Raw genomic sequence first — 55,816 nt, 5'->3', positions numbered from 1 at the left:
TCTTCCGCACCGAAGACCAGGGTCTCGCCAAGGTCGAGGCCGCGGCCGCGGCGCTACGCCGGATCAATCCGAACGTCGCGGTCGACACGCACCGCCTGAGGGTCGACCAGGGCAATATCGGCGCGCTGATCGCGGGCGCGGACGTGGTGCTCGACGGCTGCGACAATTTCGCGACGCGGTTCGTCGTCGCCGATGCGGCGCATGCGGCGCGGATCCCGCTGGTCTCGGCGGCGGTCGGCCAGTTCGAAGGCCAGCTCGGCGTCTATCGCGGCTGGGAGCCCGACCGGCCCTGCTATCGCTGTTTCGTCGGCGAGAATCCCGAGCGTGCCGAGACGAGCTGTGCGGAGGACGGCATCCTCGGCCCCGTCACGGGCGTGGTCGGCAGCCTGGCCGCCCTGGAAGTGATTCGCGCGGTCGCGCCGTTCGGCGACGATGTGGCGGGGCAGTTGCTGCTGATCGACCTGCTATCGCTCCGCTTCCGGACGATCCGGCTGCCCAAGGACCCCGGCTGCCCCTGCTGCGGCGGCGACTGATCCGAAAACATGCGGGGCGGATGGGCTGAACCCACCCGCCCCGCATCGTGCAGATCGTTCAGCCCAGCAGCGTCTTGGCGAACGCGCGGACGACCGGGCCGATATCGTCGCGTGCGAGCGCGAGCGCGAGGTTGGCCTGGATATAGCCCGCCTTGTCGCCGCAATCGTAGCGCTGGCCATCGAAGGTGAAGCCGTGGAACGGCTGGTTGCCGATCAGCTGCGCCATCGCGTCGGTCAGCTGGATCTCGCCGCCGGCGCCCTTTTCCTGCCCTTCGAGGATGCGCATCACTTCGGGCTGGAGGATGTAGCGGCCCGGGATCATCAGGTTCGATGGCGAGGTGCCCTTGGCGGGCTTCTCGATCAGCGCGGTGACCTCGGTCAGGCGACCGTCGGTCGCGCCGGGCGAGATGATGCCGTATTTGTCGGTTTCCGAATCGGCGACCTCGAGCGCGCCGATGACGTTGCCGCCGACCTTGTTATACGCCTCGACCATCTGCTTCATGAAGCCGGGCTTGCCGACCATCAGCTCGTCGGGGAGCAGCACCGCGAACGGCTCGTCGCCGACGATGTCGCGCGCGCACCAGACCGCATGGCCGAGACCCAGCGGCTCCTGCTGGCGGACATAGACGGGCGAGCCGGGCTTCTGGCGGATGCCGTCGAGCACGGTCAGCGACTTGCCGCGCGCACGCATTGTTGCCTCGAGCTCGTAGGAGATGTCGAAATGATCCTCGAGCGCGCCCTTGCCGCGGCCGGTGACGAAGATGATCTGCTCGATCCCCGCTTCCAGCGCCTCTTCGACGGCATATTGGATCAGCGGCTTGTCGACGACGGTCAGCATCTCCTTGGGCATCGACTTGGTCGCCGGAAGGAATCGCGTGCCAAGCCCAGCAACGGGGAATACGGCCTTGCGCAGCGGTTTGATCGTCATTCAGTAGTCCCTTGTATCGTTGCGGGTGCAGATCGTTGCGGGTGCATAAAGCCGCCGAACGGACTCGGCAAATCAACTGCGGCGGTTAGCGCGTCATTAAAGACGTGGGGTGTAGGCGGGTTCCATGTCAAAAATACTCGTCATCTTCGGGACGCGCCCCGAAGCGATCAAACTCTTCCCGGTCATCCGGGCGTTGCAGACGCAGCCGGGGCTGGTCGTCAGGACCTGCGTGACCGCACAGCATCGCGGACTGCTCGACCAGGTGCTCGCGATCGCGGGGCTGTCCCCCGATATCGATCTCGACCTGATGGAGCCGGGGCAGACGCTCGATCGGCTGACCGCGCGGCTGCTGGTCGGGCTGGGCGACGTGATGGACGCCGAGCAGCCCGACATGGTCGTCGTCCAGGGCGACACCGCGACCGCGATGACCGGCGCGCTCGCCGCCTATTACCGCAAGGTCCCGGTCGCGCATGTCGAGGCGGGGCTGCGCTCGGGCGACATCCATCATCCTTGGCCCGAGGAAGTGAACCGGCGGATCGTCGCGCCGATCGCCGCCTTGCACTTCGCACCGACCCAGACCGCCGCGGACGCGTTGCTGCGCGAGAATATCGCCCCCTCGACGATCCACGTCACGGGCAACACGGTGATCGACGCGCTGCACTGGACCCATGCGCGGGTGGCGGCGGATCCGGCGCTCGGCGCCGCGCTCGACCCGGTCGTGGCGGATACTGCGGGCAAGCGGATCATCCTCGTCACGACCCACCGGCGCGAGAATTTCGGCGACGCGATGGCCGGGATCGCGCGGGCAATCGCGCGGATCGCCGCGCGCGATGACGTCGCGGTCGTCTTTCCCGTGCATCCCAACCCGAATGTCGTCGCGGTGATGGACCGCATTCTCGGCGACCAGCCCGATATCGCGCGGATCGCGCCGCTCGATTATCCGAGCTTCGTCCGCGCGCTGGGGCTTGCCGAGATCGTCCTGACCGATTCGGGCGGCGTGCAGGAGGAGGCGCCCGCGCTCGGCAAGCCGGTGCTGGTGATGCGCGAGACGACCGAGCGCCCCGAGGGCGTCGAGGCGGGTACCGCAAAGCTGGTCGGGACGTCGGAGGACCGCATCGTTTCCGAAATCTTCACGCTGCTCGACGACAAAGCCGCCTATTCCGCGATGGCGCGCGCACATAATCCGTTTGGCGACGGTCATGCTGCTGCCCGGATCGCCGAGACCATCGCCCAGACCATGGCCCAGGCGGCCGCCGGCCGACCGGACCATCGTTGAGGATCATCTGTCATGCTTTCCGATACTGAACTGAACGTCGTCGTCATGGGACTGGGCTATATCGGCCTGCCCACCGCGGCGATCATCGCGCGGACCGGCGCGCGCGTGCTCGGCGTCGACGTGACCGAACGCGTCGTCGAGACGATCAATTCGGGGCGCGTGCATATCGAGGAGGTCGATCTCGACGGTCTAGTCTCGGGCGTGGTGGCGCGCGGTACGCTGCGCGCGGCGATGACGGTCGAGCCCGCCGACGTCTTCGTGATCGCGGTGCCGACCCCGTTCGACGCCGCGCACGCGCCCGACATCAGCTATGTCCTGGGGGCCGCGACGACGATCGCGCCTGTGCTGAAGCCCGGCGATACCGTCATCCTCGAATCGACCTCCCCCGTCGGGACGACCGAGAAGGTCCGCGACCTGCTGGCGACTTTGCGCCCCGATCTGCGCGTGCCCGGGCGGACCCGCGACCAGGCCGATATCGCGATCGCCTATTGCCCCGAACGCGTGCTGCCGGGACGTATCTTGGTCGAGCTGATCGACAATGACCGCGTCATCGGCGGGATCACGCCGCGCTGTGCGCGCAAGGCGCTGACCTTCTATCGCAGGTTCGTACGCGGCGCGTGCGTCACGACGACCGCGCGCGCCGCGGAGATGACGAAGCTGACCGAGAATGCGTTTCGCGACGTCAACATTGCGTTCGCCAACGAGCTGTCGCTGATCGCCGACACGATGAACGTCGATGTCTGGGAGGTGATCCGGCTCGCCAACCGCCACCCGCGCGTCAACATCCTGCAGCCCGGGCCCGGCGTCGGCGGGCATTGCATCGCGGTCGACCCCTGGTTTCTCGTCCATGCCGCCCCCGACCAGACGCCGCTGATCCGCACCGCGCGCGAGGTGAATGACGGCAAGACCGATCACGTCATCGCGCAGGTCGCCGCGATGATCGCGGCGGATCCGACCGCGCCGGTCGCGTGCCTGGGCCTCGCGTTCAAGGCTAATATCGACGATTTCCGCGAGAGCCCGGCGATGAAGGTCGCGCTGGCGGTGGCGAATCGCTTCGGGGATCGCGTCCGGATCGTCGAGCCCTATGCCGCGGCGCTGCCACCGGCGTTCGACGGCACCGGCGCGACCCTGATCGACGTCGACACCGCGATCGAGACCTGCCCGATCATGGTCGTGCTGGTCGATCACGACGTCTTCCGCTCGATCCCGCTCGAGGAGCGCAGCGAGAAGACGGTGCTCGATACGCGCGGGATCTGGCCCGACCAGCCACGCAGTCCCGCACAGTCGGCGGCGCGGATCGCCGGCTAGCGGAGCGGCTGGGTCCGTAGCGCGAGGACGTCGGCGGGCAGGATCGGCCGTTCGGGGCGGCGGGCAATGTCCTGGACGACGGCGTCGAGCGCGGTCGCCCGCGCCTTGGACGAGGCGTGGGTGCGGCTGCGGAAGAGACCGCCGTCGATCGTGCCCCCCTTCTCGCGCCAGAATTGCGGCGCCGAGCGCGGATCATAGCCGGCATTGGCGAGCAGATAGACGCTGAGCCGGTCCGCCTCGTCCTCGGTCTGGCGGATCAGCCGGCCGTTGCGGCCGAGTTCCGCCATCAGCCCGCGACTGATCTTCGCCGCGTCGAGCCGGTCGCGGTGGCGCAGGATGTTGTGCGCCAGCTCGTGCGCGACGATGACCGCGATCTCGGCATCGCTATAGCCCTCGAAATACTTCTCGCCGATCTGGACGACCGCGCCGTCCGCGCTCGCATCGAGGCCGCTGCCGAGCAGGATCTCGAATCGCGAGCGGCATCCCGCGACAGCCGGGATCGAGACCGTGACCGCGCGCCCGTCGCGCAGGACCGTCATCGCGATCGGTGCGCCGGGCGGCTGCGCTGCGATCAGCGCCTCGGCGGCGTCGCGGTCGGCGGGGGTTTCCGCGGTGTCCGCGGCACCGATCCCGGGTTGCCGCTTGCCCGCGAGCAGCTGGATCGAATCCCCCGACCGGACGCCTGCGCGCGCGGCCGGTCCGTCGGCGACCACCGCCTCGACCCCCAGCAGCGTTTCGAACCCGAACACGCCGATCGCATTCGGCCTGGCCTCCGCACTATATTGGTTGAGCGCATGGATCGGCATGCCGATCTGCGGCTGAAGACGATCGCACAACGCCGCATTGGCGGAGGTCAGTCGGTATCCGATCGTCGCCAGCCGCAGATCCGCGGCGCGCAGTGCTTCGAAGAATGCCCTGGGCGGGGCCTCCGCGGGTGCTGCAGCCGGGGCGGCGGTGGTGCCGGCGAGGGAGACGGACGGCGGCGGAACCGCGGAGGCCGCACCTGCGCTTAGCAGGACTGCGGGCAGGAGACGCATGACGATCGACATGCAGCCCTGATAGACGGCTTTCAGCCGCACGCCATCCACCCTCGCGCAGGAGTCGACGAACCGCGCCGCGTTGCGACGGCGCGCCCGAGCCTCTATGTGCGGTGCCAACGGATATAGACTTTATGATTTCAAGATTCTTTCGGTCCAAGGCCCCGCGATCCGCGGGCCGGTCCTGCTCGATCCCTGAAGGCCGGCGCGTCTATGCGGTCGGCGACATCCATGGCTGTGCCGATCTGCTCGACGATCTGATCGCGCAGATCGACGCGGACGATGCGGCGCGCGGTGCGGCGGAGACGACGGTCATCTTCCTGGGCGATATCGTCGATCGGGGTCCGGGCTCGGCCGCGGTGATCGATCGGTTGATCGGCTATGCCGCGGCGCGCGCCGACGTGCGCTTCCTGCAGGGCAATCACGAGGAGATCTTCCTCGGCGCGCTCGACGGCGAGCCCAAGGCGCTACGCCTCTTCTGCCGGATCGGCGGTCGCGAGACGGTGCTGAGCTATGGCATGGATGCGGCGGAATATGAGCGGCTCGATTACGAGGAGCTGGTGCAGCGTCTCGCGCAGCTCGTACCCGAGGCGCATCGCGCGTTCCTGGCGGGCTTCGAGGATCTGATCACGATCGGCGACTATGCGTTCGTGCATGCGGGCGTCCGTCCGGGAACGCCGCTCGCAGACCAGCGCGGTTCGGATCTGCGTTGGATTCGCGATCCTTTTCTCGATCATCGCAGCCCGCTCGACAAGATGATCGTCCATGGCCACACGGTGATCGAAGAGGTCCAGACGATGGCGCATCGTATCGGCATAGATACGGGCGCCTATGCGACCGGTCGGCTGACTGCGCTGGGAATCGAGGGCGATCGCACATGGACGTTGCAGACGGCACCCCGCCCCGGCTCGTCGGAAAATTCTCTCGAATCCTGAAAACTATGCCTTCTCGTCTTACTACAATAGGGTATACCCCCAGGGCGATCAGGGCATGTTGCCCGCTCGCAACAGTATGGAACTCTTCCGTACCGTTCCAGTTACCTCGGTTGCGCAAGGTCAGGTTTCGTGCCAAAGACCTACGCGACGAGCACAAAGGGAGTTCATCATGCGTCTTGGGAAGTATCTCCTGACCGCAGCAGCAGCCACGATGGCAGTTGCTCCGGCCATGGCAGCACCGGTTAATTCGGCAGCAAGCCTTTCGGTCTCGAAGTCGGCTCGCGCCGGTTCGGTTACCGCAAAGAAGAACAAGGTTGCAGGCGGCGGCGTTATCGTTGCAGTCCTCGCAGCAGCAGCCGTTGTCGGCGGCATCGTTATCGTTGCCGATAACGACGACGACAGCGACAGCAACTAAGCCTAGGCTCAGTTCGGGAAAATAGCGGTCTTCGGGCCGCTATTTTTTTGCCTGCCGCAGATGGGCCCGGGGCGGATGCGGCGATGTTCCAGCGCCCCCTCCCCGCCGTGCACGGCTTCGCAAGCCACCGTGTGACACTGCGATCGACCATAGACCGCGACGATGTGCGAGACTGAGACGCGGACACGGGCGTCAGCGGTCGGGCACGATCCGCCATGCCGCTGTAATGCCGGATGGTGTTTGACCCCTGACGCGGCGCGCCCACCCTTGGCCAAGGCGTGCGGGCGCGAGATAATCGAAGCGTCACCGGGCGCGTCGGCCGAACCCTGCATGATCCGCGTCACGCCGACATAACAAGGCCGCCCGCGACGATCAGTCACGGACGGCCCTGTATCATGATGCCGAGTCCGGCGGGTCGGGCGGCGCACCGCCCGACGAGGCGATCAGCGCGGCTGCGGTACCGCGCCGCCGGCGCCCGGCGCACCCTGCTGCATCTGCATCTGCTGCTGCGCCTGCATCTGCTGGACGACGCTCTGCGGCAGGAAGTCGAGCAGTTCGACGTCGAACACGAGCGTCGAGTTGGCCGGGATCGGTCCGCTGACCTTGTCGCCATAGCCGAGCGAGGGCTTCAGCCAGAAGCGGTACTTGCCGCCCTTAGGCATCAGCTTGAGCGCTTCGGAAAAGCCGGGGACGACGCCCGTGACGGGCAGCGGCGTCGGCTGCTGCGACTTGTCGAAGGTGGTGCCGTTGAGGAGCTTGCCCTCGTAATTCACCAGCGCGACGTCGGCATCGGTCGGCTTGGCGGCACCGGGCTTGCCCGGCGTCAGAATCTTGTACTGGAGGCCCGAGGCGGTGGTGACGACGCCCTTGGCGCGCCCGTTGCGGGTCAGCGGATCGTCACCCTGGCGCGCAAGCGCGACGGCGCCGATCAGCGCGAGCGCGATGCCCAGCCACAGATAGATCAGATAGCTGCGCTTGGTCGGCTGCAGCGGAACGGCGGTGACGGTCGACATCGGACAAACCCCGGGTCATCTGGTCACGCCGGAGCGCCGCGCGTGCCGTAGAATTCGTAATCGGAGCCGCGGTGACGCGGCCCCCAAAACCCTGGCTGCGCGTGCAGCCGAGGGTTCCTACTGCAGGCGAAGCTTAGCGTGCGCCGTCGCGCTCGGCGCGCTTGCGCTCGAGCTTGCGCGAACGACGGATCGCAGCCGCACGCTCGCGAGCGCGCTTTTCCGACGGCTTCTCGTAGTGGCGGCGCAACTTCATCTCGCGATACACGCCTTCACGCTGCAGCTTCTTCTTGAGCGCGCGAAGGGCCTGGTCGACGTTGTTGTCGCGGACGATGATTTGCATAAACCCGTTAAGCTCCGGTCGAATAGATACGAATGGATAGTGCCGTCGCGAACAAGTCCGCGCCGCATGAACGGGAGCCCCTAACAGCGTGTGCCCGCTGTTTCAAGCCAAACCCGCCCGGTCAGTGTCGGGGTTCACGTCGGGAGGCGGTTTGCGGGCCTGCCAAGCCAGCGCTAAGAGCCGCGCATGACCACGCATGCCCTGACCCTGTATAACAGCCTGACGCGCCGGCTCGAGCCGTTTGCGCCGATCGATCCCGCCAATGTCGGGCTCTATTCCTGCGGACCGACCGTCTACAACTATGCGCATATCGGCAATTTGCGCGCCTATGTCTTTACCGACACGCTGTCGCGGACGCTGACGTGGAAGGGCTTTGGCCTCACGCACATCGTCAACATCACCGATGTCGGCCACCTGACGTCAGATGCCGATGCGGGCGACGACAAGATGGAGGCCGCCGCGCGCGCCAGCGGGCAGGATATCTGGTCAATCGCAAGACATTACACCGAAGCCTTCAAACGCAACCTGATCGACCTCCACATCCGCACGCCGACCCGCTTCCCGCTCGCGACCGACCATATCGCGGAGATGATCGCCTTTGCCGAGGCTATCGCGCCGGAGCATTGCTACGTGCTCAAGGACGGGCTGTATTTCGATACCAGCACGGTCCCGGACTATGGCCGGCTTGCCCGGTCGAACGACGATGCCGGCGAGAGCCGGATCGATCCGGTCGCGGGCAAGCGCCACCCGCAGGATTTCGCGATCTGGCGGACATCGGCGCCCGGCGAGATGCGCCAGATGGAATGGGACTCGCCCTGGGGACGCGGTGCGCCGGGCTGGCATCTCGAATGCTCGGTGATGAGCCAGAAATATCTGGGCCCGCAGTTCGACATCCACACCGGCGGCATCGACCACCGCGAGATCCACCACCCGAACGAGATCGCGCAGAATCAGGCGCGTTGCGGGTGTGCGGACACCGGGGCGAACCTCTGGATGCACAACAACTTTCTTGTCGAACGCTCGGGAAAGATGTCGAAATCCGGCGGCGAGTTCACGACGCTCCAGACGCTTATCGATCGCGGTTTCCACCCGCTCGCCTATCGGCTGATGTGCCTGCAGGCGCAGTATCGCAGCGAGCTGGAATTCTCCTGGGACAATCTGGCGGCGGCGACGACGCGGCTGAAGCGGCTGGCGCTCACCGTGCAGGCGTTGCGCGACCGTGCGGCATCCAGCGATCCCGCCAAACCCGCGACCGACGCCGTCCGCGCGCTGCTCGCCGGCTACCGCGACCGACTCGACATCGCGGTCTGCGACGACCTCGCAACGCCGCGCGCCTTGCCGGTCCTCGACGAACTGCTCGCGGACAAGCGGCTGTCGCCCGCCGACCGACTCGCCGCGCTGGCCGATTTCGATGCGGTGCTGGGACTCGATCTCGCAGCCCTGCGCCGCGAGGATCTGCGCGTCCGGCCGGCCTCGGCCACGCTCGACGCCGCAGCCGTCGACGAACGCCTTGCCGAGCGCCGCGCCGCGCGGGCTGCGAAGGACTTCCCGCGGTCCGATGCTATCCGCGACGACCTCGCCAGCGCCGGGGTCGAGGTGATGGACGGTGATCCGCTCGGCTGGGACTGGCGGATCGGCTGATTGGCGGCGGAGACGACTCCGCGCTTTGGCGTCGCACCCGAAGCGCGGTACAGAGGCGGGGATGAAAGCCGTCCTCCCCGCCGCCGCCCGCCCGCTGCTCGAACCGCATCTGCCGTCCGATCTCGACGTCGAATGGTTTGCAACGCCCAGCGAGGCGAATGCGGCGATCGCCGATGCGGACATCGCCTGGGTCGACATGCAGCCGACTCACCTGGTGGCGGACGCGATTCGCGCCGCCGGGCCGCAGCTGAAATGGGTGTCGACCATCTATGCGGGACTCGACGCCTTCCCGCTTGCATGGCTGCACGACCGGGGCGTGATCCTGACCAACGGTGCGGGCATCAACGCCGTCGCGGTCGCAGAATATGCGGTGATGGGGATACTCGTCGCCGCCAAGCGCTTCGACACCGTCCTCCGCGCGCAGGACGAGCATGTCTGGCTGAAGGACGCGCCAGGCAAGATCGAGCTTGCCGACACGCGTGCGCTGGTCATTGGCTATGGCACGATCGGCGCGATGATCGGCGATCGGCTCGCCGCCTTTGGCGTCGACGTGACCGGCGTGACCCGGACCGGGCGCGACGGGACGCTCACGCCCGATGCCTGGCGCGGCCGTCTCGGGGAGTTCGACTGGGTGGTGCTTGCCGCGCCCTCGACCGATGCAACCAAGACGCTGATCGGCAGCGGCGAGCTTGCCGCGATGAAGGACAGCGCATGGCTGATCAACATCGCGCGCGGCGACATGATCGACGACGAGGCGTTGCTCGCCGCCCTGCGTTCGGGACAGATTGGCGGGGCGTTCCTCGATCCGACGCATCCCGAACCGTTGCCGGCCGATCACCCCTTGTGGTCCGCGCCCAACACGATCCTGACGATGCATCTGTCGGGTCGCAGCCAGACGAGGATGTTCCAGCGCGGAGCGGCGATGTTCCTCGACAATCTGCAGGCGTACCGCGCGGGGTCCGCGATGCGGAACGTCGCTGATCTTGCAGCGGGCTATTGAACGATAGCGTCGGTGGCAGGCACCGGCGGTCGCACGATCAGCTGCGCGCGGTGCCGTTGTTCGGGCTGTTATAGTCCTTGATTCCGCGACGGCGGCGCCTGTCGCGACGGCGGCGCTTCATCATCATGATCAGGACGGGCACGCCGATCGCGACACCGACGCCAACGATCGAAAATGCAATGATAATTCGCAAGGGAAGATCCATCGTCGCCCTGTGCCAAACCTGCCCGACATTGAGAAGCGCTTTCTATACAATCTCGGGCAACCCTGACCGACCGGCTCGCTGCAATCAGCCAAGCCCTGGATCCGGTACTCGTGCGCCTGCAAGCTTTACTTGATTGCGCCAAAAGCCGATTCGGCGCATGGCCGCGCCTCGAATTCACCAATCGGACGAACAATTATGGCCGCGAACTGGGCCCCCGACAGCTGGACCACGCACGAAGCCCGCCAGCTCCCCTCGTATCCCGACGCCGGCGCGCTCGACGCCGCGACCGCACAGCTTGCGACGTTTCCGCCGCTCGTCTTCGCCGGCGAGGCGCGCAACCTGACCGCGAGTCTCGCCGAGGTTGCGGCGGGCAAGGCGTTCCTGCTCCAGGGCGGCGACTGCGCCGAGAGCTTTGCCGAGCACAGCGCGAACAACATCCGCGATACCTTCCGCGTCATCCTGCAAATGGCGGTCGTGCTGACCTTCGCGTCCAAGCTGCCGGTCGTGAAGCTCGGCCGCATGGCGGGCCAGTTCGCCAAGCCGCGCTCGGCCAATACCGAGACGATCGGCGGCGTCGAGCTGCCGAGCTATCGCGGCGACAACGTCAACGACATCGCCTTCACGGCCGAGTCGCGCGCCCCCGATCCGCAGCGGATGATCCGCGCCTATTCGCAGTCGGCGGCGACGCTCAACCTGCTCCGCGCGTTCGCGCAGGGCGGGTATGCCAACCTGCATCAGGTGCATCGCTGGACGCACGACTTCATGGGCCGCAGCCCCTGGTCGAAGAAATATGCCGAGACCGCGGACCGGATCGGCGAGGCGCTCGAGTTCATGGCGGCCTGCGGGATCGATCCGGAAACCGTGCCGCAGCTCGCCCAGACCAATTTCTACACCAGCCACGAGGCGTTGCTGCTGCAATATGAGCAGGCGCTGACCCGGCAGGATTCGCTGACCGGCGACTGGTACGACACGAGCGCGCATTTCCTGTGGATCGGCGACCGGACGCGATTCGAGGGGTCGAGCCATGTCGAATATCTGCGCGGCATCGGCAATCCGATCGGCATCAAATGCGGCCCGAGCCTCGAGCCGGACGCGCTGTTGCGGATGCTCGACACGCTCAATCCCGCGCGCATCCCCGGCCGGATGACGCTGATCACGCGCTATGGCTATGATTCGATCGAGGCCGCGCTGCCCAAGCTCGTCCGTGCGGTGACCCGCGCGGGGCATCCCGTCGTCTGGTCGTGCGACCCGATGCACGGGAACGTCGTGAAGGCGGCCAATGGCTACAAGACACGGCCGTTCGAGCGCATCCTCGCCGAGGTCCGCGGCTTCTTCGCGGTGCACCGCGCCGAGGGCACGCATGCCGGCGGCATCCATATCGAGATGACCGGGCAGAACGTCACCGAATGCACCGGCGGCGCGGTCGACGTCACCGAGCAGAGCCTGGCGGACCGGTATCACACGCATTGCGATCCGCGCCTGAACGCCAGCCAAAGCCTTGAGATGGCGTTTCTTCTGGCCGAAATGCTCAACGCCGAAATGGCCGAGCGCAAGAAGGTCGCTGCCTGACGACGACGATCGTCAAGGCGATCCGGCGGCAAAACGTGCACGTCGCGCGATTTTGCCGCCGCACCGCCTTGACGCCCGCGCCCCGCTTCCGTAGGAGCGCGGCTCGACTACACGGCCCCTTCGTCTAGCGGTTAGGACGACGCCCTCTCACGGCGTAAGCACGAGTTCGATTCTCGTAGGGGTCACCAAGTCCACACATCCTGACATCGTTGGCTTCTATCGGATCGCGCCGTTCGTCGTGTGCGGCAACCGTGTCGCTACGTGTTTCCCGACGGTGCAGCGACGAGCGAGCGGGCGCTACCCGGGGCCGTCCTCATTTTCGAGGGCGTGCACCCCGTGGAAGGATGCCAGCATGGCCGATGCCGCCCGCAACACCGATTCGCCAGATACCCTCCCCGCGCCGGCCACCGACTGGAGCGCGGATCTGACGACCCGGACCGGCTACGCGTTTCACGTCCGCCCGATCACGCCGGACGACGAGGCGGCGCTGGCTGACTTCTTCACGCATGTCGGCAAGGAGGATCTGCGCTTCCGGTTCCTCAGCGCGATCGACCATGTCGGGCACGAACAGCTGCTCGCGCTGCTGCGCGTCGATCACGAACATAGCGAGCATTTCCTCGCCTGCGAGATCGGCAGCGGCCGGATCCTCGCGACCGCGATGATGGTCGGCGATGACGACGGCCTGCGCGCGGAGGTCGCGGTCGCGATCCGCAGCGATTTCAAGCGACGCGGGATCAGCTGGGTCCTGCTCGATCACGTCGCGATCTTCGCGCGGGCCAAGGGCCTCCGCACGCTCGAATCGATCGAGAGCCGCGACAATCACCAGGCGATCGACATGGAGCGCGAGCGGGGCTGGACGGCCGCCCCCTGCCCTGGCGATCCCTCCGCGATGATCCTGCGACTGACGCTGGCATCGCCGCCCGCCTGACCCGTTCTGGTCACAGCGGCATGCGAGCGGCCGGCGGTGGCCGGTGCGGCGGTTCTGGTCTATCATGCAGGCCGGCTCCGTACCGGCGACCATGATCTTGGCCGCCGGCGTATCGGACCCGACTGCCGGACAAGGCCCAGAGCCCGATGAACCGCACGCGCCCAGCCCGACCGGCCGCCCCACCCGCATGATCGCGCATCCGTCCGATATGGGCGACCCGGCTGCCGGACGTCCCGCCGTGCTGGCGGAGGAACTCGGCCTGCTGATCGACGCGGCGACGACCTATGCGATCTACATGCTCGACCCGCAGGGGCGCGTGACGATCTGGAACCGGGGCGCCGAGCGGATCAAGGGATGGACCGAGGCCGAGATCATCGGCCGCGATGCCGCGATCTTCTACCCGGCCGAAGACGTCGCGGCGGGCAAGCCGCGCGCCGATCTCGAGCGCGCGCATGCCGGTGGCCGGATCGAGGAGGAAAGCTGGCGCGTCCGCAAGGACGGATCGGAATTTCTGGCGAGCGTGACGATCACCGCGCTGCACGACGACGCGGGCGCGCTGCGCGGCTTTGGCAAGGTGATCCGCGACATCACCGACGAAAAGGCGGCGGAGGCCGCGATCCTGCGCCGCGAACATCATCTGCGCTCGATCCTGAACACCGTCCCCGATGCGATGATCGTGATGAACGAATACGGCGTCATCGTATCGTTCAGCGCCGCCGCCGCGCTCGTCTTCGGCTATGAGACGGACGAGGTGATCGGTCGAAACGTCGCGATGCTGATGCCGCCCGCGAATGCCGCTGCGCATGACGCGCATCTGCACACCTACCGGCGGACCGGGGTGCGGCATGTCATCGGCAATGTCCGGCTCGAACACGGGCTGCGCAAGAATGGCGAGGTCTTTCCGATCGAGCTCGCGGTCGGCGAGGCGTCGATCGCGGGCGAGCGGATCTTCACCGGCTTCATCCGCGACATCAGCCAGCGCCAGGCGACCGAGCGCCGGTTGAAGGAACTGCAGGCCGAGCTGGTCCACGTCTCGCGGGTCAGCGCGATGGGCACGATGGCATCGACGCTCGCGCATGAGATCAACCAGCCGCTGACCGCGATCGCCAATTATCTGGAGGCGACGCGGGACATGATCGGCGACGCGCCGTCACCGCTGCTGGCGGAGATCGCCGAGGCGCTCGAGCTCGCGGCGGCTCAGTCGCTGCGCGCCGGCACGATCGTCCGGCGGCTGCGCGCGTTCGTCGAGGGCGGCGACACCGCGCTTCGCGTCGAACCGCTCGCCGCGCTTGTCGAGGAGGCGATCAGCCTGGGGCTGCTCGGCGCGCACGAGGCGGGGATCACGGTCACCACCGATATCCGCCAGGGCGCCGATCTGGTGCGGGTCGACCGCATCCAGATCCAGCAGGTCCTGGTCAATCTGATCCGCAACGCCATCCAGTCGATGGCCTGCGCGCCCGACAAGCGGCTGACGATCGCGACGCTGGCGGATCGCGAAGGCTGGGTGCGGATCAGCGTGGCCGATACCGGTGCGGGCATCGATCCGGCGATCCGCGAACGCCTGTTCGACGCGTTCTCGACGACCAAGAGCGACGGCATGGGCCTTGGCCTGTCGATCTGTCGGACGATCGTCGAGGCGCATGGCGGCCGGATCTGGGTCGAACCGACATGCCCCGCCGGTACCGCCTTCCACTTCACGATACCGCTCGCCACACAGGATGTTGTCGATGGATGAGACCAGCCGAGTCGTGCACGTCGTCGACGACGATCCCGCGATCCGCCAGTCGGTCGGCTTCCTGCTGCGCAAGGCGGGCTATGCGGTCGAGACGCATGTGTCGGGCACACATTTCCTGAAGCACGTGACGCGCGAGGCGCGTGGCTGCGTTCTGCTCGACGTGCGGATGCCCGATATCGACGGGCTCGAGGTCCAGGCGACGCTGGCGCAGCGCGGCATCGCCCTGCCCGTGATCATGCTGACCGGGCACGGCGACGTCGCGCTTGCGGTGCGCGCGATCAAGGCGGGGGCGATCGAGTTCTTAGAAAAACCGTTCGAGCGCGCGACGTTGCTCGCGGCGATCGAGACCGCGCTCGCCAAGGCTGCACGGATCGGTCGCGACCAGCTTGCCGCGGCCGAGGCCCGCGTCCTGCTCGCAGCGCTGACCCCGCGCGAGCGCGACGTGCTGGACGGGATGGTCCTGGGCCGGCCGAACAAGCTGATCGCGTTCGATCTCGACATCGCGACGCGGACGGTCGAGGTCCACCGCGCCAATCTGATGGAAAAGCTGATGGCGCGCAGCCTCTCGGACGTGCTGCGCATCGCCTTTGCCGCGGGTCTGGGGGAACCTGCCGACCCGGCCTGAGCGCCCCCCCGTGTTTTACGTACAGACCGGGTCCGCGGGTCCTGTCATCGAAGGTCCGACAAGGATCGACGATGACTCCACCGGCCCCGCTTCTGCACACCAGCCCGGGCATCTCGCTGGTCGACGGCAATCCTGCGCGACGCCGTGCGCGGCAGATCCTGCTGCTCTCCGAACGCTACCGGGTACGGTCCTATGCAAGCTGTGCGGCCCTGGTGTCCGATCCGGCATCGCGCGACCATGCGTGCATCATCCTCGACCTCTCCGATCCCCGGCTGGCGGGGCAGGATGACGACGGGATGGCGGCGCTTGCCGCGATGCGGGGCCTGGGCTGGGCTGGCCGGGCGATCCTGCTCGACGGGCGGGTGCCGTCGCCGGACCTGATCGCCGCGGCGGACCGTCAGGGGGACCGGATCCTCGACCGCGCGACGACCGACGGTGCGCTGCTCGCGGCTATCGCGGCCGCCATGCTGACGCTCGCCGGCTAAGGACGCCGCACGGGCAGATGGGGTCAGCGTCAGGGTCGGACGATCGCCGTCTGGCTCAGCCGGGCGGCATGACGGGCGATCTCGTCATCCTCGCGCGAGGCGACGATCCGGATTGCCATGCCCGGCAGCCATGCCAGGCCGGTACCGATCGCCTGCTGGGTCGCGCGGTCATGTTCGCCGATCCCGCCGGTCAGCACGAGCAGGTCGATCCCCCCGAGCGTCGCAGCCATCGCCGCGATCTGCTTGCAGACCGATCGCTCGAACATCCGGATCGCGAGGTCGGCATCGGGATTGCTCCCGGCCGCCGCGCGCAGCACGCGCATGTCGCCCGACAGTCCCGAGATCCCCGCCATTCCCGAATTGTGATCGATCATCGTCGCCAGTTCATCAGCGTCGAGCCCGGTCTCGCGGAGCAGGTACAGCAGGATGCCGGGGTCGATATCCCCCGTCCGCGTCGCCATCGTCACCCCGCCCGATGGCGTCAGCCCCATGCTGGTATCGACCGATCGCCCGTCGCGCACCGCAGTGACGCTCGCCCCGTTGCCGAGATGCGCGATGACGAGGTGCGACGGGACGCCTTCGCCGAGCTGCGCCAGGATCGATTCGCACGACAGGCCGTGAAAGCCGTACCGCCGCACCCCGCTTGCGCGGTAGTGACGCGGGATCGGGAGGACCTGCGCAACATCGGGCAGATCGGCATGAAACGCGGTGTCGAAGCAGGCGACCTGCGGCATCCCGGGATAGCGCGCGCGTGCGGCCGCGATCAGCGCGAGTGCCGCGGGACCATGGAGCGGCGCGAACGCACAGGCCGCGACCAGATCCGCGGTGACCGCATCGTCGATCAGGCAATGCGCGGTACGGTGCGGGCCGCCATGGACGATCCGGTGGCCGATCGCGGTCGGCGCCGGGCTGTCCCGCAACGCGGCGTCGAGCGCGTCGAGGACCGAAACACGACCGTTGGCGGTCTCGATCGTCCCGCCGATCAGCAACGCAGGCTCCGGGTCGACGGCGTAGAGCCCGTATTTCACCGTCGACGACCCGCTGTTCAGCGCGAGGATCAGCGCGCCCATTGCCAGTCGCGCACCTCCGGCAGATCGTCGCCCTGTTCGGCGATGTACAGCTTGTGCCGTTCCATCGTCGTCCAGTAGCGCGCGGTCTCGCGCGGGACGCGGTCGCGGAACCGCGGGATGCGCTCGATCGCGTCGAGCGCCAGCCGGTACCGGTCGAGATCGTTCAGCACCACCATGTCGAACGGCGTCGTCGTCGTGCCCATTTCCTTGTAGCCGCGGACATGGATATTGGCATGGTTCGCGCGGCGGTAGGTCAGCTTGTGGATCATCGCGGGATAGCCGTGGAACGCGAAGATCACCGGTGTGTCGCGCGTGAACAGCGCGTCGAATTCGCGCTCGTCGAGGCCGTGGGTATGTTCGGATCGCGGCTGCAGCACCATGAGGTCGACGACATTGACAACCCGGATCCGGATATCGGGGACATAGGCACGCAGCAGCGTGACCGCCGCCAGCGTCTCGAGCGTCGGCACGTCGCCCGCACACGCCATCACCACATCGGGCTCCGCATCGTCGCCCGCCCAGTCCCAGATGCCGGCGCCCGCAGTGCAGTGCCGCACCGCCGCGTCGATCCCCAGCCATTGCCATTCGGGCTGCTTGCCCGCGACGATCACGTTCACATAGCCGCGGCTGCGCAGGCAATGGTCGCCGACCGACAACAGGCAATTGGCGTCGGGGGGCAGATAGATCCGCGTGACCTCCGCGGTCTTGTTGGCGACGTGATCGATGAACCCCGGATCCTGATGCGACAGGCCATTGTGATCCTGTCGCCAGACATGCGACGTCAGCAGATAGTTGAGCGACGCGATCGGCCGCCGCCACGGGATGCCGCGCGTCACCTTCAGCCATTTGGCATGCTGGTTGACCATCGAATCGACGATGTGGACGAACGCCTCGTAACAGGAAAACAGCCCGTGGCGGCCGGTGAGCAGATAGCCCTCGAGCCAGCCCTGGCACAGATGCTCGCTCAGCACCTCCATCACGCGGCCGTCGGCGGTCAGATGCTCGTCGACCGCCTCGACCTGCGCCATCCAGACCTTGCCCGACACGTCATAGACATCGGCGAGACGGTTCGACGCGGTCTCGTCGGGCCCGAACAGGCGGAAGTTCACGTTCGGCATGTTGAGCGTCATCACGTCGCGCAGATAGCGACCGAACACCCGCGTCGCCTCGGCCATGACCGTGCCCGGCGCGTCGACCGGTACGGCATGCGCGCGGAAGTCGGGCAGCGACAGCGGCACCATCGTCTCGCCGCCATTGGCGTGCGGGTTCGACCCCATCCGCCGATGCCCGGTCGGGGCGAGCGAGGCGTAGATGTCGAGGAACTTGCCCGCCGCGTCGAACAGCTCCTCGGGACAGTAGCTGCGCATCCACTCGTCGAGCAGCCGCAGATGCTCGGGGTCCTTGAAGTCCGCGATCGGGACCTGATGCGCGCGCCACGTGCCTTCGACCGGCTTGCCGTCGACGGTCTTGGGGCCGGTCCACCCCTTGGGCGTGCGGAACACTATCATCGGCCATCGCGGGCGTTCGGGCGTCCCGCCGGGGATGCGTGCCTCGGCCTGGATCGCCTGGATCCTCGCCAGTGCGGTGTCGAGCGCGGCGGCGAGCTGCTGGTGGACGAGCGCGGGGTCGCTGCCGCCGACATAGAGCGGCTCATGCCCATAGCCGCGCAACAGCGCGTCGAGCTCGTCCTCGTCGATCCGCGCGAGGAGCGTGGGGTTGGCGATCTTGAACCCGTTGAGGTGCAGGATCGGCAGGACCGCGCCGTCGCGCGCGGGGTTGAGGAACTTGTTCGAATGCCAGCTCGCCGCCAGCGCCCCCGTCTCCGCCTCGCCGTCGCCGATCACGCACGCGACCAGCAGGTCCGGATTGTCGAACGCCGCGCCGTAAGCATGTGCCAGCGAATAGCCGAGCTCGCCGCCCTCGTGGATCGATCCCGGCGTCTCGGGCGCGACATGGCTGGGGATTCCGCCCGGCCAGGAGAATTGCCGGAACAGCCGGTGCATGCCCGACCGGCTGCGCTCGATCGCGGGATAGCGCTCGGTATAGGAGCCCTCGAGATAGGTGTGGGCCACCAGCCCCGGCCCGCCATGCCCCGGCCCGATGATGTTGATCATGTCGAGGTCGTGCGCGACGATCAGCCGGTTGAGATGGACGTAGAGGAAGTTCAGGCCCGGCGTCGTGCCCCAGTGGCCGAGCAGCCGCGGCTTGACGTCGGCGACCGTCAGCGGGCGTTCGAGCAGCGCGTTGTCGCGCAGATAGATCTGGCCGACCGACAGGTAGTTGGCGGCACGCCAATAGGCGTCCATCCGGTGCAGCTCATCGGGCGACAACGGATCGGCGCGCGTCACGACATGCGGCGGTGCCTTGTGGGCCAGACCGGTCAAGAGTGCGGCGCCCGTGGACGAACGGCGGGGGTCGCGGGCGGTGTGGGGCACATGTCGATAGTCCTTTGATCGGGGCGCATCAGCCGGCGAGCCGGCTGCTCAGCGTAGGGTCGCGCAGCAGCGCTTCGTCGCCGAACGCGAGTTGTGCGCAGGTGCGGTTTGCCTGCGCAGTGACGGCGTTCAGATGCTGGCCGGCGACCTGCGGATCGAGATGGCTGGTGATATTGGCGAATCGGCGCTGTTCCTGCGACCGCATGCCGAAGGCGTGGACCAGATACTGGTCGACCATGATCGTCAGCCCCGTTCCAAGCCCCTGATCGTCGAGCCAGACCCGGCTGCCCGCCGCGGTCGTGAAGGTCAGCAGCCGCTTGCCGCCGAGCAGCAGGCTGCGCGCACGCTGCTGGACCGCGACAGGCTCGATCCCGGCGCCGAACACGCGCTCGATATAGCCCTTCATCACCGCCGGAGGGGAGCCGAACCAGAGCGGGTAGACGAGGACGAACACGTCGCAGCCCGCGATCGCCGCGCGTTCGTCCTCCACGTCGTGCGCGAGAACCGCGGCATCCCGCGTCGGCAATTCCGCCGGTTTGAGCACCGGATCGAAGCCCAGCGCATAGAGGTCGCGCAGTACGACGTGCTGGCCGTTCGCGCGCACCGCCTCGCAATAGCGGTGCGCGATCGCATGGTTGAAGCTCGCGGGATCCGGATGGCACAGGATCACGGCATGCCGAGGCTGGGCCGCAACGGGCTCGTCATCCATCATCGCGCCGACTCCATCCTGCGCCGACCCTCATCCGATCGCGCGCCGCGCCGGAGACGGTCAGGGAGTCGAGGAGTACGGGATCGCCCCGTGCGATCTCAGTCTCGGAAACTACGCACTAGGCAGCGCGCTTTACGCCTGCGCGCGCCCATCGGCCCGGAGGCGGCCAGGTCGGAATGCCGCTCGAGCACGGACACGACGCGACCAAGACCTTGTTGGCCTTAACGGCTTTGATGGTGCTGGATATACGGCCTGCCGCCTGGGCAAGCGATGATCATGCGATGCATGATGGTCGGGAAGAGAGGATTCGAACCTCCGGCCCCTGCCTCCCGAAGACAGTGCTCTACCAGGCTGAGCTACTCCCCGACGGAGTCCGATCGTTACGCCCTTGGGGGACCGACCGGTGACTGGAGGGGCGCCTATACCCAGCACTTCGCAGCTGTGCAAGCGGCCGCAGCAAGAAGTTTGCAGGGGATGTCGAAAAGCTCGGGAGCATTGCGTGATGCGACAGGACAGTTGCGTCGCGACGTCGATGCGGTGCGGATATGATAAGAAGTAATCGCGGACGGCGTCGTGCCGCGGCAGGTTGTGGACGATGGTGCACCCAGAGCGATTCGAACGCCCGACCCTCAGATTCGTAGTCTGATGCTCTATCCAGCTGAGCTATGGGTGCATCGCCATGCCGTTTACGGCCGGCCCGTGTCTGGCCGTCTGGCCCCGCCGCGAGGCAGGAAATCCTGGTGCACCCAGAGCGATTCGAACGCCCGACCCTCAGATTCGTAGTCTGATGCTCTATCCAGCTGAGCTATGGGTGCACTGGAGGGGCGCTGATAGCAGGCATTTTTCGCGGCGCAAGGGTGTTGCGCGATAAAGTTGTGTACGCCGCGTCGGCGGCATAGAGCGGCGGGCATGAAACAGCCTTCCCGCCCCGCGCTGATCGCCCTTCTTCTCGCACCCGCCCTGGCGGTCGGCGCCTGCAGCAAGGATCCCGCCAGCTATCCCTCGCTCGGGATCCGCCCGACCGAATCGATCGGCTTTGGCGAACCCGCGGGCAAGCCGGTGGTGGTCCAGCCCGACCCGACGCTCGACACCGACATCGCGGCGTTCCGGACGCAGCTCGACCGGATCAGGACGGGCTTTGCGAAGGATGCGGCGAGCACCCAGGCCGCCGCCCGTGCCGCACGCGGCGGTGCGGTCGGCAGCGAGCCGTGGCTGACGGCCCAGACCGCGCTGGCCGGTCTCGACGACTGGCGGGCGCAGACGTCGCTGCTGGTCACCGATATCGAGCGTCGCGCGACCGATCGCGCGGCGACGCTCGCGCCGGCCTATCCCGCGCTCGACGCCGTGCGCGACGCGGCGCAGGCCGAAGCCGAGAAGCAGGGTATGACGATCGCGCAGATCCAGGCGAGCCTCCCCGCCGCCTGACGCCGCCCCCCTCAGCCTACCAGAGCCCCTTGAGCAGCGGCAGGATCGTCGAATAATCGTCGGTCCATGCGGCCATGCCCTCGCGTGCGACGATCGGCTCCCAGCCCGAATTGCGTTGCCGGAGCAGCGCGATCGCCCGCGGGTCGCGCGACAGCGCGATCCAGTCCGATGGCGAGGGATGATCGGCGTCGAGCGGCGAGGGACGATAGAGCAGGTGGACGGCGTGCCACCCCGCCTCGCGCGCGGCAGCGGCGACCACGGGTTCGAGGTCGATATAGCGGTTCGAGATATGGACGAGCAGCAGTCCGTTGCGTGACACCACGCGGCCATAGGTCGCAAACGCCTCGCGCGTCATCAGGTGCATCGGCACCGTATCCGACGAGAAGGCATCGAGCGCGAGCAGGTCGAGGCTTGCGGTCCGCTCCCCCGCCAGCGCGATCCGCGCGTCGCCGATCCGGATCACCGGATCGGGAAGGCAGCGCGACAGATAGCTGAACTGGCCGGTATCGCGCGCGATCCGCACGACCGCCGGGTCGATCTCGTAGAAGCGCCACTGCTCGCCCGGGCGGGCGTAGCAAGACAAAGTACCCGTCCCCAGCCCGACGACACCGACGCGCGCTGCCGGGCCATAAAGCGGGCCGAGCGCCAGCATCGCCTGCCCCACGCCCGATCCGGCGACATAATAGGTGGTCGGCGTCCGCTCGCGTGCGGGCGAACCGCGCAGCTGGATGCCGTGGACGGTGGTGCCGTGATCGAGCTCGCGGACCCCCTCTCCGTCACGCACCGTGTAGACGCCGAAATAGCTGCGCTCACGCGCACCCCGCTCGGCGCTGAGTTCCAGCGCGCGATAGCCCCCGAACATCACCAGCGTGCTGGCGAGCACGACGACATAGGGCAGCCGTGCGCCAAGCGTGGCGAGGCCGATCGCGGCGACGATCAGGAAGGCCGCGCCCTGATGCTGGTCGCCCAATATGCCGTCGGGGTTGCTGATCCTCAGCCCGGCGGCCACCGCCATGACGAGGATGATGGCCGCGAGCCCGAGACGGCGCCGCACCGCCGGCCCCGACCAGACCGCGCGAAACGTCGCCAGCAAATACATCTGCGGCACCAGCACGCCCGCCGCCAGGATCAGCAGCGGATATTCATAGGTCCAGTCGAAGATCACGGGCGCGAGCAACGCCGCGAACACCCCGCCCAGCACGCCGCCGACCGACATTGCGAGATAGAAGCCCGTCAGCCGGTCGGGGGCCGGACGGCGGCGATACATGGCGGTGTGGAGCGCGACCGAGACCATGAACAGCAAGGTCAGCGCGATCGTCGCGCTGAACACAGGCTTGTCGTTGAACCCGCCCATGATCACCCCGCCGAACAGCAGGATCGTCACCGGGGCGATCCGGGTCAGCAGGTCTGCGAGCGTGCGGTCCTGCGCGAAGGCGATGGTGAAGCTGAGCAGATAGAGCCCGAGCGGCAGCACCCAGAGCAGCGGCATCGCGACGATATCGGTGGTGATATAGGTCGAGGTGGCGAGCATCAGCCCCGACGGCACCAGCGCGAGCGCGATCCAGTGGAGGATCCGTGCCGCGCCCGGCGCCGGGCTGGTCGCGGCGACATGCTCGGCCGACACGGTGCGCGGCAGCCGCGTCGCGCAGAGCGCCACAAGCAGGACGAGCACCGCGTACCCTGCGGTCCACAACAGGCTCTGCCCGTGGATCGCCAGCAACGGCTCGACCACCAGCGGATAGGCGATCAGCCCCGCGAAGCTGCCGAGATTGGACGCGGCATAGAGCGCATAGGGATCCGCGCCGCCGCTCGACGCGCTGAACCAGCGCTGGATCAGCGGCGCCTGGGCCGAGACCGCGAAGAACAGCGGCCCGATCGACAGGCCGAGCAGCCAGGGCACCCACACCGCAGGCTGCGCATCGGCGGGCAGATCGAGCGCGAACAGCCCGATCGGCAGCCACAAAGCCGCGACCGCGAGCACGCCGAGATGGATGACCGCCTGCGCGCGCGGCTTCACCCGTCCGAGCCAGTGCGCATAGGCATAGCCGCCGAGCAGCAGCGCCTGATAGACGAGCATCGCCGAGTTCCACACGGCAGGCGCGCCGCCGAGCCGCGGCAGCGCCATGCGCGCGACCATCGGCTGGACGAGGAACAGCAGGAACGACCCTGCCAGGATCGTCGCGACGAACAGGACGCGGCACCACCGTGCCATCGGGGAAGGATCAGACATTGGTGGGGCGATGGATCCGATAGAGGACGTGCCGGCGCAGCGGGTCGGTGGCGGCGAGATCGGGATGGTCGAAATCGCCGTCCTCGACATGGGTCATACCCAGCCGCTCCATCAGCGCGCGGCTGCGCATGTTGGCGGGGACCGTGATGGCGACGATATGCGCGACGGGCAGATGGGCCCAGCCCCAGGCGAGGCTGGCCGCCGCGGCCTCGGACGCATAGCCCTGCCCCCAGGCATGACGCGCGAGACGCCAGCCGATCTCGATCGCGCCGTCGATCGGCGGCTTGCCCGGTACCAGACCGCAAAAGCCGAGAAACGCGGCATCCGCCTTGCGTTCGATCGCCCAGAAGCAATGCCCCGACGTGCGCTGCCGCTCGACCATCCGGCCGACCGCCGCCTGCGTCTCGGCGAGCGTCGCCGGCGGCCCGAGAAAGCGCATCACATCGGGGTCACGCCCCATCGCCGCAAAGGGCTCGACGTCGGCGTCCCGCCACGCGCGCAGGATGAGACGCTCGGTCTCGAGCCTGAACTCATCCATTCAGGAGCCGGGCCGCGTGTGCCGCATGATAGGTCAGCACGCCCGAACAGCCGGCGCGCTTGAACGCCATCAGCGTCTCGAGCACCAGCGCGTCACGGTCGCCCGCGCCCGCTGCGGCCGACGCCTCGATCATCGCATATTCGCCCGACACCTGATAGGCGAAGACCGGCACCTCGAACGCCTGGCGGACGCGGACGATGATGTCGAGATAGGGCAGGCCCGGCTTGACCATCACCGTATCCGCGCCCTCGGCGAGATCCATCGCGACCTCGCGCAGCGCCTCCTCGGCATTGGCGTTGTCCATCTGGTACGTCTTCTTGTCGCCCTTCAGCAGCCCGCGGCTGCCGACCGCATCGCGGAACGGGCCGTAAAAGGCGCTCGCATATTTGGCGGCATAGGACATGATCTGGACGTTGTGATGCGACTCCGCCTCGAGCGCGGTGCGGATCATGCCGATCCGGCCGTCCATCATGTCGCTGGGTGCGATAATGTCCGCGCCCGCCGCCGCCTGGTTCAGCGCCTGCGCGACGAGCATCTCCGCGGTGGTGTCGTTGACGACATAGCCCGCGGCGTCGACCAGCCCGTCATGGCCGTGGCTGGTATAGGGATCGAGCGCGACGTCGGTCAGCACGCCGACCTCGGGCACCGCATCTTTCAGCGCACGGATGGCCTGGCACATCAGATTGTCGGGGTTGAGCGCCTCGCGACCATCCTCGGTGCGACGCTCGGGCTGGGTGTAGGGAAACAGCGCGATGCACGGGATGCCGAGGTCCCGCGCCTCGCGACCACGCGCGACGATCTGGTCGACCGACCAGCGCGAGACGCCGGGCAGGCTGGCGATCGGCTGCTCGACGCCCTCCCCCTCGACGACGAACAGCGGCCAGATCAGATCGGCCGGCGTGAGGACGGTCTCGGCATGGAGCCGGCGGCTCCAGTCGGACGAGCGGGTGCGGCGCAGGCGCAGCGCGGGATAGCTTGCGGACATGGCGCGGCTTTTGCGGGATGGACGCCGCGCAGGCAAGCGTTACGGTCGGCACGAACGAAACCGATCGCTGCCGATTCGGCCTCGGGGACGCATTTCCCTTTCGCGCGTTGGGCCTCGCATGACCGCCACCACCACAGCTTCGATCCAGGCCTCCGATACCGGACCGGCGCGCGACCGGCCGATCCGCTCCGCCGCGCTCGTGGTGAACGCGAAATCGCGCAAAGGACAGGCGCTGTTCAAGCGTGCCTGTGCGGCGATGTCGGGGCTTCCCTATGAGGTCGACGCGCATGCGGTCGAGAACCCCGAGGATCTCGAGCCCACCGTCCGCCGGGCGCTCGCCGCCAAGCCCGATCTGCTGATCCTGGGTGGCGGCGACGGCACGATCAGCGGGCTCGTCGACCTGATGGTCGGGCACGACGTCATCCTCGGCGTGCTCCCGCTGGGGACTGCGAACAGCTTTGCGCGGACGCTCGGCATTCCGCTGACGATCGAAGGCGCGGTCGAGGTCATCCGGACGGGTGCGCCGCGACGAATCGACCTTGGCATGATCGATGGCGATTATTTCGCCAATTGCGCGGCGATGGGGATCAGTCCGAAGATCGCCGAGACGGTGCCGCACGGCCTCAAGAAGATACTCGGCCGGGTCGGTTATCTCGGCTGGGCGGCGTATCAGTTCATGCGCTTCCGCCCGTTCACGCTGATCGTCGGTGAGGGCCCGGACGCGGTGCGGATGCGCGTCGTCGAGGTGCGTATCTCGAACGGCCCCTATCATGGCGGGACCGAGCTGGTCGACGCGGCGGCGGTCGATTCGGGCGAGATCGTCGTGCAGGCGGTGATGGGCAAGATGAAGCGGCGGCTGGTGCAGAACTGGGTCGCCAGCGTCTTCCGTCACGAATCGCGCCACGAGGAGGTCCGCGACTTCCGCGGCAAGAGCATGCGCGTCGACACAATCCCCAAGCTGCCGATCTCCATCGATGGCGAGGTGCTCGCCAAGACCCCGGTGACGGCCAGGATCGCCGCCGGGATCATTCAGGTCATGGCCCCGGTGACGCTGCCTCAAACCTAAGGCGGCGCTCAGCCGACCGGCATGGACCGGCTGGCGGGCTCGCAATCCGCCTTGGCTGCCTCGCCTGCGTCGTGTGCGGCGGGCTCGGTAACGATCCGGCCCTTGCGCCAGCCGCCATGCAGGTAATAGCCGATCGTCAGCAGCATCGAGGCGAGCGAGCCCGCGGGAAAGCTCCACCAGATCGCATCCGCGCCGATCATCGGCTCGAGTGCATAGGCGAGCCCGAACCGTACCGGGCCCATCGCGACCGCGAGGATCAGCAACGGGCCGACCACCGCGCCGTTCGCGCGTACCGTCGCCGACAGCACCATCGACACGCCGAACAGGATGAAGCTCCACCCCGCGATCAGGTTGATCCGCGTCGCGATGCCGATCGCGCCTGTATCCTGCCCGAGGAACAGCCACAAAACGTGCCGGTCGAGCAGCGTCAGCAGCGCCACGAGCCCGCCGGTCAGCGCCAGGTTCATCATCAGCCCCGCGCGCGTGATCCGGTCGACCCGGTCCCAGCGCCCCGCACCGATATTCTGCGCCGCCATTGCGCTGACCGCCGCACCGACCGCCATCGCGGGCATCTGCACATAGGTCCAGAGCTGGTTGGCGGCGCCATAGGCGGCGGTCGTGGTGGTGCCGTGCCGGTTGACCAGTCCGATCATCGCCAGTGCCGATGTCGAGACGACTAGCATCTGCAATCCCATCGGGACGCCCTTCACGACGATCGTCTTCAGCAGCGCACGATCGGGCAGGATATAGCGCAGCTCGGCGCCGCGTAGCCGGATCGGCAGGTCCTTCGCATAGATATAGGCGAGCAAGGCGACGAACGAGACCGTGTTGGCGATCAGCGTCGCGAGCGCGGATCCCTCGATCCCGAGCGCAGGGATCGGCCCCCAGCCGCGAATCAGCAGCGGGTTGAGCGCGACGTCGACGACCGAGCCGAGCGCCATGAACTTCAGCGGGGTCAGCGAATCGCCCGTGCCGCGCAGCGCCATCGTCAGCAGCACGGTCAGGAACCCCGCGGGCATCGCGACGAAGATCACGCGCAGATAGGCGAGCGCGAGCGGATAGACCTCGGCGGGCGTCGCCAGCACGCGCAGGATCGCCGGCGCAACCAGCCAGCCGATCCCCACCGTCAGCACCGAGATGATCGTGAACAGCCCGAACGACGTGCCGAGCACGCGGCGCACCGCATCGATGTCGCGGCGGCCCATATTCTGGCCGATCAGGATGGTCGACGCCATGCCGAAGCCGAACACCGCGGCGACCAGCAGGAACATGATGATGTTCGCGTTGGTCGTCGCCGCCAGCGCGCGCTCGCCGAGAAACTGGCCGATCCACACCGCGTTGATCGAGCCGTTGAGCGACTGCAAGACCGACGATCCGAGCGTCGGCAGCGCGAACGCCAGCAACGTCTTGCCGATCGGCCCCGTGGTCAGGTCGCGCTGGCCGGTCCTTGGTGCAGGCGTATCCGTCGCATCAGGCATCGCAGTCGGGTTCCCTCCCCTTTGCAGGCGGGGTCAGGACCATCCCCGACCCCGCATGCTCGCAGCACGCGTTACACACGCCCAGGCCCCGTCCAGCACATCGGACGGGGTCAGGTCAGCCCAGCCGTCCCAGCGCCGCCTGCAACCGCGCGGCTTCGGCGGCCTTGTCGGCATGGTCCGCCTTGGCCTTCTCGACCGCTTCGGGCTTGGCGCGCTCGACGAAGCTTGCGTTACCCAAGCGGCCGGACAGCGCGTCGCGCTCCTTCTCCGCCGCCGCGATCGCCTTGGTCAGGCGCGCGCGTTCGGCGTCGAGATCGATCACGCCTTCGAGCGGCAAGACGAAGGTCGCCTCGTCGACCACGACCTGCGCCGCGCCGCCGGTGGCTTCGCCCTCGGCGTGCGTGACGCGCGCGAGGCGTGCGAGCGCGGGCGCCTGGCGTTCGAGCCGTGCGAGCGTCGCCGCATTCGCATCGCGAACGTGCAGCGGCAGACGCGCGCCCGGCGGCACGTTCAGCTCGTTGCGCGCGGTACGGATCTCGCCGACGAGCCGGATCAGCCAGTCGACTTCCCTGCTCGCCTCGGGATCGAGCGAGCGCGCATCGGCCATCGGCCACTGCGCGACGATCAGGTCGTGATCGCGCGGGCCCATCGCGTGCCACAGTTCCTCGGTGATGAACGGCATGAACGGGTGGAGCAGGACCAGGATCTGGTCGAGCACCCAGCCCGCGACCGCCTTGGATTCGTCGTCGATCTGGCCGCGGACGTCATCGACCATCTGCGGCTTGATGAGTTCGAGATACCAGTCGCAGAAGCGGCTCCACGCGAACTGGTAGATCGCGTTGGCGGCGCCGTCGAAGCGGTAGTCGGCGAGCGCGAGGTCGACCTGCTGCACGGTCGCGATCGTCTCGGCGATGATCCACTTGTTGACCGCGAGCTCCGCGCGCGGCGCCTCGAGCGTGGTGCTCGCGACGATGCCGTTGGCCTGTGCGAACCGCGCGGCGTTCCACAGCTTGGTGGCGAAGTTGCGATAGCCCTCGACGCGCTTCTCATCCATCTTGATGTCGCGGCCCTGGCTCTCCATCGCCGCCATGAAGAAGCGCAGCGCATCGGCGCCATATTGGTCGATCAGCCCGAGCGGGTTGACGACATTGCCCTTCGACTTCGACATCTTCGCGCCGTCCGCCGCCCGGACGAGACCGTGCAGGTAGAGCGTGCGGAACGGCACGTCCTTCATGAAGTGCAGCCCCTGCATCATCATCCGCGCGTTCCAGAAGAACAGGATGTCGAAGCCGGAGATGAGCACGTCGTTGGGATAGCGCCCGCCGAGTTGAGACGCGGGGGCAAGCCCCTCCCCTTCAGGGGAGGGGTTGGGGTGGGGAGCCGCCCCGCGCGCGTCGGTCTCGATGAGATGGGACGGCCCCACCCCTTGCCCCTCCCCTGAAGGGGAGGGGTAAGAAGAGCCGTCCCAGCCTAGCGTTGCGAAAGGCCAAAGTGCGGAGGAGAACCACGTATCCAGCACGTCGGGATCACGCGTCAACGCGACGCCCGCGCCAGCGAGCGCCTGCGCTTCGGCCTCGGTTTCAGCCACGTACGGCGTACCGTCGGGCCCGAACCATGCCGGGATCTGATGCCCCCACCACAGCTGGCGCGACACGCACCAGGGCTGGATGTTCTCCATCCAGTTGAAGAACGTCTTCTCCCAGGTCTTGGGCACGATATCGATCGCGCCGACGCGCACCGCCTCGATCGCGGGCTGCGCGAGCGTCTTGGCGTCGACATACCATTGGTCGGTCAGCCACGGCTCGATCACCACGCCGGAGCGATCGCCATAGGGCGTCTGGATCGTGCGCGGCTCGGCGTCGTGCTCGACGCCGTCCTTGTCGGCATGCGCGATCAGGAAGCCCTCGGCCTTCAGCTGCGCGACGACGGCTTTCCGCGCCTCCGCGGTCGTCAGCCCGAGCAGGTCGGCGGGGATCAGCCCGTCGGACACCTGCACGACGCGCGCCTTGGCATCGAGCATGTTGAGCATCGCGCCCGCGGCCATTCCTGCCCGCTTGCCGACTTCGAAATCGTTGAAGTCGTGGCCCGGCGTGATCTTCACCGCGCCCGATCCGAGCTCGGGATCGGCATGGTCGTCGGCGATGATCGGGATCAGCCGCCCGGTGATCGGCAGCTTCACCTGCTTGCCGATCAGCGCGGTATAGCGTTCGTCCGCGCCGTTCACCGCGACCGCCATGTCGGCGAGCATCGTCTCGGGCCGCGTCGTCGCGACCTCGATGAACCCCGATCCGTCGGCGAGCGGATAGCGCAAGTGCCAGAAGCTGCCCTTGATCTCGCGCGTCTCGACCTCGAGGTCGCTGATCGCGGTGCCGAGGCCCGGATCCCAATTCACCAGGCGCTTGTCGCGGTAGAGCAGCCCCTGCTTGTGCAGGTCGACGAACACCTTGAGGACGGCCTTCGAAAAGCCCTCGTCCATCGTGAACCGTTCGTTCGCCCAGTCCATCGAGCAGCCCAAGCGGCGGAGCTGCTGCGTGATCTCGCCGCCGCTCTCTTCCTTCCACGCCCAGACCTTGGCGATGAAGTCCTCGCGCGAGAGGTCGGTGCGCTTCTGCGGCGGGGACATTGCGCCCATCTGGCGCTCGACCACCATCTGCGTCGCGATACCCGCGTGATCGGTGCCGACCACCCAGAGCGCGTCCTTGCCCTTGAGGCGTGCATGGCGCGTCAGGATATCCTGCAGCGTGTTGTCGAGCGCATGGCCGATGTGCAGGCTGCCCGTGACGTTGGGCGGCGGGTTGACGATCGTCCAGGGTTCCGCGTTCGGGCGGTCGGGGCGGAACTGGCCGCTGGCCTCCCAATGCGCATACCAGCGCGATTCGATGGAGGCGGGGTCGAAGGTTTTGGGGAGCTCGCTCATACCGCGTGCCTTAGCGAGCGTGTCCGGGCTAGACCAGCCTCACGTCCGCGCCCCCGGCTTGTCGAGCACCGCCCGGATGCGGTCGTTCAACTCGTTCCGGCGATAGGGTTTGCGGATCAGTTCGAACGACCGGCTGCCCTCGTCGATCGCCTCGTCGGCAAAGCCCGTCGTCAGCAGCACCGCGGTGTGCGGATAGTCGCGCCGCACCGACTGGGCCAGGGTGACGCCGTTCATGCCGCCGGGCATCAGGATATCAGTGAACAGCAGGCGGAATTCGGAGTCCTGACGGAGCGTGTCCAGCGCGGCGCGCGCGCTGTTGACCAGGACGACGTCATAGCCGAGATCCTCGAGGATCGTCCGCCCCAGCTCGCCCACTTCGCGCTGATCCTCGACCATCAGCACCCGCTCGGCACCGCCCGCATGCGGTGCGATCGGCCCCGCGGTCTTGCGCTCGACCGCACCGCTCGCACGCGGGAAGTAGAGCGAGAATTCGGCACCGCCCCCGCTGAGGTTGCGCGCCGTCGCAAGGCCGCCCGACTGGCGCACGAATCCGTAGACCATCGCGAGACCCAGCCCGGCGCCCTTGCCCATCTCCTTCGTCGTGAAAAAGGGTTCGAAGATCTTATCGACGGTCCCGGGATCGATCCCCGGCCCGTTGTCGCGAATGCTCAGGACGACATATTCGCCGGGCTCCAGCCTCGCGACACCGCCATCCTCGGGAAGGACGGCGTTGCGCGTCGTGATCGTAATCTCGCCCGTGCCGTCGAGCGCGTCGCGGGCATTGGCGATGATGTTGAGCAGCGCCATCTCGGCCTGCACCGGATCGACGCGGCAATTCCACAGATCGGTCGCCAGGTCGCGCTTCAGCGTGATTCCACTGCCGATGCTGCGGTCGAGAATTGGCCGAAAATCACCCAGCAGCTGGTTGAGGTTCATCAACCGGTCGCGCAATTCCTGCTTGCGCGCGAAGGCGAGCAGCTGTTGCGTGAGCGTCGCCGCGCGCGAGGCCGAGGTCGATATCGCATCGACCGCCCGCCGCGCCGATCGATCGCTCGCGTCGATCCGCGCGTCGAGGATGTCGGCATAGCCCTGGATGACCTGCAGCAGATTGTTGAAATCGTGCGCGATCCCTCCGGTCAGCTTACCGACCGCCTCCATCCGCTGCGCCTCGTGCAGCGCCTCCTCGGCCTCGCGGCGGCGCGAGATGTCCAGCTGGCTCGCGAAGAAATAGCGCAGCTCGCCGTCGTCGCCGAACACGGGCGAGACGTAGAGCGCGTTCCAGAAGGTCGAGCCGTTCTTGCGATAGTTGAGCATCTCGACCGAGACTTCCTCACGCTTGGCGATCGCGGCGCGTAATTCGCCGACGACCGTGCGGTCGGTCTCGGGGCCCTGCAGGAAGCGGCAGTTGTAGCCGAGGATCTCGTCCTGCGAGTAGCCGGTCATGAACGAGAAGGCGTCGTTGCAAAAGATGATCGGGTTGTCGGGCCGATGCGGGTCGGTCACCACCATCGGCATCCGCGTGGTCCGCACCGCCGCGAAGAAGATGTCGCTGCTGGCATCGGCCGGCGCGATATCGCCCCGGACGCCCTGAGCGGCGAGACGGGCGGGGATTTCAGGCGCGGACACACTGTGATCGGACATTCGCCAACAACCATAGCGGAACCGTCACGGTTCCGCTCGTCGTGACATTACAGTCGTTTGGACCAGAACCCGGCGAGCAGTGTCCGATCGTCGCCAGCCGGCCAGGTCCCGATACAGGCAGCAGCGCGAAACGCTGCGGCCGGCCCGGTCAGGGCTGCTGGTTCATGATCTTGGCAATCTCGCGCGCGACCATGTCCTCGACCATGTCGGGCAGATTCGCGTCGATCCATTCGCGCAGCATCGGGCGCAGCATCTCGCGGACCAGACCCTCGAGTGTGCCGTCGCTGCTTCCCTCGGGCTTGACCATCATCCGCGTCAGCGCCTCGAGCGGCGCACGCGTCGCTGCCGCGGTTTCGCGCGACATGATCGGCTGGGCCGGCTCTTCTGCAGGCTGCGGAGCATGCTGCTGGGGCGCATGCGCGGCAGTGGGCGCGACATGCGGTGCGACATGAGGCTGGGGCTGGCTCCGCGGCGGCGCCTGGCGTGGTTCCGGCGCGGCGTCGACCGAGGTCAGCACCGGCGATTTCGGCGGGCGGGGGGTGCGGTCAACCATCGGCATCGGGTCGCTCAGTTCGAGGATTTCATCGTCGTCGATCGCGTCGTCGTCGTAATCGGCCGCATAGTCGGTGGCTGCCGATGCGGGCATCGCCCGCTGGTGGCGCCGCTGGCGGCTCGGCATGCCGTCGCCTTCTTCGGCAATGATGCGTTTGATCGACGAGAGGATTTCCTCCATCGACGGCTCCGCGCTGATATCCCCCATACGGACCATTCCAAACCCCGTCGCCCCACGCGCCCCTATTGGCGGCTCGGCGCATCCTTACCTGTCGTCAATGCCGGGTTCCTGTCAACCGGGCTGTCGAGCAACGGGTCAAGTTCACGGCGCACGGCGGCGTCCTGCGTGGGGGACTGGACGGTACGCGTCGCGACCGGCACCGGCTCGCCATCACCGCCCCAGTCCCAGATCTTCTTGTGGACGCGGTCGTAATTGGCGACCGGATCGTACAGCACGCCGCCGTCGAGCCCGAGGTCGCGCGCCTCCGCCTGCCCCATCGCCGCCAGCAGCGCGAAGCCCGCGACATAGGCGTCGCGCCGCGCCGTCACGAGCGTGACCTGGCTGTTGAGCAGTTCCTGCTCGGCGTTGAGGATGTCGAGGATCGTGCGCGTCCCGACGCTGTTCTCCGCCCGGACACCCTCGAGGCTCAGCTTGTTCGCGTTGACCGCGGTCTCTGACGACTGGATCACCTGTTCCGACGAACGCCAGACGGCATAGGCCGAGCGCGCCTGCGCGATCACATTGCGCTCGGCTGCGGTCACATTCTCGATCGCGCGGCTTTGAAACGCCTCGGCCTGGCGGACCTGCGCGGCGGGACGACCGCCCTGGAACAGCGGCATCGTCAGCGACAGGCCCGCCTGCACCGCCTTGTTCGCATTGGGAAAGGTGTTGATGCTGCCGTCGGTCGTCGATGCCGATCCGAGATAGTTGGTGTAGCTGGCGCCGCCGGTCGCACTGATCTGCGGCAGGCGGCTCGCCCGCGCGACACCGACATCGTACCGCGTCGCGTCGCGTTCCTTCGCCGCCGCGATCAGCACGGGATTATTGTCGATCGCCACCGTCACCGCCAGGGCGGGGCTGTCGGGCAGATGCGGCAGGGTCGGCGGCGTATCGAGCGTGCCGGCGGGCGTCCCGACAAAGCGGATATAGTTTTCCCGGCTGGTGATCAGCTGCGCCTCGGCCGACTGGAGCTGCGCCCGGGCGAGCGCGAGCCGTGCCTCGGACTGGGCGACGTCGGTGCGGGTCAGGTCGCCGACCTGGAACCGGTCGCGGCTGGCCTGGAGGTTGATGTCGAGCACGCGAACATTCTGCGTGTTCAGGCCGACGATCGCCTCGTCGCGGATCACGTCCATATAGGCGCCGACGACGTTGGTGAACAGATCGGCCTCGGTACCGCGCAGCGTCGCGCGGCCCGCCTCGACCCGAGTCTTCGCCGCGGCGACCGAGTTGCGCACCTGCCCGCCCTGATAGAGCGGCACGGAGACGTTCGCGCGTGCCACGACCTGACGTGGCAAGGCGATGAAGCTGTTCGCGGCGGTCACGACGAACTCGGTGTAATCGCCGGTGGCATTTGCCGAGGGCAACCCTGAGGCACGCGCGATCGGGACATTCTCGTCGGTCGCGCGCAGCGTCGCACGCTGCGCGGTGATCGTCGGGTTGGTCGTATAGGCCTTGACCAGCGCCTCGCGGAGCGTCTCCGCATGGACCGGTGCAGCGCTGTATAGCAGCGCAACACCCGAGAGCAGACGGCGGACTTGAGCGGCGCGCGGCATGATGTGCCTCAGAACTTGAAGGGTTTGGGTGTTTCGAAACCCGGCAGCGTCACGCACTCGACATCGACGAACGCCGCCAGTGCAAAGCCGCCATCGGTCTTTCGTCCCGATGCGAGCCGGGTCACGCCGCGATCCGCGATTCCGGCGACGATGCGGCCGTCCGACCGGATCTGCGCCACCAGCGTGTCGGGGATCGCCTCGACCGCGCCGTCGATGACGAGCACGTCATAGGGCGCGCCCGCGGCATGGCCCTGTGCCATCGGCCCCTCGACCAGTTTGACCGTCGGCGTGGCACCCAGCGCATCGCGCGCGGTGCCAAGCAAGGACGCATCGCTATCGACCGCAGCCACCGTGCCGACGATCTCGGCGAGCACCGCAGCGGTGTAGCCCGTCGCGGCACCGATCAGCAGGACCCGGTCGGTGGCGGTCAGATACGCCTCGGTCAGCAACCGCCCGGTCGCCATCGGCAGATTGGCGTAACGACCGCCGCCGAGCGGGATCGGCGCGTCGCGATAGGCGATCGACCGGACATCGTCAGGCACGAACGCCTCGCGCGGCACCCGCGCCATCGCCGCGACGACGCGCTGGTCACTGACCGCGTTGGTGCGCAGCTGGCTGGCCACCATGGCGTGACGCATGACCGCGAAATCGGGACCGCCGTCGGACGTGCCGACAGCCGCACGCGTGCGGGTAGTGGAGTTCGTATCGAGGCTGATCGTCGTCATGGTCCATCCTGTCGCACAGCTGTTTTAGTTGCGCAATACACTTGTTCGCTTGCGTCAATCTCTACCGTGCCGCCAGCGTCGCGCCAAGCGACCTGTCGCGAATCGCGCGAGACGGCCCGGCTCGGCACAACACAGAGGTCGGAATGGCACAGGGGCCGGATGCCGGGACTAGGGCGCCCCGCCCGCCCGTGTGACACCGAAATGCCGCGGGCGGGACGCCGAGGGCGCACGCAGAATGCGGCAACACCTCGCTCAGGCGCCTAGCACGGGCGCGCCCTGATCGGGCATGGGAATTTCCGCCGGGTCGATGACGGGCGTGGGCGTGGAATCGGGGGCGGGATCGATTCTGGGTGCCCGGCGGGCCGGCACCGCGCTGATGATCCGCTCACTCGTTTCGGCGGGAACCTGCAGCGCCTGGGTCGGCGCGCCGAGCACGGCGGCGCGCGCGCGGACGCTCGCGTCGAGAAACGGCGTGCTCATCGCCATGAACCGCCGCGGCGTCATCCCGAGAAACGTGCCGGCGTCGCGCAGGAAATGCGACACGTCGAAATAGCTCGGGTCGATCGCCGAATAATCGGTGCCGCCGGGCGTCCGGAACACGCGCAGGAACGAGCGCAGGAACCGTGCGCGCCGCAGCAGCATCTTGGGGGTGAAGCCGAAATGACGCACCGCCAGCCGCCGCAGCGTGTCGGGGCTGATCGCCAGCTTGCCCGCGACCGCGGCGACGTCGTCGCCGCCGTCCTGCCCGATCAGCCGGGTGAGCTGCCGGATCGTCGCGGATTCGCGGTGCGGCGGCCCGAGCAGGTCGCACAGGATAACATCGAGGATCGGCGCGACCTGATCGTCGCGCTCGGCCGCCCGCAGCGCGCTCGTCAGACGCTGGGTCGCGACCGGCCCGAGCGCGTCGGCAAGCGGCACGATCCGGTCACGATACTCCGCCGCCGACCGGTTGAACAGCCGGCTCCAGGCCAGCGCGCTGACCCCGAACCCGATCATGATGCCGCCATTGGTCGTCGCCTTCAGCGCGGTCCCCGTCGGGCCGTACAGCGTCGCCGCTGGCAGGGGCCCGAACGTCCGCCGGCCGATCGCCACGCTGATCGGTCCCGCCTCGAACGCGAACCGGACATTGGCCGTCCCCGGCAGGAAGCGGTTGACCTGGCCGATGCTGGCCGGACCGGTCGCGCGATAGACATGGTAGCCGGTGATGAGGTCGGTGAGCGCGTCGCAGGGCTGGTCATACCGGATCGCCATCCCCGCGGGCATCGCGAAGACATCGGGCGCCAGCCCTGCGCGGTTCGTTCCCCCGGACACCTGCATCACGTCCAAAAGAAACTCCATATGAAGCCAGGATTGGACCGTATCGTGCCTAATCCATCGCCGGCGTGCAAGCCGTCCCCCAACCCGGCACCGCACCGCCGTGGCACACTCCGCGACTATTTTAGCCCACAAACGCGATCGCCCGGTTGACCCGCCGCACAAAAGCCCGCATTTGCGCGCTCCGCATCGAGGCCCGATGGCGGAGTGGTGACGTAGAGGACTGCAAATCCTCGCACCCGGGTTCGATTCCCGGTCGGGCCTCCAGTTTCATATCCTATCGTTGACACATGACGCGACGCACCGCGGCGATCGAGCGCCGTGACTTGATGCGCGGACCGCGCTTTCCCAGGCATGAGCGCGGTCTTGAGACAAGTCCCCGCGACGACGCGGCGCTAGACCGCGGTCCCTGATCGACGCCAGGCATCCCGACATTCGATGATAGGGAGGCGGATCCGAAGCGCGACCGATTCGCTTTCACCCTTATTCGCCAGGTACATGTCATGACCCGACCATTGATCGCCGCCGGCATTGTCGGCCTTGCCATCGCCGCCACCGGGCTGGGCTGTCCGGCCTCGGCCGCGCCCTCCCCGCAGCGCATGCAGCCGCCCCCCGCACCCCAAAAAGCAAACGCGCCCGTCAGATCCAGCGCGAGCACCAACGTCCGTATCAGGGGCCCCGTCTTCGGTGTGAACATTGCCGGGTGCAGCTTTGTCGCCGACGGTACGCTCTGCCCGACGCCGGCGTCGGTCCGCGCCTATCTCGACAAGGGGTTCACGATGGTCCGCCTGCCGTTCAAGGGACCGCAGATGGCGGACCCCGCGATCCGCAGGAAATTGGTGGCAGCGACGCGGGCTGCGCTCGACCGCGGTGCCTATGTCGTGCTCGATCGTCACGACTATAGCTGGCCATCGGTATCCGAACAGGTCGCGTTCTGGACGTCGCTGATGGCGAGCATGCCGCGATCCGACCGGATCATCATCGACCCGATGAACGAGCCGAGGCATTTCGACGACCCGGTGCTGACCAACGACTGGGATCAATGGGCGCGCGATACCAACCAGATCATCGCGGGCCTGCGCGCCGCGGGGATCCGCAATGTCATCGCGCCGGAATATCCCGGGTCCTCCGCCACCTTCCGGCTGCGCAAGCGCGAGGACGCCGCCAAGCCGTCCGAAAGCGCGCTGGTCGCACTCGACCGCGCGGGCGGGCTGAAGGATCCGCTCGGCCTGACCATCATCAACGGGCACCGCTATTTCGACAAGGGGTCGAGCGGAACCCAGCCGAGCTGCACGGGGACGCCGGGTTATGACAATTTCGCGTCCGAGCTGCGGGCGCGCGGGCTGAAGGGAATCATCACCGAATCGGCGTTCGGACGCGCCGGGGCGATACCGCCGAGCTGCGAGGCGGCGGGCGCAGCAGCCATCGCCTATCTCAAGACCAATGCCGATACGGTCGTCGGCGTGACCTGGTGGGGCGGCGGCGCGGCCTGGAACGAGCGGTATCTGTTCAAGATCGAGCCGAAAAAGGGGAGTTTCGGCCCCAAGCACAAGGACGCCTATCTCGACCGCCTGCTCGGCCGCTGACCCCGCGCGGTTGTGGTCGAACGGGATAAAGGCGGACGCACGGTACCCGGCTTCGGGACGGCAGGATCAACGCTGGTGCGGCCGTCTCCCGAAGGAGAAGCGCGACTGGGAGTATGCGCACTTCTTGCATTGCCGCACCCAAGTCTCGCCACCGGCCTCATCCACTGAAACAACGCGCCATTCGCCGAGGCCATGCCAGCAGATGAGCATCAGGACACCGCTTCCGCCACGCGTACCGGCTCCGTCGCCGGAACGATGCCGGCCAGCGTGAACGCAATCTGCTCGAGTCTGGTATCGAGCTCCCGATTGTCGAATTCGCGCTCGATCTTGGCGCGTGCCGCCACCCGCATGCTCGCCAGATCCACCTCCCCCGATTCAATTGTCGTTATGATGTCGGCGATCTGTCCCGCATTGCGCTCCTCGACCAGAAAGCCCTCGACGCCGTCGTCGATGAGTTCCGGGATGCCGCTATGCCAAGTGGAGACGGTGATGACGCCGAGCGCCATGGCCTCCATCAGCGACACGGGAATCCCTTCCATGTCGCCATTGTCGGCGACGACGGACGGCAGCAGGAACACGTCGGACCGCTTGAGTTCCGCAAGCACCTCGCGGTGCGGGATCTTGCCGAGGAACGTTACGCGCGCAGGACAGGCCGCAGCAGCCTCGCGCAGTTCCTTCTCCAGTGGCCCGTAGCCGATGATCGACAGATGCGAATCGCCCGGCGCGGCGCACATGGCGTTGATCGCGTAGATCAGCCCCTTTTTCTGAACGAAGCGCGCCGTCGTCAGCAGCCGCAAGGGCCCGGCAGCGCCGCGGCGTGGCTGCGGCATCGGAAAATCGCTGACGTCGACCCCCATCCGGTGGACCGTGATCATCGCCGGGTCAGCACCCCAGCCGATCAGCTTCTTCTTCCACAATTCACTGATCGGAAGCAGTGCTTCGGTCTGGGTGAAGAGGCGGCGGTAATGCGGCAGGAATTTTTTGACGAGACTATGCTCGGTCACGTCAAGACCATGAAAGACAGTGGCGATCGGGCCCGAGATCAGACCGGCGTCGCGCAGATACATCGCCCGCACGCCCGCGGGACCGAAATGCGCGATGATGGCATCGAAATGACCAAGTCCCTGTTCGCCGACACTGAGAATATCGACGATCGGCGCGACGATTCCATCGCGCAAGCCAGTAAGTCCTGCGCGAATTCGCCGTCGGCTCTTGCCGGATTGCGCGCCAAGCAGAAGTCGAGCCGACTTTTTCAGCAAATGCGCGATCGGCGATGAGCCTCCTGTATTCGCGCGAACGGAGACGATATGCGCGGCACCGGATAGTGGATCATCGACAGAAAGATCATGCTGGCCGGTAATGATCGTAACCTGGTGGCTGAGGTCGATCATACCCCTGATCTGACGAACGACGAACGTTTCCGAAAGAACGGGATAGTTCGAAAGAAAGAAAGCAATCTTCATGACGTGCCGCCCGGTATATTGAACGAATGATGAAACCGGACTGGCGACGCCACTGGGCAATGCAGCATTGCTTACGAGCGCCGTCGATGCGGTTCACGCCGAGCCAGCACACAGGCGAGTTCAAGCAATTCAACGCCTAGGCGGATACAGAAGAATTTCTCCACGAAAAATTGCGGGTCTATCCGCGATCCCTGTACTTTATCGGGACTTGTTGCCGTCGGGCCACGCTTCCGGCGTTGCTTTGGCGATACCGGGGCGCACGTCCGGTCTACGCGCGCTGGATCAGGTGCAGGGCGACACGCCAGAACGGATAGGACGCGCATTGCGGCCAGGTGTGCGGGCACAGGCCTTCGACGTGCCAGCGCACGGCGAGGATCGCCAGCGTCGTCGCGATCGCGGTGGCGAGCGCGGTTAGCCAGCGCGCTTTCAGACCGATCCGCGGTTTGACGCCCCATTCGAGCAGCGCCGCCAGCAGCCAGAACGCCGCGATCTGCCAGCGGGAATAGGTGTCGAGCAGCATGAATCGCGAAAGGACGGCCAGGGCCACCAGCCCGGCCGCCAGCAGGATGTTCAGAAGGAACGTACGCATCGCGGTCTCGATCTGGAGGGGGCCTTGGCCGGGACGGGCATGGGAGACAACGCACGCCCTCCCCGACTGTCGTCCCGCGCCTGCTACTCTGAGCACATGAATGCGCTGTCCACAGCAGCGGATCATCGGACGATAGCTATAGAGAAGTGCGCGGCCCCGGCGCGGGGGCCAGGGATCTCTTTGATCCACATGGCGCTAGGTAAATGGCGGAGAGGGTGGGATTCGAACCCACGGTACCCTCGCGGGTACGCCGCATTTCGAGTGCGGTACGTTCGACCACTCTGCCACCTCTCCGCAAGGTCATCCGAAGTGCTGCGAGCAGCGCCTCCGATCGGTCGAGGGCGGGCCTCTAAATCAGACCTTGCCGCAGTGCAAGAGGGTTTTTGCAATCACGAGCGGCCCGGCTTGTGCGTCGCGAAACAGCGCTTAAATTGTCGCCATGCCCCGCCACGACATCCCCATCGACCCCGCCACCCCCGACATCGCCGCGTCCGATGCCCTCTCGTCCGAGCCGGCACCGGCGGCGGCGGTCGAGGTCGTTGCCCCGCCGATCGTCCATGCGAATTTCTCGATCGGCGATATCGTCCGGCACCGCCTGTTCGATTTCCGCGGAGTCGTGTTCGACGTGGATCCGGTCTTTGCCAATACCGATGAATGGTACGAGGCGATTCCCGAACAGATGCGGCCGAAGAAGGACCAGCCCTTTTACCATCTGCTCGCCGAGAATCGCGAGTCGAGCTACGTCGCCTATGTCAGCCAGCAGAATCTGGTGTCCGACGCGGGCGACGAGCCGGTCGACCATCCGGGCATCGCCGGATTGTTCACCGACTTTGCCGATGGTCGGTACACGTTGCGCGCCGTCCACCGGCACTGATCGCCTGCCGGGCGCGGCGTCCTGACGCGGGTCCGGCCAGGGCCTGCGATGTTTTAGCCCCCCGCATTGGCCCTTCTTGGTTGACATCGTCACGCCCCTCGCTTAGCTCCCCGGCTTCTCCCGGCGGACCCTGCGTTCGTGGGGCACATGTATTTGGAAAGTGACAAGGGCCATGTTCGCAGTCGTGCGCACGGGCGGCAAGCAGTATCGCGTCGCCGCCGGAGATAAGATCGTCGTCGAAAAGATCGAGGGCGATGCAGGTGCGTCGGTGACGCTGGGTGATGTGCTGTTGGCGGGCGAAGGCTCGGAACTGCGCTCGGTCGAGGGTTTCACCGTCGCTGCAGAGATCATCGCTCAGGCGAAGGCGGACAAGGTCATCGTCTTCAAGAAGCGTCGTCGTCACAACTATCGTCGCAAGAACGGCCATCGCCAGCAGCACACGATCCTGAAGATCGTGTCCGTCGGCGGCCAGACCGCCAAGCAGACCGAGGCTGACGCCCCGGCCGCTCAGGCATAAGGAGTAGCTTCAGATGGCACATAAGAAAGCAGGCGGCTCTTCGCGCAACGGTCGCGATTCAGCCGGTCGTCGTCTCGGCGTGAAGAAGTTCGGTGGCCAGGCATGCGTTGCCGGCAACATCCTCGTGCGCCAGCGCGGGACGAAGTTCTATCCGGGCACCAATGTCGGCATCGGCACGGACCACACGCTGTTCGCGCTGGTCGATGGCCGCGTCGTGTTCAGCCAGGGCAAACTTGGTCGCAAGTTCTGCTCGGTCGAGCTGGCAGCGAATGATGCCGCCGACATGGCAGTTGCAGCCGAATAACATCGGGTAACCATCCGGGTTGCCCACCAGGGTGACCCGGGTCGCGAAAGCGAACCTGAACAAGGGAGACGGGTCACCCCGGCTCCCTTTTTTATTGCTCCCTCCCCTTGGCTGTCGCCGTCCCGTCATCCTGACGTGGCATGCGCGCAGCCGACGACGCGAGAGGAAAAGAGCAATGTTCGCGCGCACGAAGAGACTGACCTTGCGGCCTGGCTGGCCCGAGGATGCGCCTGCGCTGACGCAGGCGATCGGGCACGAAGCCGTGATCGCCAAGCTGACGCGGGCACCCTGGCCCTATTCACTCGGCGACGCGGCGGCCTTTCTGGCGCAGCCGCGCGGCGAGCATCAGCCGCGCTTCCTGATCGACGCGCTCGACCCCGGTGCGCCGCGCCTGGTTGGCGGCATCGATATCCATGCATCGCCGGACGGGTACGGCCACGAACTCGGCTATTGGGTGACGCCCGATGCCTGGGGACGCGGCTATGCGACCGAGGCTGGCGAGGCGGTGATCGCGATCGCACGTCATGCGCTCGGGCTCCGGCGGCTCGAGGCGTTCCATTTCGTCGACAATCCCGCGTCCGGCCGCGTGCTGGCCAAGCTTGGCTTCCGGCCGACCGGGCGGGTCGAGCCGCGAACGTCGCGCGGGCGTGGCGGCGAGGCCCAGGCCGTGCTGTTCGAGCTGGTGCTCGATGAGGACCGATGTGCGCCGATGCCGATGGCGGCGTGATTCGCGCATCCCGGCCTTGAAATTGCACCACCCCGGCGAAGGTCGGGGCCCAGTTGGGGGACGTCGCTGACTGCGGTCATCGCGTTGTTACTACGACCTTTCCAACTGGGCCCCGGCCTCCGCCGGGGTGGAATGCCTGGCGACGTATTCGCCCCACATACTTTGCGGGAGAATCCGGGAGAGGAAAGGCCGCAACCGTAACTCAGGCTGTGGCCACCGCCCGCTTCTCGACCGGCAGCACCGCCGCCTCATAATCGCTTTCGGCCAGCGCGATGAGCGCGCGGTCGTCGTGTTTCCAGGGATGGAAGCCGGGCAGGAAATAGGCCGCCCAGACGCCCGCGATCTTGCGCGCCATCCCCGGATTGCCGAACGCATACCATGCCATCCGCGCCCAGATCCGCGGGCCCGTGAGCCCGTCCTGCCGCAGCAATTCGGTCATGCCGCGCGCCCGCCCCGTGAAGAAGCGCCACGTGGTGATCAGCATCACCAGCGACTTGACCCGCCAGCGGGTAAACCGCGGCCAGTCGCGGGTCGCATGCAGCCAGGTGTCATAGGCGACGCCCTTATGCTCGATCTCCTCGGCGGCGTGCCATTGCCACAGCGCCGCGGCCTGCTGGTCGCCGCCGGCGAGGTGCCGGGGGTTCGCGATCAGTTCATGCGCGAGCATCGCGGTGAAATGCTCGAGCGCGGTCGTCGCGGCGAGGCTCGCGATCGGCGGGCGCCCCTTGGTCAGCGCGAGCGCGGCGTCGACATCAGCGATCAGCGGCGCGACGTCATACCCCTGGTCGGTGACGTGCCGGTTGAACGCGACATGCTCGCGGGTGTGGATTACCTCCTGCTTGATGAACGCGTTGATCTCGGCGGTCAGCTTGGGCGGCGTACCGTCGCGAAACCGGCGAACGCTGTCGACGAAATAGCCCTCGCCCTTGGGGAAGGTGACCGACAAGGCGTTGTAAAAGGCCGTCGCGATCGGATCGTCGTTCAGCCACCACCGGCGGATCGGCGCGCCCCGGCCAAAACGACGATCGCGCGGCGTGATCGTCAGATCGACGGGTGTGGTTGCTTTCGCCACGGAAACCTCCAAACAGAGACAGATCGTCATTACTGACACAGTTGTAAGTAGGTTTTTCATTCCGTGACGTCAACACCCCGCAAGCGCCTCTCCCCGACCGAATCGCGTGATGCCGCCGTCGAGGCCGCGCGCGCGCTCCTGGTCGAAAGCGGTCCCGGCGCGGTCACGTTGAAGGCGGTTGCGGGCCGGATCGGGCGGACGCACGCCAATCTGCTCCACCATTTTGGCTCGGCCGAGGCGCTGCAGACCGCACTGATCACGCGGATGGCGGCGGACATCGTCGGCACGATCGGCGCCGCGGTGCTGCGTGTCCGCGCGGGCGAGCTGGATCCGCGCGAAGTGGTCGAGATGACGTTCGACGCATTCGGCAAGGGCGGCGCGGGCGCGCTGGCGAGCTGGATGATCCTGTCGGGCAACACCGACGCGCTCGACCCGATTCTCACCGCGATCCACGATCTGGTCGACGAACTTGCCGAGGGCGACATGCCCGGCGACCAGCCAATCCAGGACCAGACGCTGACGCTGGTCCTGATGGCGCTGGGCGACGCGTTGATGGGCGCGCCGATGGCCCGCGCGCTCGGCCTGCCCGCGACCAGGGCGCGCGAACTCGCGCTCGACGCGCTGCTCGCGAGCAAGGACGCCGCCGCCTGCCCGTCGGCCTGAGCAACGCCGACCAGGGTCCGAGTCGCAGAGGCTGGCGATTTTCGCCAATTTCGCTATGGGGCGGCGATGCATTTTCTAGACCAAGCCAAGATCTACGTACGTTCGGGTGAGGGCGGCCCCGGTGCCGTCAGCTTCCGCCGCGAGAAATTCATCGAATATGGCGGCCCCGATGGCGGCAATGGCGGCAAGGGCGGCGACATCGTGTTCGAATGCATCGCCGGCCTGAACACGTTGATCGACTTTCGCTACACACAGCATTTCCGTGCCCCGCGCGGCTCGGGCGGCTCGGGCTCGAACCGCACCGGCGCGGGCGGCGAGGACCTCGTCATCCGCGTCCCGCTCGGCACGCAGGTGCTGTCGGAGGACAAGGAGGAGGTGCTGATCGACTTCACGCAGGTCGGCCAGCGCGAAGTGCTGTTCCGCGGCGGCGATGGCGGCCGTGGCAACGCCAGCTACAAGACGTCGACCAACCGCGCTCCGCGCCAGCACGGCACCGGCTGGCCCTATGGCGAGGCCTGGGTCTGGCTGCGACTGAAGCTGCTTGCCGATGCGGGTCTCGTCGGCCTGCCGAATGCGGGCAAGTCGACCTTCATCAACCAGGTCACCAACGCGCAGGCCAAGGTCGGCGAATATGCCTTCACCACCACCCGGCCGCAGCTGGGCGTGGTTCGCCACAAGCAGCGCGAATTCGTCGTCGCGGACATTCCCGGGCTGATCCAGGGTGCGGCCGAGGGCGCAGGCATCGGCGACCGGTTCCTCGGACATATCGAACGCTGCCGCGTGCTGCTGCATCTGGTCGATGCGAACGACGCGGATGTCGGCGAATCCTACCGGATCGTCCGCGACGAGCTGGCCAATTACGGCGAGGGCCTGACCGACAAGAAGGTGATCGTCGCGCTGAACAAGACCGACATGCTCGACGCCGAGCTGATCGCGGCGCTGTCGGCCGAACTGGCCGAGGCCAGCGGCGCCGAGGTGATGGCGATGTCCGGCGCGAGTGGTGCCGGCGTGGAGGCCGTGCTCGACAAGCTGATCGGCGAGATCGGGCCCGCGCCGGGTGCGCCGAAGGAGCTGGCGGAGGGCGAAGAGCCGGTCGCATGGTCGCCGCTGTAGCGTTCAAAACCGCTCCGTAGCCCGATCATGTACGCCATCGTCATCCCCGCGCAGGCGGGGATCCATAGCCTCAGGGGTATGCGATTCGGTGGTGAGGCCAGCCAATATGGGTTCCCGCCTCCGCGGGAATGACGATAGGGTGTTGCAGGCTATGACGACCTACGGGGAGGACCTACGGGGTCGACCAATGATGTTTCCGCCGTCCTCCTGTCCCCGCCTGATCGTGAAGATCGGTTCGGCACTGCTCGTCGATCCCGACGGCAGCGTCCGGCGCGACTGGCTCGCCGGGCTCGTCGCCGACATCGCCGCGCGCACCGGTGCCGGGCAGCAGGTCGCGATCGTGTCGTCCGGGGCAATCGCGCTCGGCGCGCGGCGGCTTGGCCTCGCCAAGGGCGGCCGCGCGAGTCTCGAGGACGCGCAGGCCGCCGCCGCCACCGGGCAGATCGCGCTGAGCCAGGTCTGGGCCGAGCTGCTCGCCGCGCAAGGCCTGACCGCGGCGCAGATGCTCGTCACGCTCGACGATCTCGAGGACCGCCGCCGCTATCTCAACGCCGCCGCGACGCTCAATCGGCTCCTGTCGCTTGGGGTCGTACCGGTCATCAACGAGAATGACAGCGTCGCGACCGCAGAAATCCGCTTCGGCGACAATGACCGGCTCGCGGCGCGGGTCGCGCAGGCCGCGGGCGCGCAGGGTGTGATCCTGCTCTCCGACGTCGACGGACTCTATACCGCCAATCCGCATGTCGACCCTTCGGCCACCCACATCGCCGATGTCCCGCGGATCGACACGGTCGCCGCGATGGCGGACGACGGGTCGGGGTCCGGAATGGGATCGGGCGGCATGGCATCGAAGATCGCCGCCGCGCGAATCGCCACGGCGGCGGGCATTCCGCTCGTGATCGCCTCGGGCCGGATCGACCATCCGCTCGCCACCCCTGCCCGCCATACGATCTTCAGCGCCGAACGCACCGCGTCTGCGCGGAAAGCCTGGCTGGCGGGCGGGCTGACCGCGAAGGGCACGATCCATGTCGACGCCGGCGCCGCCGCCGCGCTCGGCCAGGGACGCAGCCTGCTGGCCGCGGGTGCGACGGGGCTCGACGGGGGCTTTGTGCGCGGCGATCTGGTGACGATCGAGGGGCCGGCCGGCACGGTCGCGCGCGGTCTCGCAGAATATGACGCGGCGGACACCGCGCGTCTGCTCGGCCGTCATAGCGACGATCACGCCGCGATCCTCGGCTATGCGCCGCGCTCGGCGCTCGTCCATCGCAATCATCTGGCGCTCGTATGACTGCCGCGCAAATGTCGATCTGGAGCGAGCCGTCATGATCCTGGCCATCACCGGCGGCACCGGGTTCGTCGGCAGCCACCTGATCGACCATGCACTGGAGACGGGACACACGATCCGCGCGCTCGCGCGCAAGCTGCAGGCCAAGCGCATCGGCGTGACCTGGATCGAAGGCGCGCTCGATCGCCCGAAGAGCCTGGCGACGCTGGTCGAGGGCGCGGACGTGGTGATCCACGTCGCCGGCGTGGTCAATGCCGCCGATCGCGCGGGCTTTGCCGAGGGCAATATTGCTGGCACCCAGGCGATTGTCGACGCGACGCGGTCGGCGGGGATCCGCCGCTTCGTCCAGGTCTCGTCGCTGGCGGCGCGCGCGCCGGCGCTTTCCAACTATGGCTGGTCGAAGGCCGAGGCGGAGACGTGCGTCGCAGCCTCGGGGCTCGACTGGACGATCGTCCGCCCGCCCGCGATCTTCGGCCCGCGCGATCACGACCTGCTCGACGTGTTCAAGGCGGCGCGGTCGGGGTATGTGCCGATGCCCCCTGCCGGCACGCGCGTCTCGCTGCTCTATGTCGAGGATCTGACCGCACTGCTGCTCGCGCTGGCCGAGATCCCGGTCGCGCCGGCGATCATGGAACCCGACGACGGTACGCCCAAGGGCTGGGACAATCGCGACTTCGCGCGCGCGATCGGCGTCGCGGTCGGCAAATCGGTGAGGCCGCTGTCGATGCCGCGCGTGATCCTGTCGCTGGCGTCCGCCGCCGACCGTCTCGTCCGGCGCGGCAAGGCCAAGCTGACGCGCGACCGGGTCCGCTATTTCTGCCATCCCGACTGGGTCTCGCACACGCCGCCGCCGGCTGCGCTCTGGACGCCCTCGGTCCCGACGCCGAAGGCACTGGCGCAAACCGCGGCGTGGTATCGCGCGGCGGGACTGCTATAGCGCCGAAAAGCCGCCGCAATTCGCTGTCAGGATTGCGTCGACACCCGGAAGGAATAGCATGAGCGACCGTCAGCAGATCTACGACACCGTCACCGCGCAGATCGAGCCGTTCAACAAGAAGGGCGTCGCGCTGAGCGATGCGACGACCTTCCAGGGCGATCTCGAATGGGACAGCCTGACCGTCATGGATTTCGTTGCCGCGATCGAGGATGAATTCGACATCATCATCACGATGAACATGCAGGCCGAGATCGAGACCGTCGGCCAGCTGGTCGATGCGGTCGCGAAGTTGAAGGCCGCCTGAGTCAATGCCCGCCCCTGCCCCTCGCCCATAACCCCCGTTCGTGCTGAGCGTAGTCGAAGCACATGAGACACAGGCCCTTCGACTTCGCTCAGGGCGAATGGCAAGGGGCGATACCGTCCTGATCTGGAACCGAACATGACCGAAGCCGCCACCACCGCCCACGCCCTCCCCGTCGATCCCCCCGAGGTCGCGCCCGAACGCGATCTGATGAGCAAGTTCGACGGGCTGATCGCCGAACGCGAGGCGCTGGTGAAGTCCGGCGTGCGCAATCCGTTCACGATCGTGATGGACGAGGTCAAGTCGCCGACCCAGGCGGTGATCCGCGGCAAGGACACGATCCTGCTCGGTACCTATAACTATATGGGGATGACGTTCGACCCCGACGTCATCCAGGCGGGCAAGGACGCGCTCGAGAAATTCGGGTCGGGCACCAATGGCAGCCGGATGCTCAACGGCACGTTCCACGACCATATCGACGTCGAGCAGGCACTGCGCGACTTCTACGACATGAGCGGCGCGATCGTGTTCTCGACCGGCTACATGGCCAATCTCGGGATCATCTCGACGCTCGCGGGCAAGGGTGAGTACGTCATCCTCGACGCGGACAGCCATGCGTCGATTTATGACGGCTGCAAGCAGGGCAATGCCGAGATCGTCCGGTTCCGCCACAACGACGTCGCCGATCTGGACAAGCGGCTCGGCCGCCTGCCGAAGGAGGCCGGCAAGCTGGTGGTGCTCGAAGGCGTCTATTCGATGCTCGGCGACATCGCCCCGCTGAAGGAGATGGTTGCGGTCGCCAAGAAGCATGGTTGCATGGTGCTGGTCGACGAGGCGCATTCGATGGGCTTTTTCGGCCCCAATGGCCGCGGCGTGTACGAGGAGATGGGGCTGACCGACCAGGTCGATTTCGTCGTCGGCACCTTCTCGAAATCGGTCGGCACCGTCGGCGGGTTCGTCGTGTCGAACCATCCCAAGTTCGAGATGGTCCGCTTCGCCTGCCGCCCGTACATCTTCACCGCGTCGCTGCCACCGTCGGTGGTCGCCACTGCCGCGACGTCGATCCGCAAGCTCATGACCGCGCACGACAAGCGCGCGCAACTCTGGAAGAATGCACGGGCGATGCATGCGGGCCTCAAGGCGATGGGCTTCAAGCTCGGCACCGAGACGTCGGATTCGGCGATCATCGCGATCATCCTGACCGATCAGGAACAGGCGATCGCAATCTGGCAGTCGCTGCTCGAGGGCGGGCTGTACGTGAACATGGCACGCCCGCCGGCGACGCCTGCGGGCACGTTTCTGTTGCGCTGTTCGCTGTGCGCCGAACATACCGACGCGCAGGTCGAGACGATCCTCTCCATGTTCCGCGACGCGGGTCGCGCCGTCGGCGTGATCGGCTAGCAGCCGGCCGCTGTCATTGCGTCGGGAGCAATACGCACGCTATCGTCGCGGGGTGACGCAGGACGAGGCCGACGCGGCAGCCCTTGGGGGCGGTGCGACCTGGCGGACCATCACGCTCATCGTGATGGCGCTGCTGGGCGCCGCCGTTCTGGTCGGGCTCATCGCCACGCTGAGCAGCGCGAACCGTCAGCGCGACAGCGCGTTGCGGCTGCAGGCGCACAGCTATGACGTGATGATCCTCGCGCGCACGCTGTCGAGCACGATCGCCCGGTCCGAAGCGTCGCTCGGCCGCTATGTGATCAGCGGCGACCGGCAACTGGGCCGGCTCTATTTCGAGGAATGGGTCCTGGCCGGGACGCAGCTCAACCGGCTCGAGCGGCTGACCTACGACAATGGCGAACAGCGCGGGCACATCGCCGAACTGCGCCAGGCCTATGAAGACCGCGGCCGCGAGCTGTCGATGACCGCGCTCAGCACCAATTACGGCAAGAATTCGCAGGCGTTCGCACGCTATTACCAGGGCCGCAATGCCCCGACGCTCATCGCGATCAACCGGACGCTCGACCGGCTCATCGCGCGCGAGCGGGCGCTGCTCGACAACCGGACGTCGCGGGCGATGGCATCAGTCGAACGTTCGAGCTCGATCGCGGGCGTGCTGGCGGTGTTCGGGATGCTGATCGTGCTCGGCGCGATCGGGCTGGGCTGGTTCACGATCCGCGCGGTCAGCGACCGGGCAGTCGCGCAGGCGGACGCGGACATGGAACGCAGCCGCGCCGAGGAACTGTCCGCTGCGGTCGAACAGGCGACTGCCGAGTTGCGCGTGCAGGACGCCAAGTTGCGCCAGGTCCAGAAGATGGACGCGGTCGGCCGCCTGACCGGGGGTATCGCGCATGATTTCAACAACATGCTTGCCGTCATTCTGGGCGGGCTGGAACTGGCGCTGCGCAACATCGCGCGCGATCCGGCGACCGCGCGGCGGCACATCGAGAGCGCGACCGATGGCGCTACCCGCGCCGCCGCGCTGACCCGCCGGCTGCTCGCCTTCAGCCGTGAGGATTCGCTTAAACCCGAAACGATGGGGGTTGCAGGTCTGGTCGAGGGCATGTCCGACCTGCTCGACCGTACGCTCGGCGATGCGATCACGCTGCACGTGGTCGACGCGTCCGAGGGCTGGCGGGTCCGCGCGGATCGCGTCCAGCTCGAAAATGCGGTGCTCAACCTTGCGGTCAACGCGCGCGACGCGATGAACGGCCGCGGCACGATGATCGTGACCACCGGCGCCGCGGTGCTGGCCGCGGGCGCGATCGGCGACTGCCCGGCCGGTGACTTTGCCACCATCACGGTCGCAGACGACGGCAGCGGCATGTCGCCGGACGTCGCCGAGCGCGTGTTCGAGCCGTTCTTCACCACAAAGGAAACCGGCAAGGGCACGGGCCTTGGCCTCAGCCAGATCTTCGGCCTCGTCCGGCAGCTGGGTGGCGAGATCGCGATCGCCAGCGTGGTGGGCGAGGGAACGACGGTGACGCTCTACCTGCCCCGCGACACCAGCGATCCCGCGATCGAGCCGCAACCCGTTCTGCCGTTTGCGGACCTGCCAGAGCCGGTGCAGCCCGTCGCGCCGACGGGGCTGAACGTGCTGGTGGTCGAGGATGATCCCCGCGTGCTCGCCGCGACGATCGGTGCGCTCGAGGAGCTTGGCCATCATCCGGTCGCCTGTGACGACCCGACCCATGCGGCGGCGATGCTCGCGCGTCACGGCGCGATCGACCTGATCATTTCTGACGTGCTGATGCCGCGCCAGACGGGGCCCGAGATGATCGCGGCGTTGCGGCCGCTATTCCCCGACATTGCGATCCTGTTCGTCACCGGCTTTGCGGGCGAGGCCGCGACGAGCGAGTTCGGCGAGCATGAGGTGTTGCGCAAACCCTTCACGCTGAGCGGCCTGGAACGCGCGGTCGCGGCGGCAATGGGCACCGACCGCCCTACCCCGCCCCGCCAGATGGCGGCCGAATAGACCGTGACAGGCCCGCCCCGTCCGCCCTATATCCCTGACCCTATATCCCGCGCGAAAAGCTGATATAGACCCGCCCCACGCCTCGCGTTCGAGGCGCTCGCAGAGCCCCCGCTTCATGAAATCCATCGATCGCTACATGGCCCGGCTGATCGCGGTCCCGCTCTTTTCGACGCTGATCATCGCGGCGATGCTGCTCGTGCTCGACCGGATGCGCCGGCTGTTCGATTTCGTCGCGACCGAGGGCGGACCGATCAGCGTCGTCTGGCGGATGCTCGCCAATCTGCTGCCCGAATATCTCGGCCTCGGGATTCCGATCGGGCTGCTGCTCGGTATCCTGCTCGCGTTCCGCAAGCTCGCGACGACGTCGGAACTCGACGTCCTGCGCAGTGTCGGGATGAGCTATACCCGGCTGCTGCGGGTGCCCTATATGTTCGCCATCGTGCTGGCGATCGCCAACCTGCTGATCGTCGGCTATCTCCAGCCGATCGCCCGCTATTATTACGAGGGGCTCCGCTTCGAGCTGCGCACGGGCGCGCTCGGCGCGTCGATCAAGGTCGGTGAGTTCACGCATCTGGGCGACCGGATGACGCTGCGGATCGAGCAGAGCCGCGACAAGGGGCGCGAGCTGTCGGGTATCTTCGTCCATGCGCAGACGCCCAAGAACGACTGGATCGGCGTCACAGCGGAGAAGGGACGCTTCCTCGCGACCGACGATCCCAACGTCATCATCTTCCGTCTCGCCAACGGCACGCTGATCCACGAACGGCCCGAATTCAAGACGCCGCGCGTGCTGACCTTCAGTAGCCATGACCTGCCGATCAACCTGCCCAAGTTCGAGAGCTTCCGCGTCCGCGGCGGGCGCAACCTCGAATTCACGCTGCCCGAACTCGCACGTGCGGGGCATGAGGCGGCGACGCCCGAGCTGCGCGATGCGAGCCGGTCCGAATTCCACTTCCGGCTGGCGGAGGTGGCGATGATGTTCCTGCTGCCGATGCTTGCGGTGGCGCTCGGCGTGCCCGCGAAACGATCGACGTCCGGTCTCGGCGTCTTCCTGTCGATCGTGATGATCGTCACCTATCACAAGGTGAACCAATATGCGGCGGACGTCGGCGAGCTTGGCCGGATCGACCCGCTGATCGCGCTCTGGGTGCCGTTCACGGTGTTCGCAGGGCTGATCCTGTGGATGTACTACACCATCGCCTATGTGCCCGGCGGCGAGCCGATCGGTGCGCTCGAGCGCGGCGTCGGCCGGATCGGCAAGGCGATCACCAGCCGGCTGCCCGGGCGCCGCAAAGAGAAGACGGCATGAGCAGGATCACGATCTTTCCGTCGCGCACGGTCGCGGTCTATATGGGCCGGCTGTTCATGACGCGGACGTTCAGCATCCTCGCGGCGCTGGTGCTCGTGCTCCAGGCGCTCGACCTGCTGAGCGAGTCGGGCAACATCCTGGCGCAGGCGGGGAATGGCGACGCCCAGGTCTGGCAATATGTCAGCCTGCGCGCACCGCAGATCATCGCCTTCGCGCTGCCCTTCTCGGTGCTGCTCGGCACCATCCTGACGCTGATCACGATGAACCAGAACAGCGAGATCATCGCGCTCAAGGCGTCGGGGCTGTCCGCGCATCAGGTGCTCGCCCCGCTGCTGATCGCCAGCCTGGTCGTCGCGATCGTCAGCTTCAGCTTCAACGACCGCGTCGTGTCGCGCGCCACCGCCACCCTGTCGCAGTGGCAGAAGGTCAATTACGGCGCGATGCCGATCGACCGTGGCGACCGTGCCAATGTCTGGGTCCGCGACGGCGACGACCTGATCCAGGTGAACCAGACGCGCGGCAAGGGCGCGGGCACGCGGCTCGGCGGGGTGACGCTCTATGATCGTGCTGGTGGAAGCCTCGTCTCGATCATCCGCGCCCCCAATGGCAAGCGCGTCGCCGGGGGCTGGGAGATCGGCCCCGCGACGCGGTTCGACGTCGCCAGCGGCACGCTGACCACGCTCGGGTCGGTGGTCGTCGGGCGCGATGTCCGGCCCGACCAGTTCACGCTCGCGAGCGTCGACGCCGACAGCCTGTCCTTCGGCGCGCTGAAGGCGGCGATCGGCGATCTGGCCGACGCGGGGCGCCCGACCAAGGCACTCGAGGGATCGCTCTGGCACAAGCTGTCGGGACCGCTGTCCTCGGTGCTGATGCCGCTGCTCGGCGCGGTCGCGGCGTTCGGCATCGCTCGCTCGGGCAAGCTCTTCGTCCGCGCGGTGATCGGCATGGGGCTGGGCTTCGCCTATTTCGTCGCGGACAATTTCGCGCTCGCGATGGGCAATCTCGGCGCCTATCCGCCGTTCCTCGCCGCCTGGGCGCCCTTCCTCCTGTTCTTCCTGATCGGCGAGGCGGTGCTGTTCCGGACCGAGGAATAGCCGCTGTACGAACCGCGTGATCGTCGATATCCGCAGCGGCTGACGACGAAGCGCTGAGGGGCGAGCCAATGGCCGGTACGATAACGATCCGCAAGGTCGAGACGAAGCGTGATCGCAAGGTCTTTGTCGATGTGCCCTTCGGCCTCTATCGCGACGATCCGCACTGGGTCCCGCCGCTCAAGACCGAAGCGCTCGGGCTGATCACGCCCGAGAAGAATGGCTGGTTCAGCCATGCCAAGGCGCAACTGTTCCTCGCCGAGGAGAATGGCCGGGTCGTCGGTCGCATCTCCGCGCATATCGACACGCTCGCGCTCACCATGCCCGCCGAACAGGGCTTTGGCCCCGGCGTCGGCCAATGGGGGCTGATGGAGGCGGAGAGCGAGCCGGTGTTCCAGGCTTTGCTCGCCGCCGCCGAGGATTGGCTACGCGCACAGGGCATGGCGCGGATGCTCGGCCCGATCAGCATGTCGATCTGGGAGGAGCCCGGTCTCCTCGTCGAGGGCTATGATCACGCGCCGACGATCATGATGGGGCATGCACGCCCCGAATATCGTGACTGGGTCGAGCGGTCGGGCCAGGTCCCGGTCAAGCGGCTGATGACCTATGAGGTCGACGTCACGCGGCAATTCCCGCCGATCGTCCAGCGGATCATCAAGTCGGGCGAGAAGAATCCGCGGATCGTCATCCGCGAGGTCGACAAGTCGCGGTTCGAGGACGAGGCCGCGATCATCCTAGCCATCCTCAACGATGCCTGGTCGAGCAACTGGGGGTTCGTGCCCCTGACGCCGCCCGAGATCAAGGATGTCGGGGTCAAGCTCAAGCCGATCGTCTTCAACGACCTGATCCGGATCGCCGAGGTCGACGGCAAGCCCGTCGCGTTCATGATCACGCTGCCCGACCTGAACGAGGCGATCAAACCGCTGCGCGGGTCGCTCCTGCCGTTTGGCTGGGCCAAGCTGTTGCTGTGGCTGCGCAAACCAAAGGTGAAGACGGTCCGCGTGCCGCTGATGGGAGTCGTCCGGGAGCTGCAGTCGTCACGCATGGCAAGCCAGCTCGCCTTCATGATGATCGAATATATCCGGCGTTCCGCCTCGCAGGATTACGGCGCGACCCGCGCCGAGATCGGCTGGATCCTCGACGACAATCAGGGGATGCGCTCGATCGCCGAGACGATCGAGAGCCGCATGAACAAGGTCTACCAGGTCTACGAAAAGACGCTCTAGCGGCCGTATGACCGGCCTGCGATCAGCCGATCAGCCCGTCGCCCTGTGCCTCACGCGCGAGGATCCGGCCGATCGCGTCGAACAGCGAATCCATCGCGACCGGCTTGAAGATCACATCGTCGGCGCCCGCGGAAAGACAGCGCTGGCGAAGGTCGGGGGCGACGTCCGCGGTCACGACGATGATCGGGACCATGCCCTTGGCGTCGGACCGCGCGCGGATGTGGCGGATCGCGGTGATCCCGTCCATGCCCGGCATGCGCAGGTCGACCAGCACCATCTCGAAATCCTGCTCGTCGAGGATTTCGAGGCCACGCTCGGCGCTTTCCGCCTCGACCATCGTCGCGCCGGCCACGTCGAGCATGTCGCCCACCACGCGGCGGTTCATCCGATCGTCCTCGATGAACAATATGTTCAACATATCCTCCGTGACGGGTCGACCGGGAGAGGCGCACTGTCCGTCATTGCTAGGCGTTTACGCATCAAGCCGCCCGCGAGACAAGATCGGGAATTGCG

Annotated in this window: 52 protein-coding genes and 6 tRNA genes (2 of these 58 only partly in view); 31 read left to right on the top strand and 27 right to left on the bottom strand. The window is 67.2% G+C overall.

The features are described from left to right. Positions 1-533: the 3' portion of a HesA/MoeB/ThiF family protein gene (locus SOM18_RS07815; RefSeq protein WP_031441308.1), read on the top strand. Its footprint begins 223 nt before the window's first position; the window shows 533 of its 756 coding nt (coding positions 224-756); its start codon lies beyond the left edge, outside the window; its stop codon occupies positions 531-533. A 58-nt stretch (positions 534-591) separates the two neighbouring features. On the opposite strand, the gene galU is transcribed toward SOM18_RS07815, so the two are convergent. Continuing rightward, positions 592-1,461: a UTP--glucose-1-phosphate uridylyltransferase GalU gene (gene galU / locus SOM18_RS07810; protein ID WP_031441309.1), complete on the bottom strand. Its 870-nt coding sequence runs from the start codon at positions 1,459-1,461 to the stop codon at positions 592-594. 124 nt (positions 1,462-1,585) lie between these two features. Here galU and wecB point away from each other — a divergent pair, with 124 nt between their 5' ends. Both wecB and wecC read left to right on the top strand, forming a co-directional pair. After that, the gene (gene wecB / locus SOM18_RS07805; RefSeq protein WP_042467447.1) at positions 1,586-2,737 is read left to right on the top strand and encodes a non-hydrolyzing UDP-N-acetylglucosamine 2-epimerase; all 1,152 of its coding nucleotides are present in this window, start codon (positions 1,586-1,588) and stop codon (positions 2,735-2,737) included. Between the two features lie 12 nt (positions 2,738-2,749). Then, positions 2,750-4,045 (top strand): UDP-N-acetyl-D-mannosamine dehydrogenase, encoded by a 1,296-nt coding sequence (gene wecC, locus SOM18_RS07800; RefSeq protein ID WP_031441311.1) that lies wholly within the window; start codon positions 2,750-2,752, stop codon positions 4,043-4,045. Here the strand turns inward: wecC and SOM18_RS07795 are convergent. Beyond that, on the bottom strand, positions 4,042-5,124 hold the full coding sequence (locus SOM18_RS07795) for a M48 family metallopeptidase (RefSeq protein WP_152555520.1): 1,083 nt from the start codon (positions 5,122-5,124) through the stop codon (positions 4,042-4,044). The two genes, wecC and SOM18_RS07795, sit on opposite strands and share 4 nt — an antisense overlap. 92 nt (positions 5,125-5,216) lie before the next feature. On the opposite strand from SOM18_RS07795, the gene SOM18_RS07790 reads away from it, so the two are divergent. Together SOM18_RS07790 and SOM18_RS07785 are read left to right on the top strand one after the other, a co-directional pair. Next, on the top strand, positions 5,217-6,017 hold the full coding sequence (locus SOM18_RS07790; protein WP_042467448.1) for a metallophosphoesterase family protein: 801 nt from the start codon (positions 5,217-5,219) through the stop codon (positions 6,015-6,017). A gap of 169 nt (positions 6,018-6,186) precedes the next feature. Further along, on the top strand, positions 6,187-6,432 hold the full coding sequence (locus SOM18_RS07785; protein WP_031394633.1) for a hypothetical protein: 246 nt from the start codon (positions 6,187-6,189) through the stop codon (positions 6,430-6,432). Between the two features lie 443 nt (positions 6,433-6,875). On the opposite strand, the gene SOM18_RS07780 is transcribed toward SOM18_RS07785, so the two are convergent. Then, on the bottom strand, positions 6,876-7,445 hold the full coding sequence (locus SOM18_RS07780) for an FKBP-type peptidyl-prolyl cis-trans isomerase (protein ID WP_031441314.1): 570 nt from the start codon (positions 7,443-7,445) through the stop codon (positions 6,876-6,878). Positions 7,446-7,578: 133 nt separating this feature from the next. Next, positions 7,579-7,785 (bottom strand): 30S ribosomal protein S21, encoded by a 207-nt coding sequence (rpsU, locus tag SOM18_RS07775; protein WP_031394635.1) that lies wholly within the window; start codon positions 7,783-7,785, stop codon positions 7,579-7,581. Between the two features lie 186 nt (positions 7,786-7,971). On the opposite strand from rpsU, the gene cysS reads away from it, so the two are divergent. Together cysS and SOM18_RS07765 are read left to right on the top strand one after the other, a co-directional pair. Beyond that, complete coding sequence (gene cysS / locus SOM18_RS07770) at positions 7,972-9,426, top strand: cysteine--tRNA ligase (RefSeq protein WP_031441315.1); 1,455 nt, start codon at positions 7,972-7,974, stop codon at positions 9,424-9,426. A gap of 61 nt (positions 9,427-9,487) precedes the next feature. Then, a complete protein-coding gene (locus SOM18_RS07765; RefSeq protein WP_031441316.1) occupies positions 9,488-10,426 on the top strand; it encodes a D-2-hydroxyacid dehydrogenase in 939 nt (312 codons plus the stop codon). 37 nt (positions 10,427-10,463) lie between these two features. Here SOM18_RS07765 and SOM18_RS07760 read toward each other — a convergent pair whose 3' ends face one another. Next, positions 10,464-10,619, bottom strand: coding sequence for a hypothetical protein (locus SOM18_RS07760; RefSeq protein WP_200874049.1), 156 nt, complete (start codon positions 10,617-10,619; stop codon positions 10,464-10,466). 207 nt (positions 10,620-10,826) lie between these two features. Here SOM18_RS07760 and SOM18_RS07755 point away from each other — a divergent pair, with 207 nt between their 5' ends. From SOM18_RS07755 to SOM18_RS07730, 6 genes are all read left to right on the top strand, one after another. Further along, positions 10,827-12,200: a class II 3-deoxy-7-phosphoheptulonate synthase gene (locus SOM18_RS07755; RefSeq protein ID WP_031441317.1), complete on the top strand. Its 1,374-nt coding sequence runs from the start codon at positions 10,827-10,829 to the stop codon at positions 12,198-12,200. A gap of 113 nt (positions 12,201-12,313) precedes the next feature. Continuing rightward, positions 12,314-12,388: transfer RNA gene (locus SOM18_RS07750), tRNA-Glu, on the top strand. Between the two features lie 164 nt (positions 12,389-12,552). After that, positions 12,553-13,128, top strand: coding sequence for a GNAT family N-acetyltransferase (locus tag SOM18_RS07745; RefSeq protein ID WP_042467450.1), 576 nt, complete (start codon positions 12,553-12,555; stop codon positions 13,126-13,128). 91 nt (positions 13,129-13,219) lie between these two features. Beyond that, positions 13,220-14,863: a PAS domain S-box protein gene (locus SOM18_RS07740; protein ID WP_320481504.1), complete on the top strand. Its 1,644-nt coding sequence runs from the start codon at positions 13,220-13,222 to the stop codon at positions 14,861-14,863. Beyond that, positions 14,856-15,488, top strand: coding sequence for a response regulator transcription factor (locus SOM18_RS07735; RefSeq protein WP_031441319.1), 633 nt, complete (start codon positions 14,856-14,858; stop codon positions 15,486-15,488). The genes SOM18_RS07740 and SOM18_RS07735 overlap by 8 nt, the downstream gene beginning before the upstream one ends. A gap of 71 nt (positions 15,489-15,559) precedes the next feature. Then, positions 15,560-15,973, top strand: a complete 414-nt coding sequence (locus SOM18_RS07730) for a hypothetical protein (RefSeq protein ID WP_042467456.1) — start codon at positions 15,560-15,562, stop codon at positions 15,971-15,973. A 29-nt stretch (positions 15,974-16,002) separates the two neighbouring features. On the opposite strand, the gene SOM18_RS07725 is transcribed toward SOM18_RS07730, so the two are convergent. The 6 genes from SOM18_RS07725 to SOM18_RS07700 form a co-directional block, all read right to left on the bottom strand. Further along, positions 16,003-17,043, bottom strand: coding sequence for an acetate/propionate family kinase (locus SOM18_RS07725; RefSeq protein WP_031441321.1), 1,041 nt, complete (start codon positions 17,041-17,043; stop codon positions 16,003-16,005). Next, positions 17,031-19,427, bottom strand: coding sequence for a phosphoketolase family protein (locus SOM18_RS07720; RefSeq protein ID WP_414712104.1), 2,397 nt, complete (start codon positions 19,425-19,427; stop codon positions 17,031-17,033). Before SOM18_RS07720 ends, SOM18_RS07725 begins: the two co-directional genes overlap by 13 nt. A gap of 79 nt (positions 19,428-19,506) precedes the next feature. Continuing rightward, positions 19,507-20,190, bottom strand: coding sequence for an NAD(P)H-dependent oxidoreductase (locus SOM18_RS07715; protein WP_052380965.1), 684 nt, complete (start codon positions 20,188-20,190; stop codon positions 19,507-19,509). Between the two features lie 286 nt (positions 20,191-20,476). After that, positions 20,477-20,553 (bottom strand) — tRNA-Pro (locus SOM18_RS07710). A 230-nt stretch (positions 20,554-20,783) separates the two neighbouring features. Continuing rightward, positions 20,784-20,860, bottom strand: a tRNA-Arg gene (locus SOM18_RS07705). Positions 20,861-20,925: 65 nt separating this feature from the next. Next, positions 20,926-21,002: transfer RNA gene (locus SOM18_RS07700), tRNA-Arg, on the bottom strand. 94 nt (positions 21,003-21,096) lie between these two features. Here SOM18_RS07700 and SOM18_RS07695 point away from each other — a divergent pair. Next, the gene (locus SOM18_RS07695) at positions 21,097-21,612 is read left to right on the top strand and encodes a hypothetical protein (protein WP_031441324.1); all 516 of its coding nucleotides are present in this window, start codon (positions 21,097-21,099) and stop codon (positions 21,610-21,612) included. A 16-nt stretch (positions 21,613-21,628) separates the two neighbouring features. Here SOM18_RS07695 and SOM18_RS07690 read toward each other — a convergent pair whose 3' ends face one another. Genes SOM18_RS07690 through hemB form a run of 3 tightly spaced genes read right to left on the bottom strand, consistent with a single transcriptional unit; the run spans position 21,629 to position 25,365 of the window. Further along, entirely contained in the window at positions 21,629-23,842 is a 2,214-nt protein-coding gene (locus SOM18_RS07690) for a membrane protein (protein WP_031441325.1), read from the bottom strand. After that, the gene (locus SOM18_RS07685) at positions 23,835-24,380 is read right to left on the bottom strand and encodes a GNAT family N-acetyltransferase (protein WP_031441326.1); all 546 of its coding nucleotides are present in this window, start codon (positions 24,378-24,380) and stop codon (positions 23,835-23,837) included. The genes SOM18_RS07690 and SOM18_RS07685 overlap by 8 nt, the downstream gene beginning before the upstream one ends. Beyond that, entirely contained in the window at positions 24,373-25,365 is a 993-nt protein-coding gene (gene hemB / locus SOM18_RS07680) for a porphobilinogen synthase (RefSeq protein ID WP_031396015.1), read from the bottom strand. The genes SOM18_RS07685 and hemB overlap by 8 nt, the downstream gene beginning before the upstream one ends. A gap of 118 nt (positions 25,366-25,483) precedes the next feature. Between hemB and SOM18_RS07675 the strand changes: the two genes are divergently transcribed. Further along, positions 25,484-26,431, top strand: coding sequence for a diacylglycerol/lipid kinase family protein (locus tag SOM18_RS07675; protein WP_081874360.1), 948 nt, complete (start codon positions 25,484-25,486; stop codon positions 26,429-26,431). An 8-nt stretch (positions 26,432-26,439) separates the two neighbouring features. Here SOM18_RS07675 and SOM18_RS07670 read toward each other — a convergent pair whose 3' ends face one another. The 7 genes from SOM18_RS07670 to SOM18_RS07640 all read right to left on the bottom strand — a co-directional run bounded on the left by SOM18_RS07670 (position 26,440) and on the right by SOM18_RS07640 (position 36,843). After that, entirely contained in the window at positions 26,440-27,909 is a 1,470-nt protein-coding gene (locus SOM18_RS07670; RefSeq protein WP_320481503.1) for an MATE family efflux transporter, read from the bottom strand. A gap of 115 nt (positions 27,910-28,024) precedes the next feature. Next, positions 28,025-30,826 (bottom strand): valine--tRNA ligase, encoded by a 2,802-nt coding sequence (locus tag SOM18_RS07665; protein ID WP_320481502.1) that lies wholly within the window; start codon positions 30,824-30,826, stop codon positions 28,025-28,027. A 39-nt stretch (positions 30,827-30,865) separates the two neighbouring features. Beyond that, positions 30,866-32,467: a histidine kinase famiy protein gene (locus SOM18_RS07660; protein ID WP_052380966.1), complete on the bottom strand. Its 1,602-nt coding sequence runs from the start codon at positions 32,465-32,467 to the stop codon at positions 30,866-30,868. A 148-nt stretch (positions 32,468-32,615) separates the two neighbouring features. Then, positions 32,616-33,227, bottom strand: a complete 612-nt coding sequence (locus SOM18_RS07655; protein ID WP_031441330.1) for a DUF2497 domain-containing protein — start codon at positions 33,225-33,227, stop codon at positions 32,616-32,618. 35 nt (positions 33,228-33,262) lie between these two features. Then, a complete protein-coding gene (locus SOM18_RS07650; RefSeq protein ID WP_031441331.1) occupies positions 33,263-34,792 on the bottom strand; it encodes a TolC family outer membrane protein in 1,530 nt (509 codons plus the stop codon). Between the two features lie 8 nt (positions 34,793-34,800). Further along, positions 34,801-35,430, bottom strand: a complete 630-nt coding sequence (locus SOM18_RS07645) for a protein-L-isoaspartate O-methyltransferase family protein (RefSeq protein WP_031441332.1) — start codon at positions 35,428-35,430, stop codon at positions 34,801-34,803. A 339-nt stretch (positions 35,431-35,769) separates the two neighbouring features. Continuing rightward, a complete protein-coding gene (locus SOM18_RS07640) occupies positions 35,770-36,843 on the bottom strand; it encodes a hypothetical protein (RefSeq protein WP_320481501.1) in 1,074 nt (357 codons plus the stop codon). A gap of 181 nt (positions 36,844-37,024) precedes the next feature. Here SOM18_RS07640 and SOM18_RS07635 point away from each other — a divergent pair. Then, positions 37,025-37,098 (top strand) — tRNA-Cys (locus SOM18_RS07635). Positions 37,099-37,334: 236 nt separating this feature from the next. Further along, positions 37,335-38,417 (top strand): cellulase family glycosylhydrolase, encoded by a 1,083-nt coding sequence (locus SOM18_RS07630; protein WP_081874362.1) that lies wholly within the window; start codon positions 37,335-37,337, stop codon positions 38,415-38,417. Positions 38,418-38,626: 209 nt separating this feature from the next. On the opposite strand, the gene SOM18_RS07625 is transcribed toward SOM18_RS07630, so the two are convergent. The 3 genes from SOM18_RS07625 to SOM18_RS07615 all read right to left on the bottom strand — a co-directional run bounded on the left by SOM18_RS07625 (position 38,627) and on the right by SOM18_RS07615 (position 40,763). Continuing rightward, positions 38,627-39,880, bottom strand: coding sequence for a glycosyltransferase (locus tag SOM18_RS07625; RefSeq protein ID WP_320481500.1), 1,254 nt, complete (start codon positions 39,878-39,880; stop codon positions 38,627-38,629). Positions 39,881-40,148: 268 nt separating this feature from the next. Then, positions 40,149-40,469 carry a hypothetical protein gene (locus SOM18_RS07620; protein WP_031441336.1) on the bottom strand — a complete coding sequence of 107 codons (321 nt, stop codon included), beginning with the start codon at positions 40,467-40,469 and terminating at the stop codon, positions 40,149-40,151. 204 nt (positions 40,470-40,673) lie between these two features. Then, positions 40,674-40,763, bottom strand: a tRNA-Ser gene (locus tag SOM18_RS07615). 145 nt (positions 40,764-40,908) lie between these two features. On the opposite strand from SOM18_RS07615, the gene hspQ reads away from it, so the two are divergent. From hspQ to SOM18_RS07595, 4 genes are all read left to right on the top strand, one after another. Continuing rightward, positions 40,909-41,343, top strand: a complete 435-nt coding sequence (gene hspQ / locus SOM18_RS07610; protein WP_081874363.1) for a heat shock protein HspQ — start codon at positions 40,909-40,911, stop codon at positions 41,341-41,343. Positions 41,344-41,515: 172 nt separating this feature from the next. Next, positions 41,516-41,860: a 50S ribosomal protein L21 gene (rplU, locus tag SOM18_RS07605; RefSeq protein ID WP_031393729.1), complete on the top strand. Its 345-nt coding sequence runs from the start codon at positions 41,516-41,518 to the stop codon at positions 41,858-41,860. Between the two features lie 13 nt (positions 41,861-41,873). Further along, positions 41,874-42,164: a 50S ribosomal protein L27 gene (gene rpmA, locus SOM18_RS07600; RefSeq protein ID WP_031393730.1), complete on the top strand. Its 291-nt coding sequence runs from the start codon at positions 41,874-41,876 to the stop codon at positions 42,162-42,164. Positions 42,165-42,339: 175 nt separating this feature from the next. Continuing rightward, positions 42,340-42,891, top strand: coding sequence for a GNAT family N-acetyltransferase (locus SOM18_RS07595; RefSeq protein ID WP_031441337.1), 552 nt, complete (start codon positions 42,340-42,342; stop codon positions 42,889-42,891). 202 nt (positions 42,892-43,093) lie between these two features. On the opposite strand, the gene SOM18_RS07590 is transcribed toward SOM18_RS07595, so the two are convergent. Further along, complete coding sequence (locus tag SOM18_RS07590; RefSeq protein ID WP_042467462.1) at positions 43,094-43,993, bottom strand: metal-dependent hydrolase; 900 nt, start codon at positions 43,991-43,993, stop codon at positions 43,094-43,096. 33 nt (positions 43,994-44,026) lie between these two features. Here SOM18_RS07590 and SOM18_RS07585 point away from each other — a divergent pair, with 33 nt between their 5' ends. The 10 genes from SOM18_RS07585 (at position 44,027) to SOM18_RS07540 (ending at position 55,303) form a co-directional block, all read left to right on the top strand. Beyond that, entirely contained in the window at positions 44,027-44,626 is a 600-nt protein-coding gene (locus SOM18_RS07585) for a TetR/AcrR family transcriptional regulator (RefSeq protein ID WP_031441339.1), read from the top strand. 66 nt (positions 44,627-44,692) lie between these two features. After that, complete coding sequence (gene obgE, locus SOM18_RS07580) at positions 44,693-45,739, top strand: GTPase ObgE (protein ID WP_031441340.1); 1,047 nt, start codon at positions 44,693-44,695, stop codon at positions 45,737-45,739. 187 nt (positions 45,740-45,926) lie between these two features. After that, positions 45,927-47,027 (top strand): glutamate 5-kinase, encoded by a 1,101-nt coding sequence (gene proB / locus SOM18_RS07575; RefSeq protein WP_031441341.1) that lies wholly within the window; start codon positions 45,927-45,929, stop codon positions 47,025-47,027. 34 nt (positions 47,028-47,061) lie between these two features. Next, a complete protein-coding gene (locus SOM18_RS07570) occupies positions 47,062-47,961 on the top strand; it encodes an NAD-dependent epimerase/dehydratase family protein (protein ID WP_320481499.1) in 900 nt (299 codons plus the stop codon). A 58-nt stretch (positions 47,962-48,019) separates the two neighbouring features. Next, a complete protein-coding gene (locus SOM18_RS07565) occupies positions 48,020-48,265 on the top strand; it encodes an acyl carrier protein (RefSeq protein WP_031394130.1) in 246 nt (81 codons plus the stop codon). A gap of 135 nt (positions 48,266-48,400) precedes the next feature. Next, positions 48,401-49,663 carry a serine palmitoyltransferase gene (gene spt, locus SOM18_RS07560; protein ID WP_031394131.1) on the top strand — a complete coding sequence of 421 codons (1,263 nt, stop codon included), beginning with the start codon at positions 48,401-48,403 and terminating at the stop codon, positions 49,661-49,663. Positions 49,664-49,787: 124 nt separating this feature from the next. Then, entirely contained in the window at positions 49,788-51,677 is a 1,890-nt protein-coding gene (locus tag SOM18_RS07555; RefSeq protein WP_081874368.1) for an ATP-binding protein, read from the top strand. A gap of 115 nt (positions 51,678-51,792) precedes the next feature. Further along, a complete protein-coding gene (gene lptF, locus SOM18_RS07550; protein WP_031394134.1) occupies positions 51,793-52,986 on the top strand; it encodes an LPS export ABC transporter permease LptF in 1,194 nt (397 codons plus the stop codon). Continuing rightward, positions 52,983-54,080 (top strand): LPS export ABC transporter permease LptG, encoded by a 1,098-nt coding sequence (gene lptG, locus SOM18_RS07545; protein ID WP_031394135.1) that lies wholly within the window; start codon positions 52,983-52,985, stop codon positions 54,078-54,080. The genes lptF and lptG overlap by 4 nt, the downstream gene beginning before the upstream one ends. 68 nt (positions 54,081-54,148) lie before the next feature. Continuing rightward, positions 54,149-55,303 (top strand): hypothetical protein, encoded by a 1,155-nt coding sequence (locus SOM18_RS07540; protein WP_031441344.1) that lies wholly within the window; start codon positions 54,149-54,151, stop codon positions 55,301-55,303. A gap of 22 nt (positions 55,304-55,325) precedes the next feature. On the opposite strand, the gene SOM18_RS07535 is transcribed toward SOM18_RS07540, so the two are convergent. After that, entirely contained in the window at positions 55,326-55,718 is a 393-nt protein-coding gene (locus tag SOM18_RS07535; RefSeq protein ID WP_031394137.1) for a response regulator, read from the bottom strand. Between the two features lie 64 nt (positions 55,719-55,782). Further along, positions 55,783-55,816: the final stretch of an ATP-binding response regulator gene (locus tag SOM18_RS07530; protein WP_320481498.1), read on the bottom strand. 2,453 nt of this gene lie beyond the right edge of the window; 34 of the gene's 2,487 nt are visible here — the last part of the coding sequence; the start codon falls outside the window, past its right edge; it ends in the stop codon at positions 55,783-55,785.

This window comes from Sphingomonas sp. CFBP9019 (assembly GCF_034045155.1).
GTDB lineage: Bacteria > Pseudomonadota > Alphaproteobacteria > Sphingomonadales > Sphingomonadaceae > Sphingomonas > Sphingomonas aerolata.
Note: the sequence above shows the minus strand (reverse complement) of the source record. Positions and strands in the feature narration are given on the sequence as shown.

What these genes read in the sequence shown, in the direction of transcription:
- SOM18_RS07690 (WP_031441325.1), bottom strand. Translation starts at nt 23,842, where the DNA reads ATGTCTGATCCTTCCCCGATGGCACGGTGGTGCCGCGTCCTGTTCGTC.
- SOM18_RS07745 (WP_042467450.1), top strand. Translation starts at nt 12,553, where the DNA reads ATGGCCGATGCCGCCCGCAACACCGATTCGCCAGATACCCTCCCCGCG.
- SOM18_RS07650 (WP_031441331.1), bottom strand. Translation starts at nt 34,792, where the DNA reads ATGCCGCGCGCCGCTCAAGTCCGCCGTCTGCTCTCGGGTGTTGCGCTG.
- SOM18_RS07785 (WP_031394633.1), top strand. Translation starts at nt 6,187, where the DNA reads ATGCGTCTTGGGAAGTATCTCCTGACCGCAGCAGCAGCCACGATGGCA.
- SOM18_RS07555 (WP_081874368.1), top strand. Translation starts at nt 49,788, where the DNA reads ATGGCGCTGCTGGGCGCCGCCGTTCTGGTCGGGCTCATCGCCACGCTG.
- hspQ (WP_081874363.1), top strand. Translation starts at nt 40,909, where the DNA reads ATGCCCCGCCACGACATCCCCATCGACCCCGCCACCCCCGACATCGCC.
- SOM18_RS07655 (WP_031441330.1), bottom strand. Translation starts at nt 33,227, where the DNA reads ATGGGGGATATCAGCGCGGAGCCGTCGATGGAGGAAATCCTCTCGTCG.
- SOM18_RS07735 (WP_031441319.1), top strand. Translation starts at nt 14,856, where the DNA reads ATGGATGAGACCAGCCGAGTCGTGCACGTCGTCGACGACGATCCCGCG.
- spt (WP_031394131.1), top strand. Translation starts at nt 48,401, where the DNA reads ATGACCGAAGCCGCCACCACCGCCCACGCCCTCCCCGTCGATCCCCCC.
- SOM18_RS07695 (WP_031441324.1), top strand. Translation starts at nt 21,097, where the DNA reads ATGAAACAGCCTTCCCGCCCCGCGCTGATCGCCCTTCTTCTCGCACCC.
- SOM18_RS07590 (WP_042467462.1), bottom strand. Translation starts at nt 43,993, where the DNA reads ATGACGATCTGTCTCTGTTTGGAGGTTTCCGTGGCGAAAGCAACCACA.
- rplU (WP_031393729.1), top strand. Translation starts at nt 41,516, where the DNA reads ATGTTCGCAGTCGTGCGCACGGGCGGCAAGCAGTATCGCGTCGCCGCC.
- SOM18_RS07665 (WP_320481502.1), bottom strand. Translation starts at nt 30,826, where the DNA reads ATGAGCGAGCTCCCCAAAACCTTCGACCCCGCCTCCATCGAATCGCGC.
- SOM18_RS07540 (WP_031441344.1), top strand. Translation starts at nt 54,149, where the DNA reads ATGGCCGGTACGATAACGATCCGCAAGGTCGAGACGAAGCGTGATCGC.
- SOM18_RS07715 (WP_052380965.1), bottom strand. Translation starts at nt 20,190, where the DNA reads ATGATGGATGACGAGCCCGTTGCGGCCCAGCCTCGGCATGCCGTGATC.
- SOM18_RS07755 (WP_031441317.1), top strand. Translation starts at nt 10,827, where the DNA reads ATGGCCGCGAACTGGGCCCCCGACAGCTGGACCACGCACGAAGCCCGC.
- SOM18_RS07790 (WP_042467448.1), top strand. Translation starts at nt 5,217, where the DNA reads ATGATTTCAAGATTCTTTCGGTCCAAGGCCCCGCGATCCGCGGGCCGG.
- SOM18_RS07630 (WP_081874362.1), top strand. Translation starts at nt 37,335, where the DNA reads ATGACCCGACCATTGATCGCCGCCGGCATTGTCGGCCTTGCCATCGCC.
- SOM18_RS07730 (WP_042467456.1), top strand. Translation starts at nt 15,560, where the DNA reads ATGACTCCACCGGCCCCGCTTCTGCACACCAGCCCGGGCATCTCGCTG.
- lptG (WP_031394135.1), top strand. Translation starts at nt 52,983, where the DNA reads ATGAGCAGGATCACGATCTTTCCGTCGCGCACGGTCGCGGTCTATATG.
- lptF (WP_031394134.1), top strand. Translation starts at nt 51,793, where the DNA reads ATGAAATCCATCGATCGCTACATGGCCCGGCTGATCGCGGTCCCGCTC.
- SOM18_RS07670 (WP_320481503.1), bottom strand. Translation starts at nt 27,909, where the DNA reads ATGCCTGATGCGACGGATACGCCTGCACCAAGGACCGGCCAGCGCGAC.
- SOM18_RS07595 (WP_031441337.1), top strand. Translation starts at nt 42,340, where the DNA reads ATGTTCGCGCGCACGAAGAGACTGACCTTGCGGCCTGGCTGGCCCGAG.
- SOM18_RS07625 (WP_320481500.1), bottom strand. Translation starts at nt 39,880, where the DNA reads ATGAAGATTGCTTTCTTTCTTTCGAACTATCCCGTTCTTTCGGAAACG.
- SOM18_RS07645 (WP_031441332.1), bottom strand. Translation starts at nt 35,430, where the DNA reads ATGCGTCACGCCATGGTGGCCAGCCAGCTGCGCACCAACGCGGTCAGT.
- SOM18_RS07660 (WP_052380966.1), bottom strand. Translation starts at nt 32,467, where the DNA reads ATGTCCGATCACAGTGTGTCCGCGCCTGAAATCCCCGCCCGTCTCGCC.
- galU (WP_031441309.1), bottom strand. Translation starts at nt 1,461, where the DNA reads ATGACGATCAAACCGCTGCGCAAGGCCGTATTCCCCGTTGCTGGGCTT.
- wecB (WP_042467447.1), top strand. Translation starts at nt 1,586, where the DNA reads ATGTCAAAAATACTCGTCATCTTCGGGACGCGCCCCGAAGCGATCAAA.
- wecC (WP_031441311.1), top strand. Translation starts at nt 2,750, where the DNA reads ATGCTTTCCGATACTGAACTGAACGTCGTCGTCATGGGACTGGGCTAT.
- SOM18_RS07740 (WP_320481504.1), top strand. Translation starts at nt 13,220, where the DNA reads ATGATCTTGGCCGCCGGCGTATCGGACCCGACTGCCGGACAAGGCCCA.
- SOM18_RS07725 (WP_031441321.1), bottom strand. Translation starts at nt 17,043, where the DNA reads ATGGGCGCGCTGATCCTCGCGCTGAACAGCGGGTCGTCGACGGTGAAA.
- SOM18_RS07565 (WP_031394130.1), top strand. Translation starts at nt 48,020, where the DNA reads ATGAGCGACCGTCAGCAGATCTACGACACCGTCACCGCGCAGATCGAG.
- hemB (WP_031396015.1), bottom strand. Translation starts at nt 25,365, where the DNA reads ATGTCCGCAAGCTATCCCGCGCTGCGCCTGCGCCGCACCCGCTCGTCC.
- cysS (WP_031441315.1), top strand. Translation starts at nt 7,972, where the DNA reads ATGACCACGCATGCCCTGACCCTGTATAACAGCCTGACGCGCCGGCTC.
- SOM18_RS07675 (WP_081874360.1), top strand. Translation starts at nt 25,484, where the DNA reads ATGACCGCCACCACCACAGCTTCGATCCAGGCCTCCGATACCGGACCG.
- SOM18_RS07685 (WP_031441326.1), bottom strand. Translation starts at nt 24,380, where the DNA reads ATGGATGAGTTCAGGCTCGAGACCGAGCGTCTCATCCTGCGCGCGTGG.
- rpmA (WP_031393730.1), top strand. Translation starts at nt 41,874, where the DNA reads ATGGCACATAAGAAAGCAGGCGGCTCTTCGCGCAACGGTCGCGATTCA.
- SOM18_RS07570 (WP_320481499.1), top strand. Translation starts at nt 47,062, where the DNA reads ATGATCCTGGCCATCACCGGCGGCACCGGGTTCGTCGGCAGCCACCTG.
- obgE (WP_031441340.1), top strand. Translation starts at nt 44,693, where the DNA reads ATGCATTTTCTAGACCAAGCCAAGATCTACGTACGTTCGGGTGAGGGC.
- SOM18_RS07765 (WP_031441316.1), top strand. Translation starts at nt 9,488, where the DNA reads ATGAAAGCCGTCCTCCCCGCCGCCGCCCGCCCGCTGCTCGAACCGCAT.
- SOM18_RS07780 (WP_031441314.1), bottom strand. Translation starts at nt 7,445, where the DNA reads ATGTCGACCGTCACCGCCGTTCCGCTGCAGCCGACCAAGCGCAGCTAT.
- SOM18_RS07620 (WP_031441336.1), bottom strand. Translation starts at nt 40,469, where the DNA reads ATGCGTACGTTCCTTCTGAACATCCTGCTGGCGGCCGGGCTGGTGGCC.
- rpsU (WP_031394635.1), bottom strand. Translation starts at nt 7,785, where the DNA reads ATGCAAATCATCGTCCGCGACAACAACGTCGACCAGGCCCTTCGCGCG.
- proB (WP_031441341.1), top strand. Translation starts at nt 45,927, where the DNA reads ATGATGTTTCCGCCGTCCTCCTGTCCCCGCCTGATCGTGAAGATCGGT.